This window comes from Paenibacillus sp. FW104-T2 (assembly GCF_058789975.1).
The window spans coordinates 57,672-111,981 of sequence record NZ_JBYTCE010000023.1 but is presented as its reverse complement, the minus strand read 5'-3'; the positions used below and the strand labels follow the sequence as shown (position 1 = coordinate 111,981).

Here is a 54,310-nt window from a genome sequence, read left to right as displayed (position 1 = left end):
TTCGAAGCTTTTCAGTTTGCTTACCGCACCGTGTTTCTCGTGTTTTCTTGGCCGGAATTAGAATATACCATGTACAGTTTTTTTATGCAAGTACTTTTTTCAATAAGAAATTAAGAAAGAGTATACAGACTTCTATTCAAATAGTTTCTTCTATATAAAGATACGAAGTTTACAACAAGAGAAGCTATATGATCTCAACCATCAAAAGATCAAACCGAATAAGGTCCTGACCATAAACGCTGCAGCTTGTCCAAGAACTCTTTAACATCACATAAACATAAAGTTCTACAAGAATCCTTTTATTGATCAAACTGTGTATCTTTATTGACGTACCTTTCCAAGCTATAAATCACCTCACCATATCTCTCACCAACTTTCCCTCTATATATAGAACGTAACTTACCCACTATATAATGAAAGGAACTGTATTATATTTCTCAAGCGAGATTAAATTCTGATTCTATTTAATAAAAAAAGACGAAAGCCCTGATCAAGCCCAGGAGCTTTCGTCCTTCTATATAGTAGAAATGAATTATTCTCCGCCCATAAAGATATAGCGAGCAAGAACAATGATTGCGAGAATCCACATCAACCAGTGAATCTTCACTTTGCGATCCGTAACCAGGTTACTGAATACGGCCAGAATAACATAAGACAGAATACCTGCTGAGATCCCGTTTGCAATTCCGCCTGTGAAAGGCATCAATACAATTGTTAGGAATGCAGGGAACGCTTGAAGGAAATCATCCCACTCAATGCTGCGCACCTGGCTCATCATCAATACACCTACGATAATCAGGGCCGGAGCTGTGGCAGCAGACGGAACAACCAGCGCAAGCGGAGCAATGAACAGCGCCAGAATGAACAAGATCCCAGTCGTTACCGAAGTCAGACCCGTACGTCCACCCGCTTCAACGCCAGAAGCACTCTCAACGAATGCCGTAATAGTACTTGTACCCAATGCCGCACCCGCACTTACACCTACTGCATCGACGAGCATTGCTTTACCAATTGTTTTCTCGCCTTTTTGCTTGTCTTTCATAATGCCCATCCGGGTCGCAGTTCCAACCATTGTACCGAACGTGTCAAACAATTCAACGAAGGTAAAGATGAAGATAATCTCAAACAATCCAAGGCTAATCGCGCCCTTCAGGTCCAACTGTCCCACAGCCAGATCACTGAAATTAGGCAGCCAACTTGCACCGGATAGTCCGCTAAGATTCGTAACACCCATCGGAATACCAATTAGAGTTGTAGCAACGATACCAATGAGCAGTGCACCTTTTACACGCATAACCATCAGTACAGCAATAAGGATCAATCCAATCAGTGCCAATAGCGCATCATGATGCGTCACAAAATTACCGAGCGACAAATTGAAACTGCTGCCAGGAATCGGCTGTCTAAGGTCTGCATCTGGCGCAACATTAACCGTAACAGCAACGAGGTTGGCCAATTTGAAACCTACAATAGTAATAAAGAGACCGATACCGACCGTAATGGCCATTTTCAATGTTTGAGGTACAGCCACAAGCAGCATCTGACGAATTCTCGTCACGGTCAAGATAATAAATACGATACCCGAGAGGAATACCGCTCCGAGAGCAGCTTGCCAGGTAATTGCCCCATTAGAACTCAGTACCACCGTCATGAAGTATGCGTTCAATCCCATACCCGGCGCGAGAGCGATCGGGATGTTAACGAACAATCCCATAATGATGGTCATAAGCCCAGCACCTACGGCTGTTGCAAAAAACACTGCGTTATCCGACATCCCCGCCCCGGCTGATCCGAGGAACAATGTGTTAACAAAAAGGATGTACGCCATGGTCATAAAGGTAGTAAGACCCGCAACAATCTCCGTTCTAACATTCGTTCCGTTTTCTTTTAGTTTAAAGAAACGATCCATAATCCACTAACTCCCCCTTAGAGATGCTGAAGCCATTTTGAAAAACGACAAAGACCCTGGACGGACTTACTTCACCCAGGGTTAGCTATAAGGAGAGGTGTAGCCTATTGCCAAGAACAAAAAAAATTCTAATGTGCGTCCATTATAGTTAACCACGCAGTCATATAGAACTTTTGCTGTGCTTAGCCTCTCCTGCTCGTAGCCAGATCATTAGGGTGATCTTGTAGAAACTCCCGGGCCATATCCCCAGGATTATACGAAGTAGTATGCGCTATTTGTTTGTTTTCCCATCCCTATTTTAGAAGCGCCGACCTTTTCTGTCAATGATAAAAACGAATGTTAATTATATGTTTCTACGGAAACGTTCGTGTTCTGAAAGCGCTATACATTTTATCGCAAAAAAAGCCACCGTATATACAGCAGCTCATAATCCAACCTATACATTGTTTCTACTGTAAAACAACAGATTAACAAACAATGCAGCAACTCAACATTATCCTTTAATTCCCGAATTCAGGTTAATCGATTGCAGGAAATACTTTTGTGCAAAAATAAACAGCACGAGTGTTGGAATAATGGCCAGAATCGCCGAACCCATCAGTTGTCCAATCATGCGATAATTGCCGTAAATATCCTGCAACAACAATAGTCCCGCGGTAATCGGCATTTTCTCGACATCTGTGTATACGATAACCGGCCATAGGAAGTCATTCCAGGACCCAATGAACGAGAATAGACCGCACACAATCAATACCGGTTTCACCAGGGGTAAAATAATGGAGTAATAAATCCGGAAATCACTTGCACCATCTACCTTAGCAGACTCGTCGAGTTCGCCAGGTATTCCTTTCATGAACTGACGAACGAGGAAGATATTCCCCATACCAGCCAGCCCCGGAATAATCATGGCCCAAGCTGTATTGACCCATCCAAGCGCCTCAATGATTTTGTAGGAAGGGATCAGGTTAACGACACCCGGGAAAAATGAAATCCCAAGAAGCGTGAAAAATAAGGCATCTCTCCCTTTGAACTTCAACCTTGTGTATCCATAGCCTGTAAGGGAAATGATAAAAACGACAAGCACCGTGTGAGATACTGCAATGAGCAGCGAGTTGCTCAACCATCTCAGAATCGGAGCGGTTGATGTATTGTCCAGTATGGCAACGTAGTTATTAAAGTCCCACTCTTTGGGAAATAACCGGAACCCGGCCGACACCACTTCTGCCTGTGAGCGAAACGAAGTCGTAATCCCGAAAATAACGGGCACCACCCATATGACACAAATGGTTACCAAAAATAGATAGGATATATATTTAGAGATACTTATTTTTTTGACCATGTTGATATACCTGCTCCTTCCCGATCCACGTTCGATCCTGCTCCTCTAATTGGCGTTCCGGTTCATTACGTAATATTGCAATGCGGAGATGACCAGAATAACCAGTCCTAACAGCACAGCCATGGCGGAAGCCATACCTGCCACTGACTCACCGGAGCCAAACGCAAGCTGGCGAATATACATCATGAGAACATGCGTAGTCTGCTGTGGTCCACCATCGGTCATCATCAGCGGCTGACCAAATACGTTAAATGAACCAGCTGTTGTCATGACAAATGTAAAAATCAACGGGAAACGGATGGAAGGCAGCGTAATGCTGAAGAATCGGCGTACCGGACCCGCACCATCCATCTCGGCTGCTTCATACAGATCGCTAGGTACACCATTAATGGAAGCGCGATAGATAATCATGTTACCTCCGACCGCTCCCCACACAGATATCACAATAATAATGATCCAAGCATACGGTTGATTGGCTGCCCAGGATATCTCTGATCCAAATACGTTACCAGTGATGCCGAGCTGTTTATTGAAAATAAGTGACCAGATGAGCGCTGCGGCAGATATGGAGATCATACCTGGAATGTAGATAATTGCCTGCATGAAGCCTTTGAATTTCACCTTTTTATGTTCAAGGGCTACCGCAACAAGCAGCGGAATAATGATTAAAGGCGGAACGCTCAGTGCCACGAAAATCAACGTATTCTTCAAACCATTAAAGAATTGAAAATGAAATGAGGAATCCTGGTCGAACAGGATCGTCCTATAATTTTCAAAACCGACCCAAACCGGATCGTTAATTAGGTTCCATCTGGTGAAAGAGGCATAAATCCCGTAGATCGTTGGCAGCAGTATAAACACCAAAAACAGGATTAGATGAGGACCAACAAATAAGAACGGTGCAAATGATCGTTTATTCATATCCTTTCATTTCTCCTTTGGGAAAAGCAATGTGCCACCCTCGCGACACATTGCTTCTATTACAGTAGACTGGCAAGATGTACAATACATCCGAAATGCAATTCAAGTTTTACTGGGCCCCACTGCTTCCTTGAGCAATTTTGTCCTCAACCTCTTTTTGCATCGTTTGCAGTGTCGCATCCAGCTCCACATTGCCACGAACGATATCAGCCGCGTATTTGTCAACTGCTTCAGCTACATACGGGTAATACTCGTAAGTGTAGATGTATAGCGATTCAATCTCCTTCTCGTTTGAAGTAAAGAAAGACTGCATGTAGTCTTTGTACTCCGGACTCTCAATAACCTGTTTACTCGCAACGGTTTGTCCTGCTTTAGCCCATTCCATTGAATTCTGACGGATAAACTCCAGGAATTTACCGATCCCTTGTTCCTTCTCGTCCGTTCTCGCTTCATTGTTCAGCATGGCAAACAAGTGAGATGAAGAACGGTTTGTAAACTTATCAGCCGTAGGTGAATATACATTGGTTACACCAAAATTCAGACCTTCAACAGTGGCGTGAGCAGTCGAGCTCCATGTACCATCTGTGGAAAACAAAACATTGCCGGATTGGAACATCAGGTAACCATCTTCACCGAACGGAGTCATAAGACCAGCATCGGAGATCTTTTTGACATTTTCAAAAGCAGCCTTCATCTCAGGGGTATTGAGCGCTGGTTTTCCATCCTTCTGTACATCCCCGCCTACATTTTGCAGTTGTCCGAGAATGACCCAGCCAAGCAAAGCATCATTGACGACGAAGTCTCCTTCGTCCAGTTTGCCTTGCAAGGAAAGCATCTCATCAATCGTGACAATATCATCATCCAGGAAGGATTCCACGTTATACTTTTTCAGCAAATCCTTGTTGTAGTACATGGCATTACTGTGAATATCGAGAGGAACAGTGTACTGTGTCCCATCAATTGTTCCTGTTGACCACGCTTGCGGTAAATAGTTCTCTTCCTTAATTTCCGGCTGCGCAGCCAGCATTGAAGTCATTGGCTCAAGCACATTTTGTTTCACAAAGCCCGGAACTCGGTCAGCATGGATAATAGCCAGATCCGGTATACCTTTACCGGAGTTAATTACCGTAGACAGCTTGGTATACATATCAGACGTAATCACATGTTTTACTTTGATTTCTGGTTCGGTGGCGTTGTATTCTTTAACTAACTGGTCCATGTAGGCCCCATCCTCTCCAGTCAGAGGCGTCCAGAACGTAATCGTATTTTTGTCGTCTGCACTGCATCCCGACAACACAATCACCAGCAGAAACAGCGTCGATACCATGAGAATAAAACCTTTTTTTGTACGTTTCACACAAGAACCCCCCTAGAATGATCAATCCTAAGCACATTTGTAAACGCATTCATATTATCAAGAAAATCACAGGGATCTGCAGTTTTTCTTTGGAAACTGTCCCTGTATACCGTGTATACTTGCTGAAGGAAGCTTGCCTAGGAGCACTCCCTTCGCTCCATCACACAAACGTTAATAAATGAATTAATCATTAACGTTTGTGTGAATTTATCGTAATTCATAGCGCTTACATTTGTCAACCACTTTGTTCCATTTTTATTTTTTATTTATGCTATAGCTCTATACGTTCACCGGACGACCATCTGGAACGGGTTTGCCAAAGTACGGGAATCCAAACTCATCCCAACCAAAGACCTGTGCCCGCATGTGGCGATTCGGATCATAGAGTGGGTCTCCCTCAATTTCTTTATAATTGCGAGCATGATAGACCAAAATATCCTGGCTTCCGTCCTCCGACACGGTGAAACTGTTATGCCCAGGGCCGTATTGTCCCGCCTCTACATCGGTTTGGAATACAGGGGCCGGAAGCTTTGTCCAACTCTTCGGTGACAACAGGTCGCTCCCTTCCTCTGCATACAGCAATCCCATGCAATAATTATGATCAGTTGCACTCGCGGAAAAGGATATAAATATTTTGCCATTTCTATTCAACACCGCTGCGCCTTCGTTGACCAAAAAACCGATTTTTTCCCAATCATGTGTCGGCTCAGCGATCATCACCTGTTCGGAAGCGAGTGTCCACGGATTTTCCATGGATGCAATATACAAGTTGGAATTACCTACGATGTCGGGATCTTTCTGTGCCCAAACCAGATATTGAACGTCATTATGTAAGAATGAGGTCGCATCGAGTGCGAAGCTCTCCCATTTTGTCTTGATTTGCCCCTTTTCTTCCCACACTCCTTCAAGTGGGTTCTCCGAGGCATTTTCCAGCACGAACATGCGATGGTCAAAAAGCCCTTCCACCGTAGCCGTTGTTCGTGCTGCAGCAAAATAGATATACCATTTACCGTGGACAAAATGGATTTCCGGTGCCCAAATGTTGGCACTCATCGGTCCTTCATCATATTTGCGCCATACAACGATGGGCTCAGCGCTATCCAGCTCTTGAACAGTGCGAGCTCTTCTAACCTCTATTCGATCATACTCAGGCACGGAACCTGTAAAATAATAATAGCCGTCGGTATGTTTGTATACCCATGGATCGGCTCGTTGCGGTATAATCGGATTAACAAATGATTCCTTCTTCGAAACTGTACTCACGCTGTCATCTCCTGTTCTGCACGATAGGTTAATGTTTTTGTTTATATATTCGTAAATTTGTTATTAATTCACCTAAATATTAAGTTATTAAGCTACACGTGTCAATGAGTTGGCAGGGTTTTTTTGGTTATTTCATGGTTCGTTTTTACATTTTTCCGAATTTTTTCTGTTTTTATGTTGTATATCTGGTATTATTTATATAAAAACGTTGTGATTATTTTCGAATTCCGATATTATAATATTCTACGTTTACTATTCACATAAATGTTAATATTTCATTTCTTCGGAGGAATTACATTGAAAATCGACCTGAACGAAAAAAACCTGCATATCTTCGAAGCCCTTTCTAGCAGTGTGCGCATTCAGATCGTTCATCTGCTATCCAAGAACTCTATGAATATAAAAGAACTGGCCGAAGCGCTTGGACTCAGCAGTGCCATTATGACCATGCATGTCAAAAAACTTGAAAAAGCCGGTGTTATCGAATCCAACATGGCCCCAGGCAAAGGTGGAGCGGCCCAAAAGGTCTGCTCTCTTCGCATGGACACTCTTGAAATCGCATTCCCGACCAAGGATGTCATCCAACGTGAGATTCACAAAACTGAAATCTCGGTAGGACATTTCACTGATCTGCAGATCAAACCGACTTGTGGCATTTGTACAAGGGATTCCATCATTGGTATTTTTGATGATCCCCGGTATTTTCTTGACCCTGATCGATTAAAGGCCAAAATTTTGTGGTTTGGACAAGGGTTTATTGAATACAAGGTACCGAACTATCTCATGGGGGATGAGAATCCGGAGGAATTGGAGATTTCAATGGAAATCTCCTCGGAGGCACCACTGACCAACAATAACTGGCCTTCAGATATTTCGTTTATCGTTAATGGCGTTGAGGTAGGGATGTGGACGAGCCCAGGTGACTTTGGAGGAAAAGGCAAACTGAATCCACCCTGGTGGTTTGAGAGTGTAAATCAGTACGGCCTCCTGAAACATCTCATTATCAAAAAGGAAGGCACATTTATGGATGGCGTGAAATTGTCTGACGTTACCATCGATGATATTGGTATCCGTAACAGCTACTGGTCGCTTCGCATTGCCGTCAAGGAGGATGCAGAGCACATCGGTGGCGTTACGTTATTCGGAGAAGGATTCGGTAACCACAATCAAGACATTATTTTCCGTCTGTATTACACCGACAAAACTGAAAAGCCTGAGTAAAATAAGCGTTTGTGAGCTTAGCAATTCTGAGTTAATCATCACTGGCACAACAAAAAAAACTCCCTTTGACATGTGTAATACATGCTCAAAGGGAGTTTCTTTTCGTTCAATACCGTTTATTTGTAACCTATTCCCACTCAATCGTTGCTGGTGGTTTGGAAGTTACGTCATAGACGATCCGGTTAACGTTATCGACTTCATTTACGATACGCACGGAGATTTTCTCCAGTACATCCCAAGGGATACGTGCCCAGTCGGCAGTCATACCGTCGATGGATGTTACGGCACGAATACCTACAGTGTAGGAATACGTACGAGCATCACCCATAACGCCTACGCTCTTCATGTTCGGCAGAGCCGTGAAGTATTGCCAAATTTCGCGGTCCAGACCCGCTTTGCCAATCTCCTCGCGCAGGATGTAATCCGAATCACGAACGATTTTAAGCTTCTCTTCCGTCACTTCTCCAAGAACACGGATCGCAAGACCCGGACCCGGGAATGGCTGACGGTGTACAATTTCATCCGGCAGGCCGCACTCTGTACCCACTTTGCGCACTTCATCCTTAAACAGGGTGCTCAGTGGTTCAATCAGCTTAAAGTTCATATCTTCAGGCAATCCACCCACGTTGTGGTGAGATTTGATCGTTTGTGCTGTCGCTGTTCCACTTTCCACGATGTCCGTGTACAGTGTACCTTGCGCCAGGAATTCGAAATCATCAAACTGCTTGGACTCTTCATCAAATACGTAAATAAACTCGTTACCGATAATTTTACGTTTTTGTTCCGGATCATCCACGCCAGCCAGCTTGGACATGAAGCGCTCCTGTGCATCGATTTTGACAACTTTCATGTCAAATTTGCCAACAAACGTCTCCATTACGCTTTCGGCTTCGCCTTTGCGCAGCAGACCGTGGTCGATAAACATACAAGTCAGTTGGTCACCGATCGCTTTGTGAAGCAATGCAGCCACAACGGAAGAATCCACGCCACCGCTGAGTGCACACAGTACTTTACCGTCGCCCACTTTTTCACGAATATCTTTGATTGTGTCGTCAATAAATGTTTCCATCGTCCAGTTGCCTTCGCAACCACAGATGTTAAACAGGAAGTTGCTAATCATATCGTTACCACGAACAGAGTGACGTACTTCCGGGTGGAACTGAACAGCATACAATTTGCGCTCATCATTACTCATCGCAGCGATCGGCGCACTTTCCGTGCCTGCATCCAGTTTGAAGCCCGGAGGCAATGTAACTACATGGTCACCATGACTCATCCATACTGTATGTTCGCCTTCAATGCCCTGTGCCAGTGCAGCACCTGCGGCAAACTCAAGGTCTGCTTTTCCGTACTCACGTTTCTCGGAACGCTCTACCTTACCTTCAAGCTGCTGTGCCATAAGCTGCATACCGTAGCAAATCCCGAAGATTGGCAGTCCCAGATCATACACACCCGGATCTACATGCGGAGCGTTCTCAGCGTACACGCTGGAAGGACCTCCGGAGAAAACAATACCTTTTGGTGCCAATTCTGCGATCTTCTCTGCCGGTGTGTTATACGGCAAAAGCTCGCTGTATACGCCAAGATCCCGGATTCTTCTGGCGATTAACTGGTTGTATTGGCCCCCAAAGTCAAGGACAACCACAATTTCATTTTGCTTATTCATTACCGTGCCTCCCTCAATTAATGAAACTAATTATACGCAACGACAAAACATACCGTCAAGGAAAGACGAAACTCCTTTTTGTGGGCAGTTTACAACATTTGATATGAAGACACCTTCATTGTGAGTTTTCTACAAATTCCCCACTTCCATTCGCTTCATGTTCAAATGAGTGTTTCATGGCAAGCTGTATGTAATACAGACACTACTATGACAAGCCAAAACAGAAAGAAAGAAATCGCCCAAAGACACCTTGTCCGCACTTCGGCGAGCAAAACGTCCCTGGGCGATGTTATGGTAATGGCAGGCGCCGGGCAAGGCGAAGTGCCCGGCGCAGGAATGCAAGACTGTCCGCGCGCAGCGGACGGTCCGGCCCGTACAGCAGCCGTTCCCAGTCGGCTGCAAACCGCGCGATGTCCGCGGCGTCCGTGCCGGCGGCCAAGGCGGGTGACGCTGCATACTCCCGCAGCGTCATCCCCGGCGGCCGCGGGCCGTACCGCCGCGCGAGCGCGGCCCAGACCGGAGCTGCGGCGCTGAGCAGCCGCTCACGGTCTGGGAAGCTGCTGCGCGGCCATGCCAGCAGCAGCCTAAGCCGCAGCGCGGGGCGAAGCCGCCGCATGCGCAAGGCCCCGGCAGCGGCCAGCAGCACCGCTGCCGCAAGGGCTGCCGCGAGCCATGGCTCCGCGGCAAGAGCACGTGCGCGCGCCAGCAGCCAGGCGCCCGCACCGTCTATCCCGCCGCCAGATTGTGGCGGGATCTCCTCGCCGGGCTGTGCCCCGGCGACTGCTGCGGCGTCCGTGCCATCGCCTTGCGGCAATGCGAAGCCCGGCGTAGCCTCAAACGGCATCCAGCCTGCGCCGGGGAAATACACCTCCACCCAGGAATGTGCATCCCCCTGGGTAACGACATACTGGCCCGGTACCTCAGGATCCGGTGAACCTGCACTGAACCCCTTTACCCAACGAGCGGGAATTCCCTCTGCGCGAAGCAATACAACCATCGCCGTGGAGAAGTGATTGCAATAGCCTTCCCCTGTGACAAACAGAAAGTCATCAACGAAATCCATTCCGCGAGGCGGCATGCGAGTGTCCAGTGTATATTCGGCATGCTCTGCCAGGTAGGTTCGCACTGCCTGGACTGCATCATAACGCGTTTCGCTCTTCTGGATAATGTCACTTGCAAGTGATCGTACCCGCTCAGGGAGAGATTCGGGCAGCTGCAGGTAGGTTCTGCGGATGGCTGCCGGATCCTGACTTGAACTACGCGCCTCGCCCAATAGACGAAGCTGTTCTGGCGACGCGGTCGGAATCATGACGTCGGTTGTATACGTTTTGATCGGTTCACGATTGCTGGATCCGGCAAGCCAGAGCGTAGCCGAGTCTGCATTGGAGAGCAGGGCCATTCTATTTTCTTCGTTCTGTTCATTCTTGTCCTGAAAGGACAGGTTCAAAGGTACTCCTCCCGTAAAGAGCGGATTAGGTCCCCTCCACGGACGCTCCATCGTGACGGTTTGGCGAATGCGTGTCCAGTAGGCTTGGTTCTCCCAGCCATCGGCACGAAACAGACCTGCCGGGCTTGCCTTTTGAAAGTTTTGTGCAGGATCACTCCATGTACTGCCGTTATAATAGGAACGAGTCTCCCCGCGCCAATACGTGACTTGAGGACTCTTCGCTGTAAAAAAGACGGCATTCCCTTGTACCAATGGAGATCCCATCGGCGCATCAGATGTGCTGTATCCCGTGACAGATGCCGAAGCAGGGATGCTGCCGCGTGGTGTATAGCCTGCCCAGCGGGCAAGGCGTTCTCCAATCTGATCAAGCGATATCCGTTCCGGTTCAGGCACTGGGACAACACGACCAGGCAGAGCAGCAAGCAATACCATCCCCGCTGCTGCAGCAGCAGCCACCGTACACCAACGAACATAGGGATATCGGTGAAAGGTCGGTGTTGTGCCCCCTTCCAACAGACGGAGCAGTTGGAGAATGGTCTGGATCAGCAGTATCCATAGAACGGATCGCACTACGGAGGCGTAGACATCCAGCCCGGCCAATGTTTCCAGGAGCAGCAAATAAAGCAGGGTAGCACTGCCGAACAGCATCACACTCCGACGCATCAACACAAGGGACTGCACGGAAGCCATGAGCATGCTCCAACCACACATCATCAATAAACCTCTTGTCTCCGTACTGATGGAATAAAAGCGTCCACTTTCCATGAATGAGCGTATATCCTCCATCCATGTTCCCGGGTAACCGAGAGCCCAACCCGCAGGGTCACTGCCTCCATACATCAGACATAGAGTAGTAAGAGCGATAAGTAGTCGAAGCAATATCCCCAACATCCAGCCTACACGTAGTAATCCTGCCATCAGGAGAGCACCCGTAAGTCCGGCCATCACCACCAGAAAACGCCCACTTCCCTGCTGTCCCGAGGAAGTAATCGGGTAGATCCATTCCAGGGAGAGAAGCAGCAGCAGAACAGAAATGCTTATCTTATACACGACGGGCTCTCTCTTAGAACGCTGGGATTTGGAGCCTTGACCAAGTACCGAAACTTCTTCCGTAGATTGGACACCCGTTATATCTCCTTGATTACGCTCCCACATCCGAGACACCCGCCTTTCCAACGAAAGGCATGGATTGGTCTGCGACCGAGCTGACTCTTACCCCGCTAAGCCGAAGCTGTTCCGTCCACTGATCAGCCGGGTTCCCAAGCCCTCCCTGAACTGTATTCCCTTTGGCTTGTTTCTCACCCATCTGTGTTTCGGTTAACTGCACTTCTATTTCATGTCCCAACTCAGCCGCACCCAGCACCCATCCCGTCAGTACGGCATCCAATCTGCCAGTGAGGACAACAAAGCGTGTCCCCGCGGGCCACTGATTCAGCATGGTTGTATCCGCCAAGGATGAATTGGATAAGTCAGCACTTGATATGCTTGCCTGGGCCAGGCTGTCCAGTGACAGATTTACATGCTCGGCATGGATCAGATCACTTAACCACGCGGATTGCTTATCCGGACCAGGCTCTATCCCTGTCCTCCAGAGTTGATAGGGAACATCATCGCGAACAGCTGTAAACACCCAGCGGGCAGCCATGTTAATGGCACGTTCAAACCCCGGATGCTCCTTCGCCCCCTGAATTCGTCGTTCGTAGCCAGTCTTACCTTCATAGAGCAGAATACCTAAAGACGTTGATTCCGATAATTCAGGCAAAAAGGTTTGAAGCTTGCCCGTCTTGGCCGTACTTTTCCAATGTATGCGTCCCAATGGATCTCCTGGTTGATACTCGCGGTACTCGGGACTTCGGTTACCTTGACTGGTTTTTGAATTTGCCGAATTCCCCTCATCTATAGCCGCAAATGCTGCAGACTCACGATCACCGAATGTTGATCCAGACGGAACGACAGCAAGAGATGTCCAACCCACCGTTTCCACAGAGACGGTGTTCCATCCGAATACATCTCCCCAGTACAGTTGGCCTGAACCCCATTGATACAACCCTCTTCGCAAGCCGGACATTTGATATTGGTAAGCAAACTTGCGTCTCATTCCCGGAAAAAGTAATTTTCGATGCACTCCAGCGGGCGTATCCTCACAGAGCATGATCCAAAGCAGTGGAATTCGGCATTCGAATTCCACTTCCACCTGAACTCGCACCATTTCCCCAACCATAATTCGTTCCGAATTCACTTTCCGGCGAATGCAAATTCGGCGTGGCCCCAATAGTTGAATGACCAGACCGCTAATCAGGATGAGAGAGGCCGTAATGGACAAAAACAGTGCCGCCTTGCCTCCATGCCATAGGTAAAGACAAGCAAAAGCTGCTGCCAAGACCGCATGGAACAGCCATTGAACAGGCGCGGTCATGATCGCCGGCCCCTTCCCTGACCTGTCATTTGCACAGGCACGGGAACCGATGCTAGTGCATCCTGAATGACTTGTTCCTGACCCCGGAATGCCTCCGTCCTGTTCTGGCCTTTCAACCCGATTCGGTGGGCAAGCACAGGCTGAGCCACCTCTTTGACATCATCCGGAATGACATAGCTTCGCCCCTGCAGGTAGGCATATGCTTGTGTTGCAACCATCCAGGCAAGCGTTCCTCGTGGACTGATGCCGAGTCTCACTGCCGGATGATTACGAGTAGCTACAGCCACTGCAACCAGGTACTGCTTGACTACGGAATCAACGTGCACATGTCTAACTTCACGCTGCATCGCATTCACTTCTTCAGCGAGCACCACTGGACGAAGTTCATCCAGTAACTCTCTGCTCTGCCCTCTGGTTAGCAGCTCGACTTCCTGTTCCGGCTCCGGGTAACCGAGCCCTATTCGCATTAGAAAACGATCCAGCTGCGCTTCGGGTAACCGATACGTGCCCTCGAACTGCAGCGGATTCTGCGTTGCCAGCAAAAAGAACGGCCTTGGCAAGGCATGTGTCGTACCATCCACTGTAATACGTCGTTCTTCCATTGCTTCCAGCAGGGCTGACTGGGTCCGGGGCGATGCCCGATTAATCTCGTCAGCCAGTACAATGTTGGACATCACAGGACCAGGCCGGAATGTGAATTCACTCGTGTGGGGGTGATACATGGATGTCCCAGTAACATCTGCAGGCATGACATCGGAGGTGAATTGAATCCGGCCCATGGAACAGCTCAAAGATGAGGCGACAGCCCGAACCAGCATTGTTTTTCCTGTACCCGGTACATCTTCCAGAAGCACGTGCCCCCCACTTAGCATTGCAGTAAGGACATATTGAATCTCTTGTTTTTTGCCTATAATTACACTCTCGACCCGCTTGATCACCCTGTTCAGCAGCTCGACCGCATGTTCATGTTCCATTCGAATATACGACATCCCTCATTCTCCTTCCATTCTGGGCATACAGAGCCATAGTAATCTATGATTCATTGTTGCCCGGAAGTAGAGAGATTAGTCCTGTCTGGATGCGTTAATTCATATCGTTCTGTACAGGTAGAAGTTTAACGCTGCCGCAAGAGGCATATTGGCCTTCACAATCCACTCGGATTCATTGGACTGAAGCGAAGATACATCCAGCCCCATTAATTCCAGCAATTCTCGCAGTGGAACCCATATCGTCCCCCCTTGACTCTGCACTGCTCCCTGTATCGTTCTATCATTCGATCGATTCGCTGATGTGGATTTCAGTTCACCACTGACGCTGTTCGCCTGGAGCACTCTATCCTTCCATAGCGCTGTCGCCGTTCTGGATTCCACGTCCCAGCGAATGCTTCCGCCAAACTTCTTCATAAACGGTCTTAATGGCACCATGATTCGCTGATCTTCCACGCGAAATTCCCCTGGCTTCAGTGTCCCCGCAGTTAGACCAATCTCTACCTTGAGTTCCTTGCCGGATAACCACAGGTTACGATTGAATTTCACATGCTCCGCAACCCACTCGGCGCCAGGTGCTTTGCGAGATTTATACTTTCCTTCAGGATGAACACGAAATTGCACCGGTTGATCCTCCGCTTTCATGGTATCAAAACGATATCCGTGATCACGATAGTATTTGATTATTCCGGGTAGTGCCTTAACCGTCTCAGCATGAGCTCCGCCATCGTGCATTAACAAGATTACTGAACCGGTACCGGCCGGCACCTTGGTGGCATTGCGCAAAATCTCTTTGGCTGGCACACCCTTGCGCTTCGAATCACCGCTATCGACGTTCCAGTCCATGACGGCATACCCGCCCAATTCGAGTAGATCGAAATAGTTTTGATCAAAATGTCCATATGTCCCGCCAGGTGCACGTACCAGGTTGGGGCGGAAGCCGGTGATCCGGTTCACGATGTCTTCCGTCTGCTTCACCTGTTTCCAGAACGATTTAAAATCACTATACAGTTCATCATAATGATGGTTATAGGTATGATTGCCAAGCGCATGTCCCTCTTCCACAGCAGCCTGAATCAACTCGGGATAACGTTCTGCCTGCTCTCCAAGGACAAAAAATGTAGCCTTTACCTGTTCCTCGCGCAAAATATCCAATACTTCACGGGTATGCTTGCCTGGTCCGTCGTCAAAACTCAGATAGACTACCTTATCCTTACTGCTCTCTTTGTTAGGTGCAGCTGCTTCAGCGCCAGCAGCGTAAGAAGGAAATGCTGTCCAGGTATAAGAAGCAAATACGCATATTATTACCGCAAGACGAAGCAGACACGATGGCCATGCGGGAAAACCATGCTTATGTATGGATTTGGCTTTTACGAATTGCTCTGCTTTTTCCACCATTGTGAAATCCGGTCTCTGCATCATTAACGAATCATCCTCCAACGTCTCTAGTGATTCTGCTGATAGACTTTAGCAGATTTGTTAGAATTATATGGAGGCTTTATCAAAAAAAGACGCGTTTCTGTTTTATATTTTTCACAATTTGGGTTAGCTCATGATTGATTCTTGGCTTCGGATTGGGTAGCATAATGAACAGGCACTTATTACCGAAATCACTGCTAGTACGGGGATAAGAAATGCAAACGTTTCACATGACGGCGGACTGCAATGATCGTATACAGGACAGCATGGAGAGTCATCCGATTCCCCTGTCTTCAGGAGAGTGAATCTATTGGAATTGCTTGAAAAGATCCAACATCTGTTCGGATCCTACGGATACAGCGTTTTGTTTTTTGGCTTGTTGCTGGAATTTATCGCTCTTCCCTTCCCGGGAGAAACAACCATGGCTTACGCAGGATACCTATCATACAAGGGTCAACTGGACTTCGGGATTCTTGCCATCCTTGCCTTTCTCGGAACGACCATCGGCATGACGATTACTTACTTCATTGGTGCCAAAGCCGGTCTGCCCTTCATTGTCCGTTACGGAAAATGGTTTCTTTTTAAACAGGACAAGCTGGATAAAACGCAGAAGTGGTTCGCTAAATACGGTAATGCTTTGATTTTCATCGGATACTTCATACCGGGAGTTAGGCATTTTACTGGATACTTTGCAGGTATAGCGGCTGTTCCTTTCCGTAAATTCGCTCTATATGCATACTCGGGTGCACTGTTCTGGGTCGTGTTATTTCTGGGCATTGGAAAAGTATTCGGTCCACAGTGGAACGCGGTGTTCCATCTTGCACATCAATATGCAGCTTATATCGTTGCAGGCATTGGATTGTTACTGATCGCTGCCGTGCTGTACCGTTATCGGAAAGCTTGGGGGCGTCGCTCAATCCGCAAGTCTTCTCCAATCAGGCAGAAACAAAATGCAGAATGAAGCATATCCCCGGAGTCGCCACCAGTGCGACTCTTTTTTAATTAACTCCTTTTAAAAGCATCCCTTCGAATCCATGCATAAGCCGCGAGCAAGAACGCAATACATGCGAACCCCATTCCCCCTGCAAAACCAAGTCTGCGCGGTTCTATCACCTCCAGCAGTATGCCTCCGCCAAACATAGATAGCCCAAGCATCGTACTGCTGCATGCCGTCACTAAACCATAGATAATTCCGCGGTATTTCTCTGGTGTTTCCCGCATAAGCAGCGTATCGAGACACGTGTTCCCCATACCTGACGTAAAGGCCAGCAAAATATACATCAGTACAGCAATCGATGCGAACCTGGTCTCACTTAACAGCATTAATAAGCATCCTTCGATCAACAGACATGCTATAACGCCAGGGAGCAGCCACTGCTGCAAATAACGTGAAGCCCAGCTGCTGAGCACAAGTCCAATCCCCAGTGCTGCGTAAAATAGACCCACACCCCAATCTCCGAGTTTGAATACGTCAATCGCATATACACTGATCAGTACATTATCAATCCCATTAATAACGGGAACCCACAACTCAAATGCAATAAGAATCTGCAAAGGGACCGATGAGCAGATGAACTGCCACAGCAGACGGGCACCTCCTTTGCTTTTACGCTTTGGAGCATGTGCAGGTTGTTTCCCCACCGTTTCATCTACTTGTTCGGTTCCAAGTGGTGGGAACGAAATCTTGCGGATCAGAGCAGCAGCAATCAGGAAAGCAAGTGCATTGGTTACAAAAGCAGCCTGAGGGCCCAATGTAGCCGAGACGATCCCCCCTACAAAAGCGCCCACAATGAGAACCGATCCGTTCATGACTTGTTCGAGCCCATTAATCTGGTGCAAGTTTTCCGAACGTACCAGCAAGGGGATTCCCGATTTGCGGACAGGCGCATATAGCGCTTCTGCGCATGCAAGCAGCGTACTTGCTGTATAGAGAATCCATAGATCATCTGCTCGGTGTACGAACAGATAGCTTAAAGCCACGGGTACCCTTAGAAGATTGGTCACAATCATAATCGTTCGCCGGCTAAAATGCAGCGTCAATACACCACCTAGCGGTGCCAGAAGAAGAAAAGGAAACACCCTCAACCCGAGCGCCAAACCTACGGCAAGACCTGAACCGGTTGTACTAAGAATCAAGGCCAGCATGGCAACCTGACTGAATCGATCACCAATTCCGTTTACCAATCCTGCCATAAAAAGCTTCCTGTAATCGGGTTCTGCGTGCAGCAAGCGTTTAAAACCAAAACTGAATGTCATTACGATACCTCACTTATTAGTTAGATAATAATCTAATTAGATAATATTCTAATAACTTGAAGTTGGCAATCTACTTATGTATGTGCACCGTTCTGATGTCACTTCTTTTTTGTCATAAGTTGATTTCATCCAGGTCATACTAACTTGCAAATATAGGGAGGTATGGGGGTGAAAGTATGAGTTCTGCAGCGCAGAGCGACCATGAACAGAAACTGATCTCTCCGAATCTGATTGACAATACGGAATATTGCAAACAAGTGATGGGCCAGAGCAACGACCTGATGATCCGCCCGCTCCAGTGTTTACATAAGTGGCCATCAATTCTGCTGTACATTGATGGGTTAGTCGATGTTCAGATACTGAATCAGGCCATTCTGGTATCCCTGCTTCAGACACATGATCTTCCAGAGTTCTCGGCTGAAGACGAACGCCTAAGCTATCTTCAAAATGACATTCTTGCTGCCAGTGATGTGCTGCTGGTAGACAATATGCAGGATGTACTTAATGCCTTATTGTCTGGTTCTGCAGTACTGCTAATCGAAGGCTCAACCAAAGGCCTGAAGATCGGAGCAGCCGGCTGGGAAGATCGCGCTGTTACTGAGCCCGTATCCCAAACCGTCGTACGCGGACCCATGGAAGGCTTTAATGAAAATTTGCGTACCAATACCTCCTTGATCCGCAAACGGATTCGTGACCCTCATCTGTGGATCGAAGAGAGAGAGATCGGACAAGTGACCAAGACCAAGGTAGCCGTATTATATCTGGAGCATATTGTGGATACCGAAGTGGTAGAGGAGCTCCGGCGCAGACTCGATGAGATTGACATCGACAGTGTACTGGAAAGCGGATATATCGAGGAATTGGTTCAGGATAAGACCGGGACCATCTTTCCGACGGTATATAACACGGAGCGGCCCGACACGGTATCTGCTGCACTTCTGGAAGGCCGTGTTGCCATTATTGTGGATGGTACTCCATTCGCCTTATTGGTACCAGCCCTGTTTGTACATTTTTTTCAATCTGCTGAAGACTATTATCAGCGTGCTGATATCAGTACATTAATTCGGATGATTCGTTACCTGGCCTTTTTCATCGCTTTGCTTGCTCCGTCCTTCTACATCGCCATCTCGACCTTCCACCAGGAAATGCTGCCGACAAACCTGCTGATTAGTCTGGCAGCTCAGCGTGAAGGTGTTCCCTTTCCTGCCTTTATCGAAGCCATTTTGATGGAGCTTACCTATGAGATCTTGCGGGAGGCCGGCATTCGGATTCCGAAAACGGTCGGTCAGGCTGTATCCATCGTGGGAACACTTGTCATTGGTCAAGCTGCGGTTGATGCGGGGGTTGTGTCTGCAGCAATGGTTATCATCGTGTCGATTACCGCGATATCCAGTTACGTCATTCCGGAGAACGGATTATCCATCTCGGTTCGGATCTTGCGTTTCGTATTGATGATTCTGGCGGCTGCCTTTGGTTTCTATGGCATTCTGGTCGTTCTGCTCATTACAGTGACTCACTTGTGCAGCCTTCGCTCGTTCGGAGTACCTTACATGTCGCCATTTGCTCCGCTGGTTCAGAAGGATCTTAAGGATACAATCTTCCGCGTACCCTGGTCTCATATGAAAACTCGTCCTCTGAGTACGGGTACACCGAACAAAACAAGGCAGTCCAACAAAAAAATGAAACGCTGATCGCGGCAAGGAGAACACCGTATGAACAAATACATCCGGCTCGTTTTATCCCTTGTGGTTCTGCTTCCTCTCCTTACCGGATGCTGGGATCGCAAGGAACTCAATGACCTTGGAATTATGCTGGGCCTCGGGGTAGATAAGGATGGAGATAAAATTAAAGTTAGTGCCCAGGTGGTCGTTCCCAATGAGGTATCCTCCAAATCTGGAGGCGGGAAAGGCACTCCTGTAACCCAATATCAGGCTACTGCAGACACACTATTTGAAGCCATTCAGAAGCTGACTGAGACCAGCCCACGTCGCATATTCATGGCTCATGTGCGAATTCTTGTCTTTGGTGAAGAATACGCACGTAAAGATGGGATATATGATGTCATGGAAGCCATGACGCGGGAACCTTCTGTACGGCCGGATTATTACGTCATGGTTGCCCGCAAGACAACCGCCTCCAAAGTGCTGGATCTGCTTACACCACTGGAGAACATTCCTGCTGAGAAGCTATTTACTTCCCTGGACGTGTCCGCCAAGACTTGGTCCCCTACAACAACCGTGACTGGAGATCAACTGCTTGATTATATGCTGACTCCTGGTATACAGCCTGTAATTACCGGTGTAGAGATCATTGGGAATCAGGATGTAAGTGGGAGCAAGGACAATATCTCTTCCATTAGAACCCCAGCCAGCCTTCACACGACCGGACTAAGTGTCTTTAAAAAGGACAAGCTGATTGGCTGGTTAACCGAGGAGGAGTCCAAGGGATATAACTACATTCGGGATAATGTGGTATCCACAGTTAGTGACCTTCCCTGCGGCAGTGGAGGAACAGTTACCTTCAAAGCTCTTCGGACCTCAACGAAACGCAAAGCGAAAATCGTTGATGGTCAGCCTGTGATTCATATCAAACTTGAAAATGTTTCTTCCATTGCTTCCGTTGAATGTGGCATCAAAATCGGTTCGATGGAAACGCTCAGAAAACTGGAAGAGGAGAGCGAGGAGCGATTAATCGAGCTCATGCAGACTTCGGTGAACTCCGTGAGGCGAGAATATCATGCAGATATTTTTGGATTCGGGCAGGAAGTTTACCATGCGGATCCCAAGCTTTTTAAAAAGATGGAGGATGACTGGAACAAGCACTTCGACAATCTGGACATAAAGTACGAAGCCAACGTACAGATAAAACGTACGGGAACACTGGACAATTCATTCAAAGATGAACTGAAGGAGTGAGATCTGAATGATTACGATCACGGTCATTGTTGTGGGGGTTATCGTAGGATTGATCGATCTTCCTGGTCTAATCCGTCGCAAGGAGTGGAAAGAGACTGCAGTATACAGCAGCATGCTGCTTGTTGCCACCTTCTTTAGCGTGATCGCAGCGAATTTATGGGAATTCCCAAGTCCACTCTATATCATTATGTGGATTTACGAACCGGTGAATCAATTTTTGGCTACTATCACCGGAACTTAGGCAAGGGGGTAAAACGGATGTTGGAGCAAGGACGGCTTGGAACAAGGCAGTTGGCAACCCTGACTTTCTTGATGGTTATTGGAGATATGATGCTTATCTATCCCTCCGTCATCACGTCCTACGCCAAGCAAAACGCATGGATCTGTGCCCTCATCGGAATTCCGCTAGGTATGGGGCTCATGGCCATGTTCCTTAAACTTGGCAATATGCACCCTGGCAAGAACCTGGTTCAGATTGCCCGTAAGTATTTGGGATTTTGGCCAGGAACCGTTTTTTCTATCGTATACTTATTTTATTTTCTCGTGGGTACATCCACGCATTCCCGAGAAATAGGTGATTTTATGACCAGCCAGATTTTTCAATTCACACCTATTCGAATCATTATCCTGATGTTTGTCATTACCCTTGGCTGGGGGATATACAACGGCTTGGAAGCCATCGGGCGGACAAGTGAACTGCTGCTGCCAATTGTAATCATCTTCATCCTCGTGCTTTCTTTTTGCCTTCTGCCCAAGGTAGAAATCAGTCATCTGAAGCCCTTCACAGATACCGATGTGGTCTCTCTGGCACAAGGAATACTCGTAAGTGTTACCTACCCAGTGGGCGAGGCCATCCCGATCCTCATGATCTTACCCTATACCGCGAGACAAGCTCACCGAACCCGGGACGTGGTCGCTGCCGCTGGTCTGGGAAACTTGATGTTGGCGATGCTGGTCACGATCTCCCTCCTAGTGCTCGGTGCATTTCTGACTCAGCATAGTATCTATGCATCGTTTATTTTATCTCAGAAAATTAGTATCGGAGGGTTTTTTGAACGTATCGAGGCCATTATGGCTACCTCCTGGCTGATCTCAACCTATTTCAAAGCAATGATTTATTTTTATGCGTTTATCGTTGGAATTGCAGAGCTCTTCAATCTTAAACAGTATCGGATTCTCCTTCTGCCAGCATGCATGCTGGTATTTGGAATGGCCAATGTAGTAGCTCCTAACCTGACCTTTATTGTCATTACCATCGTTCCATACTGGGTGGATTGGGATACAACTCTAGGGATTTTGCTGCCGGGGATGCTGCTGCTTATCATGATATTTAAAAAAAGGAAAAAATCGATATCCAACTGATCAATGTTGAAGGAGCAGAAGTACATGCTGATTAAAGATCGCCTGACGGTACGGCAATTTACCCTGCTGACCTTCCTAACGATGGTCGGGGACATGATTCTCATCTATCCATCACTCGTAACTGCATATGGCCGACAAGATGCATGGATATGCTCCTTGCTAAGCCAACCGATCGGTTTATTGATGATTTGGATTCTGTTCAAACTCCATCGTACCCATCCCGATTTGTCCCTGATCGAAATCTGCAAAAAATTGCTTGGTTCATGGATGGGTTCCGTCCTGGCTGCCGGATACCTGTTCTATTTCAGCATGGGTGCTGCCATATGTCTGCGCGAAGTGGGGGACTTTATGACCACACAGATCTATCTTCAAACCCCCATCCGTGTCATTCTGACGCTGTTCCTTGCCCCCATGGTATGGGGGATTATACATGGTCTAAAGACCATGGGCTTGAGCAGTGAACTTCTCGCTCCCATTGTCGTTGTCTTCATGATTCTTCTGCTACTGGGGCTGCTGCCACAAGTAGAGCCTGCCAAACTCCAGCCCTTTCTTGAAACGCCATGGATCAAATTAATGCACAGCACGATTAGAGGTGCTTTCTCCTCATTTGGTGAGTTGATCATATTGTCCATGTTCCTTCCTTATGTGACAAGGGCATCTCATCTTAAACGGGATATATTGCTTGCTGCGCTTGGAGGGGGAATTCTGCTTAGTATGCTTGAACTCTTTTCTCTCATGGTATTCGGTCCAATCCTTACGCAGCATGGTTTCTATATCTCCTATTCACTGGCACAGAAAATCAATATCGGTAACTTTTTTGAACGAATCGAAGCATTAATGGCCATCTCCTGGCTGATCTCGACCTATTTTAAGGGCATGCTGTATATGTTCGGTTTTGTTCTGGGAATAGCCCAGTTATTCAAGTTAAAAGCGTATAAGCCCCTGATCCTGCCCTCGGCCTTGCTGATATTTGCTGCAGCCGTTCTGATCGGTCCCAATATCATCTTCTATACCAACACCGTCATGCCCGCATGGCTCGACTGGAATGTGACGGTCAGCCTGATCATCCCGCTCTTTCTGCTCCTCGTTCATCGGCTTCGCTTCCAGAGAAAGAACCGGCCCACCAAACGTGTAACCCCATAAAAAAGGCAGTGGCCACGGTGATACCCGAGAACACTGCCTTCGTTGAATTTCCGCTTTTTACAGGGACTTCACAGCCTCCAAAGCTGCTTCAATATGCCCTTTCACTCTGACTTTCGACCATTCCTTGATTAGCTTTCCCTCTTCATCGATGAGGAATGTGGAACGGACAATGCCCATGTATTCCTTGCCGTACAATTTCTTAAGCTGCCACACCCCATATTGCTCGGCAACCTGATGTTCTTCATCCGATAAAAGGGTAAACGGCAATCCGTATTTCGCAATAAACTTATCATGCCTGCTCATCGGATCTGTGCTTATACCCAATATAACCGTATTTAACCCCACAAACTCCTCATGGCGATCCCGAAAATCGCATGCCTGCTGTGTACAGGACGAAGTCATATCCTTGGGATAAAAGTAGATCAATACCCGCTGTCCACGGTAATCGGAGAGCTTCACCGTCTCACCAGTGCTGGACGGAAGCTCAAAATCCGGAGCGAGCTTACCTTCAGTTAACGTCATCTCTATTCCTCCTTCTCGTCTTACCCTCTATTATCGGGCTTCTCTCTACGAGCCTGCACCACGGTAGCGTTTCACGCCGTAGTTCCAGAGCGTAAGTCCAATCGCTGCGAAAACAAGTCCCATTACCGGGGTCAGCAATGCCATGCGATGCATCTCGGATCGATCCAGGAACAATGCTGCCGGATAGATCCCGACAAAGGCAAACGGAATGACCCAGGTTAACAATACCTGAATGGCTCGATTGTAGATCGTTACCGGATAACGTCCATAACCCTGAATGTTGTACATCAATGGAAGAATACCTGTCGGTGCATCCGAATAAAAAGACAGCGACGTCAGTGTGGTATAGATTCCCGCGTAGATTAACACAGAGCTTAGCGCCAGAATGATTAGCGCCGGAATATGCCACCATTCCAGGACAAGTCCCATTTCCGCCCCGCTGAAGATCATGATAATCAATCCGATAAACGAACCCACAAGTGCAGGCGGGTCCACATTTTCGAGCAATATCTGAAACAGATTATGTGCCGGACGCGTCAGAATGCGATCCATCTCACCCTTAACGATATACCGCTCACTGAATCCCCAGAGATTGATAAAACAGCTGAAGATGCCATACGGCACCATGAAATAACCATATACAAACAGGACTTCACTTTCACTCCAGCCCCCAAGGTTATCCGTGTGGCGGAAAACAACAAAGATAAAGATCAGATTCGTTGCCTGGAACAGCAGATCGGAAATGATCTCGACCCAGAAATCGGCACGATATGTCAGTCGTGTTTTCATGTAGTTTTTTAAATATTCCCCAATTAGACCTAAGTAGTACATGCTGTTAACCCCCTTGCACGAACAGACGCTTGCGCGCCTGACGCCAGATCAGCATCATTGGGACGAGCAGGATGATAAACCAGAGCACCTGAATGCCGAGTACACTCCAAATGCCGGTGCCTTCCACTCTTCCCGTGAATACGGAACCTGGCAGATACGTGATGGCCTGAAAAGGCAATACCTTCATGATCGCGGACATCCAGCCCGGATAGAGGCTGATCGGGATGATCAGTCCGGAGAACAAGTCGACCACGACCCGTTTCATGCGCATCATGCCTTCATTGTTCTCTACAAAAAACGCAGCCAGTCCCGTAATGACATTAATCTGGGAGTTAATGAGGAAACTGAAGAACAGCATGACCAGAAATCCGATCCACGCTGAAGGCGCAGTAGGCAGTTCAACCGGGAACAGCAGGATCGCGATGAGCATGCCTGGGATCATCAGCAGCAGGAAACGGAAAACGCCCTCACCGAGACCCTGCATCATTTTCACCATAACGTAATTGATCGGCCTTATAAATTGAATCGCAATGGATCCATCACGGATATCTGCGGCAATTTCACGGTCCAGGTTGTTAAAATAAAACGCACGCGCCATCCAGGATACTGCCACATACGTGGTCATCTGGGCTGCCGTAAATCCACCCAGTTCTCCACTTCCGCCATAAATGGCTTGCCATGTAAAGTAATACACGCCAATATTCAGCGTATATATCAAAATGCCGGAATAATAATTCACCCGGTAAGCAAGCATCGTTAGAAACCGGATTCGCATAAAATCAAAAAATGCACTATTCATCTAGGATACACCCGCCGCTTCTTTCCCTGCTCCCACAATCTCGGGACGCTCGGCAGAACCGGATTGGTAGATACTCCGTACAATCTCATCGGTATTAATCTCAATAATCTGAATATCCGTAATATCAGCCTGTCCCACCACTCGGCCAAGGACATCGGACACATTGAGTTCCAGCGGAATCCAGACTGATGCGGACAACTCGTTCTCTACCGTCCAGCGTACGGGCATGGCGGTAGTCCATTCCTGCATATGGGCTATTGTGTGACCCGTGCCGAACTTGAAGCGAATTTCCCGTTCCTTGCCCCATTGGGATTTCAAGTGATCCAGACCGCCATCATAGATGATATTCCCGGCATCAAGCATGATCACTCTTGAACACAGTGCTTCGATATCCTGCAGATCGTGTGTCGTCAGCAAAATGGTTGTTCCATGTTCCTTATTCATGTCTTTCAGGAATTCACGGATCTCCGACTTGACGACAATGTCCAGACCAATGGTTGGCTCATCCAGAAAAACAATATCGGGATTGTGAAGCAATGCGGCCACCAGTTCGCAGCGCATCCGCTGCCCGAGACTGAGCTTGCGCACCGGACGATTCAGCAGATCCTGCAGCTGCAGCCGCTCAACCAGTTCATCCAGCCGTTTGCGGAAATCGGATTCGTCCACACGGTATACCTTGCGCAGCAGATGGAAGGATTCAATGACACCAATGTCCCACCATAGCTGGCTCCGCTGACCAAATACGACACCAATATTCTGTACAAATTTCTCCCGTTCCTGATACGGAACATATCCACCAACCGATATCTGCCCTGAAGTAGGCACCAAAATGCCGGTCAACATCTTGATCGTTGTTGATTTACCGGCACCGTTCTCTCCAATATATCCGCAGATTTCACCCTGTGGAATCTGAAACGAAATATCGTTCACCGCCAATACTTCCTGGTATTCGCGTTTAAACAGATCTTGAAATGCGCCCTTCAGTCCACCCCGACTTTTCTGGACGCTAAACGACTTGCGCAAATCTTTGACATCAATCGCCAGCATGATTATACCTCACTTGGATTTTGTTGAAATTGCTTGTAGCCCAAAAAGAAATTATAATGGTATCAGTCAAAATTCAGCAAGCTTTTAAAATAGCTGAAGCTGCGTCCTCTGACTGCTGTTTGGGAAGAGACGTGCACGGAAGGCTTCAGGCTATGTTACTACGGAAACTGAACTCGTTTTTTTATTTCATCTCAAATACAAAGGAGAGCTAGCATGACCAGAAAGACGAAGAGAACCATATGGATTTCTCTTGCCGCCTTTGTTCTGATCGTTGGAGGCGCAGCGGCATTTTATTTCGGTTCTATTCTCAATCAGTTGAATGGCTTGCAGAAGGAAGGCGACGAATCTCCGTTCGCCAGTATTGAAAATGTCGAAAAAGTGAATACACCGGACCCTCCAAAATGGGAAGGCACTGAAACAGTAAATATATTGGTTATGGGTGTTGATGCCCGTGGCCTCAAAGAAGGGGAAATTCCCCGTTCGGACAGCATGATGGTTGTATCGCTCGATCCACTCACCAAAAAAATCAACTTGTTCTCCATTCTACGAGACACTTACGTCGATATAGACGGATTTGGCAAGGAGCGGATTAACACCGCTATCACCCACGGACCAAATGCAGCAATGCAAGCGGCTGGCGACCTGCTGGGGATCCCTGTCCAATATTATGTGTATACCGATTTCCAAGGATTCATCAAATTGGTGGATGCCGTGGGCGGTGTGGACTTTGACGTAGAGAAGGACATGCATTATACAAGCAAAGCAGACAATAACGAGTACGACATTGATCTCAAGAAAGGCTATCAGCATCTCGATGGTGAAACAGCGCTTATGTACGTTCGTTTCCGTCATGATGCGATGTCCGACTTCGCTCGTTCCGAGCGTCAACGTGAATTCCTGAAAGCCGTAGCGGCGAAAATGCAATCCACGACAACCATTGCCAAGCTTCCTACCATTCTGGAACAGGTGAGCCCTTATGTGGATACAAACCTGACACTCTCGGATATGTGGAAGCTCGGGGGTCTTGGATATCAGAGCAGCATGAACGGCAGCGAACAAATTCCACCGATGAACATGCTGAAGGAAGAGCGGACCGCAGGTGGAGCACAAGTCCTGACGGTAACCAATGAAGAGAAATTGAAGCAGCATATTCAGGATATTATTCATCCGCCCGCTGAACCGGAAGACAGTACGACTGGAACCGAAGATAAAACAGCAAGCGGTGAAGACCAACAGTCGGAGCAACCGGCTCAGTAATGTAAACACGCAGAGGGCAGCCATTATGCTGCCCTCTCGCTGTGTTGTGTTAAAAAAAATTTGCAACAAAATTCATAGCCGAAAGGAAATAAACCCATGAACTCATCTCGTCCCCAATCCGAAATCTTATATAAAGAGGCACTTGAACATATTGTAGGCGGCGTAAACAGTCCTTCCCGCTCATTCAAAGCCGTTGGCGGAGGCGCACCCGTTTTTATGAAAAAGGCGCAAGGCGCACACTTCTGGGATGTTGACGACAACCGCTACATCGATTATCTGGCAGCGTATGGCCCCATTGTAACCGGACACGCTCATCCTCATATTACCCAAGCCATTAGTGAAGCAGCAGCAAATGGTGTGTTGTACGGTACACCAACCGAGCTTGAAATCAAGCTTGCCAAAATGCTGAAGGAAGCCATTCCCTCCATGGATAAGGTACGTTTTGTCAACTCCGGTACCGAGGCAGTGATGACTACCATCCGCGTTGCCCGCGCCTACACCAAACGAAATAAAATCGTAAAATTTGCCGGATGTTACCATGGTCACTCCGACCTGGTGCTGGTTGCTGCAGGCTCCGGCCCTTCCACCCTCGGGATTCCGGATAGTGCAGGAATTCCAACCAGCATCGCACATGAAGTGATCACGGTTCCTTATAATGATCTGGATGGCCTGAAAGATGCCCTGGAGCGCTGGGGGGATGATGTTGCAGCAGTAATGGTGGAGCCCATTGTCGGCAACTTCGGCATGGTTATGCCAGAGCCAGGCTTCCTGGAAGGTCTGTGTGCCATGACACGTGCCAACGGATCGCTTGTGATTTATGACGAAGTCATTACGGCTTTCCGTTTTCACTACGGTTCTACGCAAACGTATGCCGGGCTTGCCAATCATGCCGAGATTGAACCCGATCTGACTGCACTCGGCAAAATTATCGGTGGTGGATTGCCAATCGGAGCTTATGGCGGACGCAAGCATGTCATGGAGCAGGTTGCTCCACTCGGACCTGCCTACCAGGCCGGAACAATGGCCGGCAATCCTGCTTCCATCTCTGCGGGTATCGCTTGTCTGGAAGTACTGCAGGGCGAAGGCGTATATGAAGAAATGGAACGACTGGCCATTGATCTGACATCGGGTCTGCAGGCGTCTGCCGATCGTCATGGCATCGCACTGACGATCAACCGGATTCGTGGCGCTTTCTCCACACACTTCTGTGATCACCCGGTAACAAATTATGATCAAGCTCAAGATACAGACGGTGAACGGTTCGCCTCCTTCTTCCGGCATATGCTGAACCGCGGTATCAACCTGGCTCCATCGAAGTATGAAGCCTGGTTCCTGACTACAGCTCATACAGATGAGGACGTGCAGGCAACACTGGAAGCAGCTGAAGCCTCCTTCAAGGCGATGGCTCTGGAGTAGTCCTAAGATTTCAGTGAACCAGATAAAGGCGTGCAATCAGGCTGAATATTCAGCTTGGCTGCACGCCTTTTGTATTTTCGGGTCGCTTAAAAGTCATTTCACGTTTCCGCTTTGCAGCTTCACGATCTCTTCACGAATGATCCGCATGCCTTCCTCAATCCGCTGCTTCGGCACATTGGATATATTCAGCCTCAGCATTTTATCCTGCTGCGTTCCCTCAAGGTAGTAACGCTCGGTTGTACCTGCTATTACTCCCCGTTCTTCCAGCCTTGATAACAACACGCCAAGCGGCATATTGCTGGCCAATGGCAGCACGGTATGCTCCCCACCTGTTCGCGGAGCATTGGCAAAGGGACTAAACTCCGGATCGGCAGCAAGCTGCTCATGAACCTTCTGCATCCGGGCTGCATAACGACTGCGAATGACTTTCCCGTGATGTGCAAACATGCCATTGCGAATATAGACCTCCAGCGCAGCCTGAGACAGCACCGAGGTGTCGATATCCAGCATTTTTTTGTGTCCCCCAAACGAAGGAGCAAGAGCTGCGGGAAGGACCGCTACACCAATGCGCAGGCCGGGAAACAGAATTTTGGAGTAGCTTTTCAAATAGATGACCCTGCCTACCGTATCATAAGAAAATAGCGGGTCCTGTTTTGTATTTTCCTCCAGATCGGCTAAATAATCGTCCTCCACCAAGTACACGTCATATCGTTCTGCCAGCTTGATTAATCTCTTCTTCTCGGCTAAGGTCATGGATGTCCCCAGCGGATTGTGAAAGCGTGGCATGACGTAAAAGAATTTAATATCGCCTTCACCAAATTGCCGTTCCAGCGACTCCCAATCAAGACCTTCCAGCGTACGTCTTACTCCGGTAACAGGTACATTCAGGCCTTCCAGCAGGGATGGCATAAGATGATAGCTTGGTAGCTCAACCAGAACCCGTCTCTTGCCATTCGGAAAAGCCATCAGGGCCAGCACAGCGAGCGCCTGCTGCACGCCGGATGTAATAAAGAACTGTTCCGGAGGGGCAAACACCTGATAGTCGGCAAATTGCTTTTGCAGCAGGTTGATCAATGAAGGCAGCCCCCGCTCCGTACCGTACAGAAATAGCTCCGCCTGGTTGTTCTCCATGGCCTGATCTACACAATGACGAAAATCGGAATACGGAAATACCCGGGGGTCCGGAGCAGCAGAGGCAAAATCCAGTGGCCCTTTCCAATCGACATCTTCTACTCCTACTCCATTCTGTACAGCGTAATAACCCGATTGAGGAACTGCATATACCAGATGTCGCTGCTCAAGCCACTGATAGGCACGAATAGCCGTGCTTACACTGCATTGATATTGTTCAGCCAGCACACGCACTGCGGGAAGTTTAATTCCCTTGTCAATCGATTGCTGACGCCCCCGCTGCTTCTGTATCCAACGCTGCAGCGACTCCGCAATTATTTCATATTTTTTCATATAGATGATTTTCCTTTCCACATAGCTGTACCGGTACAATCTATTCTTTTCATCATTGTACCACGACTGAACTGACAGTATATTGAATGAAGCAAAGACCTTACAGCACGTGATAACAAGGGGGTTGCCTAGTCCAACCGAGATAATCAAGCTATATGGAGGAACAATATGAATACGACGCGTACCCGGGCTTATGCCTATACCGCAGCCGTAATGTATGCGGCTATCATTGGTTTATCTTTTCTATTTGTCAAAATGACCGTCAATGTGGCACACCCGATCGATGTGCTTGCACATCGATTCGCCATATCTCTTCTCGTAGTCAGCATCCCGGTCGTCCTGGGATGGATTAAAATTCGGCTCACCCTGGAGGATCTGTGGCGGATCATACCGCTAGGCCTGCTTTCTCCGGTTTTATTTTTTGCCTTTCAGGCATTTGGGCTGGTATCCTCCAATTCATCGGAGGCCGGAATCATTCAGGCCATGGCCCCTGTCTTTACCCTTATTCTGGCTTCAGTATTCTTGAAAGAACGGACATCTGTGCTGCAAAAGCTATTCCTGCTTCTTTCTGTTGCCGGAGTGGTCTTCATCTTCCTGATGAAAGGCAGCGGAATGACTTCAGGTAATTTCAAGGGAATTGCCCTGCTGCTGCTCTCTACAATTTGTTTTGCAGGGTATGGCGTGCTTGCCAGACCGCTCACCCAGAAGTATAAGCCGATGGAATTAACATGGGTTACCCTGCTCGTCGGTTGTCTTGTTTTTAACGTCTCCGCCGTCATCCGTCATTTATCCAGCGGTACGATAAGCGATTATGTAAAACCTCTCGGGGATGCATCTTATCTAGGGGCGCTGGCCTACCTGGCCATCCTCTCCACCATGATTTCGACGCTGCTGTCCAGCTATGCGTTAACCCATCTGGAAGCTTCGAAGATGAGTGTATTCAGCAACTTCTCTACCTTGATTTCCATCGCGGGTGGAGCCTGGATCTTGCATGAACCCGTCAGTGGATACCATTTTGTCGGAGCCATCCTGATTATCGCAGGTGTGCTCGGAACCAATATGAGTGGCAGAAAAAACAGGCTGGTCCGTGAAGTCAAAGCATGATACAATGTGAAAAATTGTAAACGGACGTTATCAACGATGATGAAGAGAAGTACATACGGCAGCGTGCTCCAGAGAGCCGGCGGATGGTGGAAGCCGGTGCACGGGTCGTATGGAAATGGGCTTCGGAGTTCCGAGCTGAACACGGCCTGTATCCTGTAATCGGGGTGCAGGACGGTAAGTAGGTAAGGCGGCATGTTCAGCCGTTATCCAAGGACAGGATATCGATCAATAGATATGCTGGTTCAGGTCTGGTTTTTCAATCAGCCTGACCATAAATCTTGATCCGTATCTCTAAGCGGGCCGCAACCAGCGGCCAATTAAGGTGGCACCGCGAAGCATAAGCTTCGTCCTTCTGTTCTGTTCCCTCACGGGAATCAGGATGAAGGACGAGGCTTTTTTTTGATATCTGCATACTGTAACAGGCTGAAAGGGGGTGATGGTCGTGGAAGACGGCTGGTGGCGTCAGCAGATTAGGATGCTCGAACAATTACAAAATCAAAGGAGAATGAACTATGAATATGTACAAGGATGTTATTTTAACTGGAGACCGGACCACAGGGCAGCTTCATCTCGGCCATTACGTGGGCAGCCTGCGCAGCCGGGTGCAATTGCAAAATGAGTACAAAACCTATATTTTGCTGGCAGATGTGCAGGCCTTAACCACCCACTATGATCAGCCAGGATTGATTGCAGACAGTGTTTATCAAGTGACTCTCGATTATCTCGCTGTAGGTATTGATCCTAACCAAGCCACGCTGTTCATCCAATCCATGATTCCGGAAATTGCAGAATTAACGGTGATCTTCTCCATGTTTGTCACCGTAAACACGCTTCGGCACAACCCCACCATCAAAACGGAAGCACGTGATCGCGGATATACGGATCTATACTACGGTTTCTTGGGCTATCCGGTCAGTCAGGCCGCTGATATTGCATTCTGTAAAGCGACGCTCGTTCCAGCAGGCGAGGACCAGATTCCACATGTCGAGACTGCACGCAAACTGGTCCGCAGATTTAATGAGCTCTACGCTCCGGTCCTGCCTGAACCACGAATCCTAACCGGGGAGCGGCTCGGCGGGCTCGATGGGATCGGCAAAATGAGCAAGAGTATGGGCAACGCTATCTCCTTAAATGCGAGTCCGGAAGACGTACATGCCAAACTAACCAAGGCCAAGACTGATCCTGCGCGCATCCATCGTACCGACCCAGGCCATCCCGATATCTGCCCGGTATTTGCATACCATCAGTTATTCCTGAAAGAGCACGCTGAAGAGATTCATGCCAACTGCAGCCAGGGTTCCATTGGATGCAGAGATTGCAAGCAGTTTGCAGGTGCTGCGATTAATGAACTGCTTGCCCCTTTTCGAGAACGGCGGAACCATTATGAGCAACGAGGGGACGAGGTCAAAGAAATTCTGGTTGAGGGCACCCGCCAAGCCCGCAAAGTCGCACGGGAAACGATGCTCGAAATACGGGAGGCCATGGGTATCCGTTACTTTGATTTGTAAGCATAACGATGAAGTTAGATATCAGGATGAGATAAAACATCATGAACTACAGGCCCGCCTGTATGAAGAGAACCAATCACGTTAACACTGCTGAGGACAGTCTATCGCGAAAAGGGGACCCCTCAGCATGAAACCTAGACAGCCTTCTTTTTTGCAAGCCATGATGTTAATTATGTTATCTGTCGGCCTAATCAGCCACGTCCTGATCATTCCAGCCTTATTGAGCGCAGCTAAAAGGGATTCCTGGATTTCGGTCCTGTTATCCGCAGGACCCTATCTTGTATTTGCGCTCATGCTTGCCTACGTTTCTCGTTTTCTTCAGCATCAAACGCTGCATGATTGGCTGACTTCCCATCTGGGCAAGCCCCTCGGCTTGTTATTTCGGGTGGGAAATAGCCTCTTTTTCCTGTCTGTTATTTACTTTACCCTGCATGATACCACCACGTGGGCCAAAACCAATTACCTGACAGAGACACCGATACTAGTTACTAGCATTGCCCTGATGTCCCTAAGTGCTTATGCAGCCTATAAAGGGATGCGATCTCTGGCGTTTACAGCTGGATTAATTCTGCCACTTGTTGTGATACTTGGATTCTATGTCGCCATCGTAAATACCCAATACAAGGATTACAGCCGTCTGCTTCCCGTACTCGAACAGGGCTGGCAGCCCGTTTTCCATGGCATGATGTACAGTCTTTCAGGCATGTTTGAGCTGCTCTTTATCTGGTACATCCAGCCCCATTTGGCTAAACGAATCCGTATATGGCAGTATCTTATGCTCGCATTTATCATTCTTGGGCTGACACTTGGCCCGCTCATTGGGGCTATTGTGGAATTCAATCCTTTTGAAGCTGCCAAAATGCGTTATCCCGCTTTTGAGGAATGGCGAATTGCCTCCTTGGGCAAATACATTGCACAGACGGATTTCTTTTCCATCTATCAGTGGCTTGCCGGTTCATTCACCCGAATCAGTCTCGCCATGTATATTGTGGTAGAAATTTGGAATATTAAAAGCGCCTCCAGAAGGTTAATCAGCATGGTTACAATCGCTGTTTTGTTTATTCTTTCCATGCTGTACCGTCTGGATGATATGACATTCGAGAAAATGCTTGTTGACTATGTATTTCCATTCAATCTCATCTATCTAAGCGGATTAGCCATTATTGCCACCACCGTTGGATTCGTCAGTTCACGCCATCAGAGGAGGAAACATCATGGAGCACCCAGCGATTGACATCACGTCCCATGAAACACTGCTTGCCTCTTTGAAAAAACAATTCGATCCCTGTGCGGATGTCGTTATTCAGACTTTTCCTGCCAAAAATGAAACCGATAAGTCGGTCATTATGCTATATTGTGACGGCTTGACCGATGGCAAACAAATTAACCAGTTCATTATTCCCCGGCTGGAACAGCATTCTCTGATTATTGAAGAAGCACATCCCAAAGAATTGGGATTAACACTGAATCCGATCGAAGATCTTACTGATGCAGAGAATATAAACCTTCTGGTTTTCAGTGGACAATTACTACTTATTTTCGGAGACGGTGAACAATCCTGCAGTCTGGATATTGCGAGTATACCTGGGAGAAACCCTGAGGAATCCGCTATTGAGTCATCGGTCAAAGGGCCTCGTGATGGATTCACCGAAGAATTAAGCGTAAATATTGCACTCATTCGCAAACGAATGAAAACCTCTTCCATGTGTTACGAAAAATATGTAAAGGGCGGCCGAACCCAGACCTCTATTGGCCTCTTGTATGTGAGAGACATTATTAATCCCGAAATTCTGAAGGAAGCTCGCAAAAACCTGGACGAGATTGAAATCGATGGCCTTCTTGGTACTTCCGTTATGGAACGGTCCATCATGGGAGGCATCCGCAGCATTTTCCCTCTCACTGATAACACAGAGCGACCCGATTATGTCGTAGACTCACTCTTAAATGGTCGTTTTGCTGTTCTGATTGAGGGTTCACCAGTGGCCATCATTGCCCCAACAACCCTGTTTAATCAGTTGAAATCACCGGAAGACGAAAGTACGCCATTTTTTATTGTGACTTTTGAACGGATTTTGAGGATCTCGGGACTGCTAATCGCCTGCTTTTTTCCAGCCTTCTATATCGGTTTAACCAGCTTTAATGTGGAGCAGATCCCTTTACCGCTTCTGGCAACCATTGCTGGAACACGAATGGGCTTGCCCTTGCCAGTGACACTGGAGGCATTTCTGATGATCTTTATGTTCGAGCTATTCAACGAAGCAGGCCGTAGACTGCCGCGAGCACTGGGCCAGACTGTCAGCGTGGTAGGTGGACTCATCATTGGTGATGCAGCTATTCGTGCCGGAATTACTTCCCCGACCATCATTGTATCCGTGGCTATCTCGGTCATTTCCAGCTACATTTTGGTGAATACGGTACTCAGTGGAGCTACAGCCCAGGTTCGTATCGGAATGCTGGTCATGTCGTCCCTCCTTGGATTGTTCGGTTTCATGATTGGACTATTTGCTCTACTGGTACATCTCGTTTCCTTGGAATGTTATGGCGTATCCTATCTGTCCCCCGTATCTCCCTATATTCCCGGTGACTTCACCCAATCCGTATCCATGCGTCCTTCCTTGAAAAGGACCAAACGCCCGGCAGCACTCCATACTCAGGACTCTACCCGGCGGAGGAAAGGTTCGTGAACAGATGGATCTCCCTGGGGGGCTTGCTTATAAGCTGCATGGTCCTGCTGACGGGTTGCTGGGATTCCAAAGAGGTCCAGAGCATCAACTTTATCACGGGAATCGGGATAGATTACGAGGATAATAAATATATCGCTTATGCCCAACTGATCGATTTCTCAGGTATTGCCAAGCAAGAGGGCCCAACTTCACGGCAAGAAAGCGATATCTGGATTGGGCGAGGCGAAGGCACAACGTTAAATATGGCTATTAATGACCTCTACCAAACTTCACAGCAACAAACCTTATGGACCCATGTAAAAGCAATCGTTTTATCCAAAAACGCCCTGAACGGAAGGCTGGAAGATATTTTTAATACACTGCTGCATTCCGGTGAGCTAAGATATACACCTTGGATTTACGGTACAGAACAGAGCATATCCGATGTTCTTGCTCCCGCTGCCCTGCTAAACCAATCGACCCAGACCATTGAGCTATTTGAACCGATTAAGCTGTATAAGCAGTACTCTTCCTTCGAACCGATCCGTCTTCATCAGCTTCTTGATGGGTTTCGTGAGCCCGCTTCGGTCATCCTGTTACCATCAATAACGAACAGGAACCAAACCTGGTTTAATGGAGATGATAATCCTCCTCTAATTAAAACGGATGGATTTTTTGTCATTTCAAACGGCGTCAATCAAGGTAAAGTGGCCGGTGAGGAAGCCAATGGTACCCGATTCGTTAATTATGATCACGTCCACCAGTATCCATTGTACGTTTACAAGAATGGAGGTAAGACTCCTGCTCTCTCTCTTAGGCTCCATGACCCGCATACCAAAATTTCAGCAAGAAAGGAAGGAAGCGGGATCACCTTCGACCTCGTTACTTCGGCAAAAGCCATCATCGTTGAAGAACATGATCCTCACCAGTCTCCCCAAGCGATGGAGGAAGCAGCCGGGAAACAGATTGAGTCCGAAATTCGTGATACGTTCGAAAAAACCAAATCACGCCAGATCGATTCCTACGGTCTAGTGGAACATCTGTATCGTCATGATCTCGCTCTATGGAAAGAGCAGGTTCAAAACCGGGCAGATCCGATCAAACGATTCAAACTTGGAAAAGTGAAAGTCCATGTGAAAATCATCAATGCCAGCACATACAAATACACGGAGTAATATGTACAAAAACGACCAGCCACCTGCAGCAGTTGCAAGGTGGCTGGTCGTCTTGGCATGAAAATTTAAGTCAGTGGAAATGCCATGACACTCATCAATGCCAGTTCGGGCTGTGTGGTATCCAAACGACTGTATTGAATGATAACAGGTACATTACTGGAAACGGTGATGGCATACGGAACACCTGAAGGAATAGACTGCTCTCCGGCATGAAGTGATGCCGTACGGATATGACTGGTTCTTCTTCCCGGCACGCTCGCTTCAATATTCTCGAGCGGCTCTCTGTCTTCGAAGAAGATCGTTATATCGAGTTTCGCTTCCTCCAGACCGGTATTCAGAACACAAATGCTCTCATGACTCTCCAGCGAGCCCCGACTATCTGGCGGTATGTATCCGTCTGGAATAACCCAATAGGTGTGGCCTGTCGGCACTGCTGCCTCACGCTTTGCCAAACGGGCTGCTTCAGTATGCTCTCTTGTCATACGTGATCCTCCTCTATGAATTATGATGTTTAACTGCCTAGAGCTGCGCAGCTGACACTTAACAGATATATCGTCGCTCAAACGCTGAATGCTCCGGCATCCTTCCCATCTTCTCTTTCAGGCAGAGATAACTGTTCGGACGCAGACGCTTCGGTGCAGAGTCTCTTACTCTCAAGCTACCTCAAATACATTTGCAGCGGCTGCAGCCTTAGCTCACGGATAGCTTCCCCTACCTGTGCGGCAAGGCGCCGTCCGCCGCGTTCCTGAAAGTGCGTGTTATCCTCCACGCCTGCCGGGAAGTTCAAATACTCACCCGGAAGCACCCACATGAAATCTTCCTTGGTGCCTTCGATCCCCGCCCGCTCAAACAGAATACGGCTGCGCTCAGCGAGGTCAATCACCGGAACATCTTCCTCTTGCGCCAGCTCTCTTACGGCGACAATGTAATCACCGTGTGTATCGGTCAGCGTGCCATCGTCCGTGAAATAACGCCGGTGAACGGGCGTCACTAGTACCGGTCGAGCACCGGCCCCGCGGGCTGCATCGATATACTTTTTCAAATATTCCTTATAGGTTGTGAATGGATCCGTCCCCCGCTCCGGGTCCGGCTTCTCATCATTATGTCCGAATTGGATAAACAAGAAGTCCTCCGGCTTGATATGCTTCATTATCGCATCCAATCGGCCTTCATCGATGAAGCTGCGCGAGCTTCGTCCCGACTGTGCGTGATTATCAACGGCAACATCGTGCTTGAATTGGGCTGGCAGCAGCTGTCCCCAGCCACAGTATGGGTACCCGCTCTCCGGCTGATCCGTCACCGTGGAATCTCCCGCCAAGAATACGGTCATCGTCTGATTGGCAAGCGTAATCTCCAAAGCGTTGATCCGCGGGGCCGGACCGGAGAAGGAAAGACGAAGCCTTCCGCCTCTGACCACAACCGAAAATCTGACCTCGGCACATTGTCCCGGCAGAGTACGAATTGTTGGCACCATCAATCTGCCTTCACCAGCCTTGACTCTGGTGACCGTTTCAGCCAGTTCATCTCCGGCAATGAGCAGTACCTGATAAGTGCCGTCCGGGACATCAACGATAAACGATGCCTTGAGTGGAATACAGAAGCTTGAACGCAATCGGGCAGACACATTGGCCTGCCCCAAGTACTCCTGATTTTGCTGTACACTATCCCGATCTTCTGTCTCACCATAGCGCTGTTTCTCATAAACAAGGGAATCCGGCTCAAAACCGTAACCGATCATATTCCCGTAGATGCTGCCGGCTGACACTTTCTGGTACCCTTCAACCCCCTCACCCGGGCCGAAGTCGAATTTCCAATGCGTAATAATCTCTTCCTTGTGGGCCGCTGCCTCCGTGGCAACGGCTTGATTACCCAGAGCCTTATCCAATAGGAACAACCTCCCTGTTCAGCATTTTGGATGAAGTGTTAATCCAGTGAAAGAAGTTATCATCCTTTCAGTCCGCTCGTGCTCATGCCCTGTACAATTTGTTTCTGGAAAATGAAGAATACGGCTACAACCGGAATCAGACTGACGATGGACATGGCGAACATCGCTCCCCAGTTGGAGGCAGATTCGCTATCCAGGAACATTTTGAGCGCCATGGATACCGTATATTTATCCGGTGAGTTCAGATATAGTACCGGCCCCAGAAGATCCTCCCATCTCCAGTAGAAGGAGAAGATTGCGGCAGTCGCGAGCGAGGACTTAATCAGCGGCATGATAATCTGAATGTACAATCTGAACTTGTTACATCCATCAATGGTTGCCGCTTCATCCAGCTCTTTCGGAATCGTACGAATGAACTGTACCATCAGGAAAATGAAGAACGGCATTCCGAAGAATGTAGGTACAACAATGGGGAGAATCGTATTCAACCAGCCCAGCTTCGTAAAGATAATGTATTGCGGAACCAACACCACGTCATGTGGCAGCATCAGAGTCAACATCATCAGGGAGAACCAGAAGCTGCGGCCCCTGAAGTTCAGTCTGGCAAAACCGAAGGCGATAAGCGACGAGGATAATACCGCACCGATGGTAGAAATGACTACGATAACGAGTGAATTGGTGATGTAGTCCATAAACGGTCTTCCGCCCGCGCCTTTCCAGCCATCGACATAGTTGCTCCAGATCCATTCGGTAGGGAAAAGGGACTCCGCAGTAACGAAGATGGTGCGGCTCTCCTTGAATGAACTGAACAACATCCAAAGCACCGGATAAAGCATCAGGAGGGCTAACGCTGCAACGAACAGGTGATAAATCGGCCACTTTACATTTTTCCAAACCATCGTTACTTCCCTCCTTCAGATTCATAGAACACCCAGAACTTGGATGTCAGGAACACGGCTACAGTGAGGATACCGATCATGATAAGCATAATCCAGGCCATTGCTGAAGCATAACCCATATTGTTAAACATAAAGGCCTGACGGAACAGATACAGCGAGTAGAGCATTGTACCGTCCATTGGACCACCCTCTCCTTTGGAGATGATGTATGCAGGCACAAAGGTCATGAAGGCACCGATGGTTTGCATGATCAGGTTGAACAGGATGATTGGACTAAGCAGCGGCAAGGTGATGCTAAAGAACTTGCGTATCGGATTAGCGCCATCCACCCCTGCTGCCTCATACATCTCAGGAGAGATATTTTTAAGGCCTGCCAGAAAGATCAACATGGAGGAACCGAACTGCCAGACGGACAGCGAGATCAACATGACCAGGGACGCATCGGGATCACCGAACCAGCTGATTGGCCCGATTCCGATAGCGGTTAGTGCACTGTTGATAACCCCTTCATTACTAAAAAGGTTACGCCACATGATCGACACCGCCACACTACCACCAATAATGGATGGGAGATAATACAACGTACGGTACGTTCCGACCATACGGGAACCGGTATTCAGGATCATGGCAACGAAGAGTGCGAAGACCAGTCTCAGAGGAACACCAATGAATACATACAGGAATGTTACCTTAACCGAGTTCCAATACTTCGGGTCTTCAAAAAACATTTTGGTGTAGTTGTCCATCCCAATCCACCGGGGAGAAGTGAACAGGTTATAACTTGTGAACGACATATATAAGGACACAAACATCGGGATCAGCGTAAAGCCCAGAAATCCGATAATAAACGGACTAATAAATGCGTACCCGGTCAGGTTTCTGCGCAACGACGAATACTGCCTCAACGGAATGAACCTCCTTTATTGATCTGCCTGCTTCCGACAAACAGGGATGCACAATTGGACGGGGAAAGGCCCCCGCGGTTAGCGAGCAGCCCCAGTCCCGTCATCCCGGGTGGGATGAGCAAGCAATCATTCAACTGTTATTTATTGTTGGCCAGAACCGCTTCGGCGTTTTTACGGAATGTCTCCGCAGCCTGTTCCGGTGTAATTCTGCCAAAATTCAATTCCTCAACAGCATCTGCCAGAGACGCAATGACTTCAGGTGAACCCACTGGTGGTGGCGGGCTCATTGGTGATGCTTTTGGCTCCATGGCTGCTACAAAGTCAAATACCTGCTTCGTTGGCTCACTCAGTTCAGGTGCAATGGCATCCTTGATTGCGCCGGAGATCGGCACACCGCGCTCACCCTTGATCAGCTTGTTGGCTTCCACGTCGTTCACCCAGAAATCAATGAATTTCGCGGCTTCTTCCTTCACTTTCGAGTTCGAAGTGACTGCCCAGTACATACTTGGCTGCATGTAGAGACCCTTCTCCATGTCCGGTCCAGGCATTGGAGCAAACTCCAGTGGACGGTTAGCAACTTGCTGTACGGCTACGAACTGGTTGGACCATTGCCAGATTCCGATCCCTTTGCCTTTGACCAGATCGGATTCCTCAATAATCCCCTTCGTCTGGTTAGCGATATCCGGTGAAGGTGCCGCTCCTTGTTCGATCATGCGACGCATCAATCCGAAAAACGCGACAAACAGTTTATCATCGTCATATCCAAGTCCTGTACCTTCAGCATTGTAAAGTGACAAGCCTTTGGTCCGCAGGAAATAGTGGAAGAAAATATCCGGAGCTACCCCGCCATCCAAGTACAGTCCTTTTTCTGCGGTTTGTTTACCCAGTGCTTCGTATGACTCCCAAGTTAGATTTTCCGGGAATGTATCTACTCCTGCCTTTTTGAGCAGTTCCGGGTCATAATGGAAACCGAGTACGTTAACCCCGGCAGGTACACCATACTGCTTGCCGTTGATTACGCCAGTACTGATGACGTTTTCGGAAACATCATCCACCTTGATCTGATTACCGAGGTAAGGAGCCAGATCTTCCAGCTGACCATTTTGTGCATATTGGCTGATGTAGGAAATATCCATCTGTACAATGTCTGGCAGCTGATTCGCTGCTGCTTGTGGAGCGAGCTTCTTCCAGTAGTCATCAAAGGAGGCGTACTCGACGTCAATCTTGACGTTCGGATTTTTCTCTTTGTACAAGTCAATGACCTTCTGCGTGTATTCATGACGTGTATCCGAGCCCCACCACGCGATACGCAGCGTCACCGAGCCATCCGCGGATGTTCCTCCCGAATCTCCATCTGAGCTGCACGCCGCCGTAAATACCAGCAGCATTGCCATCATCAGGAATATTGCCTTTTTCACCATGCCAATCTCCCCTTTTTGTGTGGATATGGTTTTGTGAACGGGTTATCCTTACCTTTCTGATAACGCTTTCACAAACTTGATATTGTCATTTTCGCAAATGTACGACCAGAGTTGAATACACAAATCCGTCTTGTTGGTTCAAAAAACAGAGGAGGACAACATTCACCCTTCACGGTGTTGTTTGTCCCCCTCATACAACGTCCAAGGAGCTGCAATTCATTGTTATATGCCGGATCTTCTGTATTCGGTTGGTGTCATGCCGGTCCACTTTTTGAACACCTGACTGAAATATTGCGAATTACCTCCGAAGCCGAACAGTTCCGCAAGCTCGAATACCTTTACATCCCCGCCTCGGCGAATGTGCTCACATGCACGCTCAATACGCAGACGATTCACATAGTTGGAGAAGTTTTCTCCTGTTACTTTTTTGAAAATTTTCCCCAGGTAATCCGGATTCATATACAGCATTTGATGGGCAACACCATTCAGTGAAAGATCAGCCTCACCGTAGTGTTTATCTACAATATCCATCATCTTCTCCACGGCGGAAGACTGACGGCTTATATGATTTTTATAGTAGCCTGATGTCAGATTGGCTGTGCTGTTGGCGATAAAAGACTTCAGTCCGGACAAAGTATCCATGTGAGGAAGCTCTGCCATCCGCTGCGTAAACTCCGTGGCCTCTTCAGGCGGACAGACATGAATCATGGCCGAATAGAGCTGAACAACATAAGATCGGGTGACCTCAATATCAAGCTGCTGTCCGGCTAAGCGCTCAAACAGGCGATCAACTTCGGCACTGGCTTCCTCGCTATTACCCGACTTAATCAGTTGGCACAATTGTTCGGCATCCTGCTCGGCATGAACGCCTTCACATTCCCCGGCAATAGCTACATCATTCTTCGTGATCAACTTACCTTCTCCGATGAAAAAGCGATGGTTCAGACATTGCAGCGCCTCACGATACAGACGCCGTGACTGGACCATGTGGTCCGCTTCGCTAAGTGCAGCCGTCACTTGTAACTTATAGAGCCTGGTAAAAGCCGATCTCACTTCCTCAATTCTCTCCCTTAAGTCAGCGTAATCAGCCGAATCTTCAAGCAGAATCAGCAGCTTGCCTTCAATGGTTGTGCTTAATAAGACATACGGCAGCAGATCGCTGGCAATGTTCTTGATGGCAAACAAATGACTGTAGTCATGTTCGTCCGAGATATGGAACAATAACAAGCGAACTTGACTTGCTTCAAGTTTCAGATTGAACAGCTCCTGATAATACTCCAGATCGACCGGACCATATGTCCGATTGGTCATGAATTCGAGCAAAAATTGTTCTTTTACATGGGGAAGCACCCTCTGCAGCCGCTGCTTCATCTCCCCAGCCACATGCTCTTTTACCTGTGCATCCTGATGCTCTTGAAGCAGTTCCGACAGGGCATCATGAATCTGATTTTCATTGCAGGGCTTCAGCAAGTAATGCTTCACGCCATATTGCATGGCCCGTCGGGCATATTCAAACTCTTTGTACCCGGACAGCATGATAAACCGAAGCCCAGGGTAGGCTTCAGAAGCCTTTTCTATAAGTCCCAGTCCATCCAAACCCGGCATGGATATATCGGTAATAATAATATCAGGTCTGGAATGCCCGATTTTGTCCAATGCCTCAATCCCATTCCTGGCGGTGTCCACCAATTCAGTACCGGCTGCCGCCCAATCCACCACTTGGGAGATCCCCTCCAAAATCACACGTTCGTCATCTACGAGCATCACTTTGTACATCGTCATCGTCCTCTCTGATCCAAGGTATTCTGATCGATACTACGGTCCCGGCACCGGGATTGCTGCTCATGACCATACTGCCCTCCTCACCGAAGGTCAGTCTGATCCGTTCCTGGATGTTGGATAAACCTATGCCTTGCCCTCTTGTCTGAATGCGCCCTTCCTGCAATTGCTCCAAAAACTCCGGGGTCATGCCCGGTCCGTCATCCTCTACTTCAATGATAATCTTGTCATCTTCCGCTCTGGCTCGAATCCGAATTTTACACGGATGTATACTTGGTTCAAGCGCATAGTGAATGGCATTCTCCACCAAAGGCTGTAACGTTAGCTTCGGAAGACGTGCACTCCCCACCTCAGGAGCGATATCCATATCAAAATCAAGCCTTTCCTCAAATCGCGTGCGCTGAATGGTCACATAACTGCGGACGATATCCAGCTCCCTTTCCAGCGTGATCCACTTCTCGGACATATTCACTGAACTGCGCAGCAGGAAGCCGAGTGCTTCGACCATTTCGGAAATTTGCCGCTGCTTCTGCACTTTGGCCAGCCAGTTAATGGACTCCAGCGTGTTATAGAGAAAATGCGGATTGATCTGTGCTTGAAGCGCTTTCAACTCTGTCTCCCGAATGACCAGCTGCTTCGCATAATTCTCGTCAATCAGTTCCCGGATGCGCTGCAGCATCATTTTGAACGTACGATGAAGCAGCCCAACTTCATTTTGGGAAGATACCGGAACATTGCCCAGGGCAGCCTCCTCCAGCTTATCCAGATCACCCTTTTCAATGTTGCGCATCTTCTTGATCAACTGGGCAATCGGCTGTGTAATGCTGCGGGATAGCTTGGCTCCAAATACAAGTGCCACCAGCAAAATCATAAAGAAAATGACAGTAACCAACTGTTTGACAAACTGTATCTGCTTAAACATCTGGTCAAACGGTGTCATATAAAGGTACACCCAATCCGTATAGGATGAATGCGCACGGGCGACGAAGTTCCTTCCCTGTTCAAACATCGCAATCCCGTAAGGCTGGGTACGCTTCAATTCCGATTCCAACTCGGAATCGGTCACTGACGATTGGGTGGGATAGATGACTTCACGCCCATCGGTAATCAGCAGCTGTGAGTCCTCTGCGGGATGCTGCATCTGGTCCTGAACAATACGATCCAGCCGTACACGGATAATCAGTGTTCCCAGCTTCTCCAATGTGAAGGCTCCACCAGTGAAGGACTTGACCTGCCGCACGGATATGAGCCTCGCTTGCTGGTCTCCGCTTGTATACCATGCATTGGATCCTGAATATTGCTGTCCGAGTGCAATCAGTTCCGTCTGCATGGACTCCGATATTCCCTCACGGTTTCCCGCAGCCATAACGTTATGATCATTATCGATAAATATCATGGAATAGATGTACTTCTCTGATCCTGCATATGCGACAAGTCGGTTGGTTATCTTTTTGAGCAGCCCATTTTTCTCGTATCCGGATTCTGCCTTATCCAACTGCAGAAGATACTGCTGGAGCGCCTCGTCCGACATGACCTTGAAGGAAAGATTGGCGATTTCGCGCAGCTGATTCTCGATGCCCACGGAAGACATATTCAGTACCTGGGACGACTTCTCATAGATTTGGCGATCATAGATTCTGAATACGTATCCTAGGACAGAAACATAAAACGTGAAGCTGATCAGCATCAAAAATCCGATGAGAAGAATGGTTTTGTGATGGATCGGCAGCGATGTGAAAGCGTTTTTAATTTTTCTCATCCAAAGCGCTCCTTTGGCCCCGCGAAGGGTGCAGGCAGGTGTGAGAGTCTCGTTCTACTGTAAGTTATTTTCATATTTACACATCCATGGGCAGATGACAAGTCATATTTATGCAACATATAGCGTCCTATTCAAAGGCACTGAGAAAAGAAGCCGGATTGATCATCAGATCAACCCGGCTTCTCGAATAGAATAACTTCACATTGGTTTACGGATTAACGAATACCGTCTTCAACTTGGCAACATATTGCACATCAAAGCCAAGACCTTCGGCTACCATGGCCAGTGGCACATACGTTTTGGACTCCTTGCCCACCTTGTTCAGGAACGCAGGTGTATCTACGGCAACAGATGCACCATTCACCTGAACCGCACTTGCACCAATCTTCACAGCTACCTTACGGTCTCCGTATGTAATGGTTGCTGTGGAGGTTTTATTGTCCCAAACCGTGGTAGCCCCTACAGCGTTTACGATATCCTGAATCGCAACAAAATTTTTCCCATTGCGAATGATGGGTTTATAGGGCGTATTCAACGTTTTGCCGCTAACGATGATGTTCATCGGTTCACCAGCTGCAGGCGCGGTCAGTTTCGTATATTCGCCCCAGATCGTTTCTGCAAAGACCTTGGCGATCGCTTCGTATCCAAACTGATTCGGGTGAAAATCACGATCCTTGATCATATGTGTCATGGTTCCCTCACCGCCAACAAACTCCTTGGCTACATGTGCCACTTTTACATCCATCCCCTGTGCGGTGACTTGGGATGCAATGCCGTCAATGGTTGCCGTAAAACCTTTGGATGCTTCCATGAGCTTGGCATACAATGCTTTACCCGCTACTTCAGGCATAGGCTGGTACTGGTCGGCAATGACAATTTTAGCGTCGGGATTAATGACATGAATTGTATTGATTACCTCGCTAACATTCGCGGTATACGCTGCCAGCAGCGCCTTCACCTTAGCTTCCAATTCCGAGTCACTAAGGGTATTGGCTGTACCCAGCAGTTCGGATACATCATTGCCTCCAATGGTAATCGCGATGAGATTGGCTCCTGCTACGCTTTCGCGGATTGCAGCTATGTTGGCTCCCATCTGCCCCGCTCTTGGATCTGGCAAACTCGGCTGAATGGCTTCAGAGGTCAATGTTTTGCCTTCATTTATTGCAGACATAAAGTTCTTCAATCCAATACTCTTCAAGCCGGCTATACCATAGTTATCCACCTGAATACGACCATGGAGCAGCCCTTGCTCCTGCAAGCGCTCTACATAACCATAAGGCAGGCCCTTAGCATTCGGCTCATACCCTACCGTAATAGAATCTCCCAAAGTAACGATTCTGAACTCCTTCGTTACAGCTGCAGCATCCTTCTTCACATTGGCGGCTGCGGTTGTTGTGCCGGCAGGTAATGTGCTGGTGCTTGTATCCGCTGCATGTGCCGGTAATGCCGTTGATGCAAGCAGCATCATTCCAGCCAGCATGCATGCTGTCAATGCAGCCGACGTGTTATTCCATGTACGTGTACGCTTCATTCGTGGGAACACTCCTTTTTCTCACATCTATAAGATAATAACTTGAACTTTATAACACAGATTCTTCTCCGGTGGGAGAAGTTCACCCTATTTCTATTCTAGCATTAAAAAGTATAGATGTCGTATGAACATCAGCCTGCTCACAAAACAACAGACTCCCCTCTGCGGGAAGTCTGTTAACCTATGATCCTAGCTTTGTGATCGCTCGTTACAACGGTGGTTTAGTGGTCTTTCTTTTCCGTATCTGAGGAGTTATTTTTCTCGGCAGAACGTTCCAGATAGCGATCATAGCGATCGTCCACTTCACGAGCCATATTCCGGTACATCAACGTTTCCTGTACAATCGGGTCCGTTTCTGTCTGTATGCGCACCTCATATTTGGGAGGAATCAGCTGGCGTTCACGCTTGTCCGCTTCGCCGGACTCTTCCATCTCCCCTTCAGTCAGCATTTCACTCAAACGTCGTTCCAGTTCCTTGGATTCATCCATCGTTCATCGCTCCTTCAATTAAGTTCATAAATGCACCATCAAATATACTATTGCACCTATACTTCGATGGACAGAACAATCTTCCGATCGCTGTTATCCCCGAATTTTAGTGTTTTCTTTTCAAAGGAAAAAATTCAGGGATAAAGGCGAACGCTTCGCTTCTCCAGATTTTTTCTGACCCTCGTTTATGTGCAATATACGTTTGTTGAATCATTTAAGAAATTAATAAACTCACTCCAAGCCGGTTGCTTTGGCTTCCTTGAGTACATCTGTCAGTGCATCATGAATCTTGCCGTTCGTGGCAACCACATGACTGACAGACAGCTTATAAGGTGTACCCATTGTATCGGTGACCTTGCCGCCGGATTCTTCAACGAGCAGGGCACCTGCTGCGATATCCCACGGTTTCAGTCCGACTTCGGTGTATGCACTGAGGCGACCTGCAGCAACGTATGCCAAGTGCAGCGCTGCTGATCCACCTGCACGCAGGCTTCGTACTTGCGGTGCAAGAGCCTGTACAGCCGCCATATTGACTGGCAGGGCATAGGTAGTATCTGCCGGGAAGCCCACTGCGACCAGGCTCTGGCCCAAGCCCTGTTCATTGGATACAGCCATTCGGTTGCCGTGGACGTATGCACCTTTTCCTTTTTCAGCTACAAACAGTTCATCTCTGGAAGGATCGTAAATGACCCCTACAATGACCTCACCATGATGAGCCAAGGCGATGGACACTGAATAAAACGGAAATCCATGGACAAAATTCGTTGTTCCGTCCACTGGATCCACGATCCACAGGAATTCTTCTTCCTGAGCCTCTTTCAGTGCTTTGGCCGAAGCTTCCGGTCCCGGTTCAACACCCTCTTCACCGAGAATGGCATGGCCCGGAAAGTGGGTTAGAATCAGGCGGCGGATCATCTGCTCCGCTCCTTTGTCCACTTCGGTCACAAGATCCTGCGGCGAATATTTGGTTCCAGGCTCGCCTATGGTTCCGAGACGGCTCTTGATCCATTCACCCGCTTTGGAAGCTGCATTAATGGCAACAGCAGTATAGCTTTTGCTCGTCACGACATAAGGTGTTTTTTCCTTCTCATTCAAAGCGTTCACTCTACTTTCTATATCAATCTACGAAAAGTTAAAATACTTGTTAAAAGTATACGCCTCACTGGTTATAAAGTTTCTTGCTGCCCAGGCCCCTTTTGGCTCTAGGGATGGATAATGACTGTAGATTCGTCCACCCATTCCACGCCTTCTTCGTGGTAGAAGGCCAGCTTCTGCATGAGCTGCACCAGGGCTTCATCCTTGCGCTTCGCCTCGATCATGACATCAAGTTCCGGCGTATCTGCAGCTATATGACGCAAAAAGGATAACAGAGGCTCTACTTCAACGCCATCGGCATGCCCACGGATATCCTTCTCGCTCTTCGGACTGGATACGTGAATTTTCGGCGGTAATGGCCGGTCTGCAGGGGAATCCGCCTGTGCCAGCGGCGACTGCCACGTCTTCCATATATCAGGCCACAAATCCCATGGCTGTTCGCCTTCATTATTGACCCACTGATGATGAATATCCAGCACCATCGGCAGTCCCAGATGCTGACATACGGCCAGCGTTTCGGGAACGTTGAATGTTTTATCATCATTCTCGAGGGTCAACCGTTCCTGGATATCCCGATCAAGCTTCAGAAAATTTTCTTCAAAGCGCAGCGCTGCACTAGGCTTGTCCCCGTATGCACCACCAATATGTATATTATTCTTGGCAGTGGCGTTCAATCCCATGGCACCCAGCATCCGCACATGATGACGAAGGTCACGCATAGAGTTCCGGAGCACTTCCTCCCGCGGCGTACTTAGAACGGTAAAATGGTCCGGATGGAAGGATACGCGCATTCCGTTCTCCTTCACAAAATCACCAATGGCAGCAAAATCGGACTGGAGGGCCGGGAAGGGATCCCAATCCATCAGATCCTCATGTGTCGCCAGTGGAATTAATTTGGAAGAGAAACGATATACATGAATATGGCTGCCCTTGTTATGTCTAAGCAACCGTAACGTATTATGCAAATTCTCAGCCGCAATCCGTTCCAGCTTGCGAATGGCTGCCTCCCTGTCATCAATTTTCTTGAAGCTGGCCATGGTCATCGTGCGGGAAGGAGATGCATTCTCGACCAGCACAGACATCGCCACATAACCAAAACGTACAAGCATGGTGTTCTTCCTCTCTATTAGGGCGGAATTCCTGCCTGGCATCTGCTGCCGTCAGGTTTTCCGGTCACTGTATATAACCAAGTTTTACCCTAAAAGAAAGTCCGTAATCGCTCGCCTTACAATTCCGTTCATTGGTCCCATATGATGAAGTAAGGTTTATCCCTGTGCCTGCTCACCAAAGAACATTTCGTCCGCAAGTGCAGTCTGAACACGGGATTCTTCCTCGTTCAGCTTGCGAATGAGCTGCATCTCCACTTCCGTTACTTCCTGTCCTTGGAAGTTGATCTCTGCAATCGAAGCAACGATCTTGACGATGGCTACAGCCACGTTATCAGGCGTATAGGCAATAACCTTCTGTCCGGTCGGAAAGACCCGGAAGCCCTGTTTCACCATTTTGCCGCGGCCGTATTCCAGCAGTTCAAACAGCTCTTGCTCGCTCTTGAATTTGCATACGGAATTGAATTCAGTCTGAAATCCCATCCATACCCCTCCTTGAATAGTCTCCTACGTTAAAGTGTGACTAGAATTTCAACTTTCGAAATTTAAGCCTGCACGCCGTTCTCATAGTTCAGCGCTTGCTTGCGGTTGTAACGCTCCAATGCTAGCTCAATCATGCGATCCAGCAGTTCCGCATACGATACGCCCGTCTCACGCCACAGCAACGGATACATGCTGTACGGAGTAAAGCCAGGCATTGTGTTTACTTCATTAATAAGCAATGCACCATCGGATTTACGAATAAAGAAATCTGCCCGGGAAATCCCATTACCTTCAATCGCACGGAATGCCTGCAGGGCTGCCTCACGGATACGATCAGCGGCTTCAGAATCCAGCGGAGCGGGAATCAGCATCTGTGATTGGCCATCAATATACTTGGCTGCATAGTCATAATATTCACCAGAGGATACGATTTCTCCTGGCACCGAGGCCATCGGCTCATCATTGCCAAGTACACTTACTTCCACTTCGCGTGCCTCAACAAACTCCTCAATAACAACCTTCGTATCGTATCGCAGCGCAAATTCGACGGCCGTCTTCAGTTCATCCCGGTTGCGTGCTTTGGAGATTCCTACGCTGGAGCCAAGGTTCGCCGGTTTAATGAAGCATGGGTAGCCCAGCTGTTCCTCCACTTGCAGAATCATGTCGTGCTCGGTCTGCTTCCACTGGGTCGCATTAAAATAAGTAAAGGCACATTGGTCAATTCCAGCCTGCGCAAACAGCTTTTTCATGACCACTTTGTCCATGCCGCCTGCCGAAGCCAGTACACCTGCACCCACATAAGGCATATCCGCCATCTCAAACATCCCCTGAATCGTACCATCCTCACCAAACGTACCGTGCAGCAGCGGGAACATAACGTCCAGTGCATCTTCTCCGCCATACAGACGTGCAAACAATGCGTTCAGCGCTTCCTGGGTTCCACCTGCTGCCTGCTCCAGCTTCAGATCCTCAATCTGCGCGAATGGCGCGTGCATCACAGATCCCTTTTTCCATGCTCCCTGCTTGGAGATATAGAAAGGAACCAGTTCATATTTTTCATAATCAAAAGCGTTCGTTACAGCAAACGCCGTTTGCAGCGATACTTCGTGTTCCCCTGATTTCCCGCCGTAAACGACGCCAACTGTTAATTTATCCATGCTCATGCGTAACCTCCGATTATCTGTGCATGATGCCGTCATACCTGTATAATCAGCATCAATTTTATTCTTGTCTTAGGGCTTATTTTACACGGAACTGAATGTCCACGTCACCAAATCCCTGTATATCTTTCCTCATTAGAACTCATCTGCAATATGAAAAAGCCGGTACACCGTCCGCTCTGTCCAAGCGTAAGAATCCCGGTAATCCCAATAGCGGTGGCGACTGCTGACCGTATGTGCATTGACAAGCGGCATGCCTCCCGCATCAAAGGCTGTCACAACAGTACTATGCTGAAACCTGCCGTCTCCGTCCCAATCGTAGAGAATGACATCGCCAAGCATCAGCTGTTCCGGACGATCCACTTCGGTTGCTGTCAGCCCCCAGCTGCTGCTTCCCAGATAACGCTCCAGACTGTTGGATACGGCCCAGCTGTAGCTCCACATTTCAGTGCCGTTCACATAGCCTTTGTACCACCAGCCCGCTTCTCTTCTACCAGTATAGTGGATGGGTGCTCCCCCTGCAAAGAGACATTGGGAGACGTAATTGGTGCAGTCTACCTCGAATTCCTCAAATGCGGGGTTTCCCGCATTCCACCACCGATCTGCATAAGCAACTGCCAGGTCCCGCCGGTATAATTGCTGCCTTGAACTTCTACCCTGGCCAAGCACTTCCCTGTTCAGCAGTGGCCGATTAATCGCCTGTACAAAATTCGCTTGCTGAAAGGGTCTCCCCTCCCCTGCCGGACGCCGCTCCGGAACTTCTCTTTCGACCCGTCCAATCATCCAGGTTCCACCCTGCCTAATAAAGGTCAACCGTTCCCTCTCAATCCGATCCTCCCGGTGGGTAATTCCGCTTTTCTCATAGAAAAGCCTGCTGTAAAGTTGAATATCTACCACCGATTCTTCCGGACCTTCCGTAACCGTTCGCACAAGCTTGGCACTGGTCTCGCTGCGAAGAGGCACTGCACGCCGTTTACGATACCAATCGTCCAGTCTGGCCATACGCTCTCCCCGCTCCAGCACAAATGCCGGATCCGTGACAATCCGCTCGCTCGTCTGTGGACGATAGTCGATTTCGCATCGGTTGTACTGGTTCACATAGGTGTATAAGGCACTCTTCCATTCCCTTTCCAAGCCTGTGTCCCCCTTTGGCAGTTGAGTTCTCTCTGGAAAATTCAGCTGTGCATACTACTTCTATTCATATGAGGCGTATAACGGTTGTATGTGTTCCGCTCAGGGATCGAGTGCCGAAAATTGGAGGCTTGGACAGCAGGAAGTATCGTAACAAGGCAATATTCACGAAAACGCCTTCATTGTTCGCAAAGCTTGTTTGGACAGGCAAAAAGCCCTTTACGTACGGAGGTGAAAACGGTATACTTAATACTAAAGTTGCAATTATGAAATTACGTTTCATCTGATGAAACTAGCGAACAAGGACACGGAACGATGAAGGCCTGTTCTTCCACTTAAATGAACTTTATCTTCATCTCACCGACACATTTTAAGGAGGTACATGTATGTCAGCCAAGAACCATTTCTCCGCAGCCCGCAGTCTTGAGGTCGGAGGCAAGTCTTACCGCTACTACAGTCTCGATGCTCTTCAGGAAGGCGGCTACGGCGACCTTTCCAAGCTTCCCTTCTCCATTAAAGTGCTGCTCGAAGCAGCAGTTCGTCAATTCGACGGACGCGCAATTACCGAAGAACATGTGAAACAACTTACCGGCTGGGCAGAAGGCCGTGACAATAACAAGGAAATTCCGTTTATCCCTGCACGTATCGTCCTGCAGGACTTCACTGGCGTACCGGTTGTCGTGGATCTTGCTGCGATGCGCGATACAGTGAAAAAGGCAGGCGGCGATCCAAAACAGATCAACCCGCTCGTGCCGGTTGACCTCGTTATCGACCACTCCGTTATGGTTGACGCATTCGGAACCAACGACGCTCTCGACTACAACATCAAGGTTGAGTTCGAGCGTAACGAAGAGCGTTACCGCTTCCTGCGCTGGGCACAAACGGCATTCAACAACTTCCGTGCTGTACCACCATCCACAGGGATCGTTCACCAAGTTAACCTGGAGTACCTGGCTTCCGTCGCTGCAACCAAAACGGTTGACGGCGAAACCGTCGTGTTCCCGGATTCCCTCGTAGGTACGGACTCCCACACCACCATGATCAACGGACTCGGCGTTGTTGGTTGGGGTGTTGGTGGAATTGAGGCCGAAGCAGGAATGCTTGGTCAACCACTGTACTTTGTAACCCCTGACGTTATCGGTTTCAAATTGACAGGCAGCCTGAGCGAAGGCGCAACAGCTACGGATCTGGCACTCACTGTCACTCAAATGCTTCGTAAAAAAGGCGTAGTCGGCAAATTCGTCGAGTTCTACGGTCCAGGC

The 54,310-nt window shown here is 48.3% G+C and carries 45 protein-coding genes, 1 riboswitch and 1 other annotated feature (1 of these 47 running past the window's edge); of the genes, 15 read left to right on the top strand and 30 right to left on the bottom strand.

Annotated features, from left to right (window positions below):
* Window positions 1–532: 532 nt before the first annotated feature.
* From AC3WQ3_RS24175 to AC3WQ3_RS24155, 5 genes are all read right to left on the bottom strand, one after another.
* Entirely contained in the window at window positions 533–1,909 is a 1,377-nt protein-coding gene (locus tag AC3WQ3_RS24175) for an NCS2 family permease (RefSeq protein ID WP_492473871.1), read from the bottom strand.
* Between the two features lie 179 nt (window positions 1,910–2,088).
* Window positions 2,089–2,189, bottom strand: a riboswitch (purine riboswitch).
* Between the two features lie 213 nt (window positions 2,190–2,402).
* Window positions 2,403–3,248, bottom strand: coding sequence for a carbohydrate ABC transporter permease (locus AC3WQ3_RS24170; RefSeq protein WP_095293153.1), 846 nt, complete (start codon window positions 3,246–3,248; stop codon window positions 2,403–2,405).
* Window positions 3,249–3,293: 45 nt separating this feature from the next.
* The gene (locus AC3WQ3_RS24165; RefSeq protein ID WP_095293154.1) at window positions 3,294–4,169 is read right to left on the bottom strand and encodes a carbohydrate ABC transporter permease; all 876 of its coding nucleotides are present in this window, start codon (window positions 4,167–4,169) and stop codon (window positions 3,294–3,296) included.
* Window positions 4,170–4,278: 109 nt separating this feature from the next.
* Window positions 4,279–5,496: an extracellular solute-binding protein gene (locus AC3WQ3_RS24160; RefSeq protein WP_492473873.1), complete on the bottom strand. Its 1,218-nt coding sequence runs from the start codon at window positions 5,494–5,496 to the stop codon at window positions 4,279–4,281.
* 309 nt (window positions 5,497–5,805) lie between these two features.
* Window positions 5,806–6,789 (bottom strand): glycoside hydrolase family 43 protein, encoded by a 984-nt coding sequence (locus tag AC3WQ3_RS24155; RefSeq protein ID WP_492473870.1) that lies wholly within the window; start codon window positions 6,787–6,789, stop codon window positions 5,806–5,808.
* 297 nt (window positions 6,790–7,086) lie between these two features.
* On the opposite strand from AC3WQ3_RS24155, the gene AC3WQ3_RS24150 reads away from it, so the two are divergent.
* Window positions 7,087–8,010, top strand: a complete 924-nt coding sequence (locus AC3WQ3_RS24150; RefSeq protein WP_127540658.1) for an ArsR/SmtB family transcription factor — start codon at window positions 7,087–7,089, stop codon at window positions 8,008–8,010.
* Between the two features lie 127 nt (window positions 8,011–8,137).
* On the opposite strand, the gene guaA is transcribed toward AC3WQ3_RS24150, so the two are convergent.
* The 5 genes from guaA to AC3WQ3_RS24125 form a co-directional block, all read right to left on the bottom strand.
* Window positions 8,138–9,676: a glutamine-hydrolyzing GMP synthase gene (gene guaA, locus AC3WQ3_RS24145; RefSeq protein ID WP_153976867.1), complete on the bottom strand. Its 1,539-nt coding sequence runs from the start codon at window positions 9,674–9,676 to the stop codon at window positions 8,138–8,140.
* 289 nt (window positions 9,677–9,965) lie between these two features.
* Window positions 9,966–12,278: a DUF4129 domain-containing transglutaminase family protein gene (locus AC3WQ3_RS24140; protein ID WP_492473869.1), complete on the bottom strand. Its 2,313-nt coding sequence runs from the start codon at window positions 12,276–12,278 to the stop codon at window positions 9,966–9,968.
* On the bottom strand, window positions 12,265–13,539 hold the full coding sequence (locus tag AC3WQ3_RS24135; RefSeq protein ID WP_492473868.1) for a DUF58 domain-containing protein: 1,275 nt from the start codon (window positions 13,537–13,539) through the stop codon (window positions 12,265–12,267). Before AC3WQ3_RS24135 ends, AC3WQ3_RS24140 begins: the two co-directional genes overlap by 14 nt.
* On the bottom strand, window positions 13,536–14,528 hold the full coding sequence (locus AC3WQ3_RS24130; protein WP_336784263.1) for an AAA family ATPase: 993 nt from the start codon (window positions 14,526–14,528) through the stop codon (window positions 13,536–13,538). Before AC3WQ3_RS24130 ends, AC3WQ3_RS24135 begins: the two co-directional genes overlap by 4 nt.
* Window positions 14,529–14,627: 99 nt before the next feature.
* Window positions 14,628–15,947 carry a polysaccharide deacetylase family protein gene (locus tag AC3WQ3_RS24125; protein WP_492473867.1) on the bottom strand — a complete coding sequence of 440 codons (1,320 nt, stop codon included), beginning with the start codon at window positions 15,945–15,947 and terminating at the stop codon, window positions 14,628–14,630.
* Between the two features lie 307 nt (window positions 15,948–16,254).
* On the opposite strand from AC3WQ3_RS24125, the gene AC3WQ3_RS24120 reads away from it, so the two are divergent.
* A complete protein-coding gene (locus AC3WQ3_RS24120) occupies window positions 16,255–16,905 on the top strand; it encodes a DedA family protein (protein ID WP_095362154.1) in 651 nt (216 codons plus the stop codon).
* Window positions 16,906–16,946: 41 nt separating this feature from the next.
* On the opposite strand, the gene AC3WQ3_RS24115 is transcribed toward AC3WQ3_RS24120, so the two are convergent.
* Window positions 16,947–18,200 (bottom strand): MFS transporter, encoded by a 1,254-nt coding sequence (locus AC3WQ3_RS24115; protein WP_492473866.1) that lies wholly within the window; start codon window positions 18,198–18,200, stop codon window positions 16,947–16,949.
* Window positions 18,201–18,376: 176 nt separating this feature from the next.
* On the opposite strand from AC3WQ3_RS24115, the gene AC3WQ3_RS24110 reads away from it, so the two are divergent.
* The 5 genes from AC3WQ3_RS24110 to AC3WQ3_RS24090 are packed head-to-tail and all read left to right on the top strand — an operon-like array spanning window position 18,377 to window position 23,620.
* Window positions 18,377–19,891, top strand: a complete 1,515-nt coding sequence (locus tag AC3WQ3_RS24110; protein WP_492473865.1) for a spore germination protein — start codon at window positions 18,377–18,379, stop codon at window positions 19,889–19,891.
* A 21-nt stretch (window positions 19,892–19,912) separates the two neighbouring features.
* On the top strand, window positions 19,913–21,115 hold the full coding sequence (locus AC3WQ3_RS24105) for a Ger(x)C family spore germination protein (protein ID WP_492473864.1): 1,203 nt from the start codon (window positions 19,913–19,915) through the stop codon (window positions 21,113–21,115).
* A 7-nt stretch (window positions 21,116–21,122) separates the two neighbouring features.
* Window positions 21,123–21,356, top strand: a complete 234-nt coding sequence (locus AC3WQ3_RS24100; protein ID WP_095293165.1) for a hypothetical protein — start codon at window positions 21,123–21,125, stop codon at window positions 21,354–21,356.
* 17 nt (window positions 21,357–21,373) lie between these two features.
* Complete coding sequence (locus AC3WQ3_RS24095; RefSeq protein ID WP_492473863.1) at window positions 21,374–22,477, top strand: GerAB/ArcD/ProY family transporter; 1,104 nt, start codon at window positions 21,374–21,376, stop codon at window positions 22,475–22,477.
* 24 nt (window positions 22,478–22,501) lie between these two features.
* Window positions 22,502–23,620, top strand: a complete 1,119-nt coding sequence (locus tag AC3WQ3_RS24090; RefSeq protein WP_336784270.1) for a GerAB/ArcD/ProY family transporter — start codon at window positions 22,502–22,504, stop codon at window positions 23,618–23,620.
* 57 nt (window positions 23,621–23,677) lie between these two features.
* Here AC3WQ3_RS24090 and bcp read toward each other — a convergent pair whose 3' ends face one another.
* From bcp to AC3WQ3_RS24070, 4 genes are read right to left on the bottom strand one after another with little or no spacing between them, the layout of a single operon-like run.
* The gene (bcp, locus tag AC3WQ3_RS24085; protein ID WP_492473862.1) at window positions 23,678–24,142 is read right to left on the bottom strand and encodes a thioredoxin-dependent thiol peroxidase; all 465 of its coding nucleotides are present in this window, start codon (window positions 24,140–24,142) and stop codon (window positions 23,678–23,680) included.
* 45 nt (window positions 24,143–24,187) lie between these two features.
* Window positions 24,188–24,973: an ABC transporter permease gene (locus AC3WQ3_RS24080; RefSeq protein ID WP_336784272.1), complete on the bottom strand. Its 786-nt coding sequence runs from the start codon at window positions 24,971–24,973 to the stop codon at window positions 24,188–24,190.
* A gap of 4 nt (window positions 24,974–24,977) precedes the next feature.
* Complete coding sequence (locus AC3WQ3_RS24075) at window positions 24,978–25,772, bottom strand: ABC transporter permease (RefSeq protein ID WP_336784273.1); 795 nt, start codon at window positions 25,770–25,772, stop codon at window positions 24,978–24,980.
* The gene (locus AC3WQ3_RS24070) at window positions 25,773–26,819 is read right to left on the bottom strand and encodes an ABC transporter ATP-binding protein (RefSeq protein ID WP_492473861.1); all 1,047 of its coding nucleotides are present in this window, start codon (window positions 26,817–26,819) and stop codon (window positions 25,773–25,775) included.
* A 213-nt stretch (window positions 26,820–27,032) separates the two neighbouring features.
* Here AC3WQ3_RS24070 and AC3WQ3_RS24065 point away from each other — a divergent pair, with 213 nt between their 5' ends.
* Both AC3WQ3_RS24065 and AC3WQ3_RS24060 read left to right on the top strand, forming a co-directional pair.
* The gene (locus tag AC3WQ3_RS24065; RefSeq protein WP_127540692.1) at window positions 27,033–28,076 is read left to right on the top strand and encodes an LCP family protein; all 1,044 of its coding nucleotides are present in this window, start codon (window positions 27,033–27,035) and stop codon (window positions 28,074–28,076) included.
* 96 nt (window positions 28,077–28,172) lie between these two features.
* On the top strand, window positions 28,173–29,492 hold the full coding sequence (locus AC3WQ3_RS24060) for a glutamate-1-semialdehyde 2,1-aminomutase (protein WP_492473860.1): 1,320 nt from the start codon (window positions 28,173–28,175) through the stop codon (window positions 29,490–29,492).
* Between the two features lie 93 nt (window positions 29,493–29,585).
* On the opposite strand, the gene AC3WQ3_RS24055 is transcribed toward AC3WQ3_RS24060, so the two are convergent.
* Window positions 29,586–30,956 carry an aminotransferase-like domain-containing protein gene (locus AC3WQ3_RS24055; protein WP_336784275.1) on the bottom strand — a complete coding sequence of 457 codons (1,371 nt, stop codon included), beginning with the start codon at window positions 30,954–30,956 and terminating at the stop codon, window positions 29,586–29,588.
* A 168-nt stretch (window positions 30,957–31,124) separates the two neighbouring features.
* Between AC3WQ3_RS24055 and AC3WQ3_RS24050 the strand changes: the two genes are divergently transcribed.
* The 5 genes from AC3WQ3_RS24050 to AC3WQ3_RS24030 all read left to right on the top strand — a co-directional run bounded on the left by AC3WQ3_RS24050 (window position 31,125) and on the right by AC3WQ3_RS24030 (window position 37,406).
* A complete protein-coding gene (locus AC3WQ3_RS24050) occupies window positions 31,125–32,060 on the top strand; it encodes a DMT family transporter (RefSeq protein WP_492473859.1) in 936 nt (311 codons plus the stop codon).
* A 27-nt stretch (window positions 32,061–32,087) separates the two neighbouring features.
* Window positions 32,088–32,415, top strand: a binding site (T-box leader).
* A gap of 157 nt (window positions 32,416–32,572) precedes the next feature.
* Window positions 32,573–33,568 (top strand): tryptophan--tRNA ligase, encoded by a 996-nt coding sequence (gene trpS / locus AC3WQ3_RS24045; protein WP_492473858.1) that lies wholly within the window; start codon window positions 32,573–32,575, stop codon window positions 33,566–33,568.
* Window positions 33,569–33,695: 127 nt separating this feature from the next.
* On the top strand, window positions 33,696–34,802 hold the full coding sequence (locus AC3WQ3_RS24040) for a GerAB/ArcD/ProY family transporter (RefSeq protein WP_492473857.1): 1,107 nt from the start codon (window positions 33,696–33,698) through the stop codon (window positions 34,800–34,802).
* Window positions 34,783–36,252 (top strand): spore germination protein, encoded by a 1,470-nt coding sequence (locus AC3WQ3_RS24035; RefSeq protein ID WP_492473856.1) that lies wholly within the window; start codon window positions 34,783–34,785, stop codon window positions 36,250–36,252. The genes AC3WQ3_RS24040 and AC3WQ3_RS24035 overlap by 20 nt, the downstream gene beginning before the upstream one ends.
* Window positions 36,249–37,406 (top strand): Ger(x)C family spore germination protein, encoded by a 1,158-nt coding sequence (locus AC3WQ3_RS24030; RefSeq protein WP_492473855.1) that lies wholly within the window; start codon window positions 36,249–36,251, stop codon window positions 37,404–37,406. The genes AC3WQ3_RS24035 and AC3WQ3_RS24030 overlap by 4 nt, the downstream gene beginning before the upstream one ends.
* 65 nt (window positions 37,407–37,471) lie before the next feature.
* On the opposite strand, the gene AC3WQ3_RS24025 is transcribed toward AC3WQ3_RS24030, so the two are convergent.
* The 14 genes from AC3WQ3_RS24025 to AC3WQ3_RS23960 all read right to left on the bottom strand — a co-directional run bounded on the left by AC3WQ3_RS24025 (window position 37,472) and on the right by AC3WQ3_RS23960 (window position 53,051).
* Window positions 37,472–37,888, bottom strand: a complete 417-nt coding sequence (locus AC3WQ3_RS24025; protein WP_492473854.1) for a sensory rhodopsin transducer — start codon at window positions 37,886–37,888, stop codon at window positions 37,472–37,474.
* A gap of 176 nt (window positions 37,889–38,064) precedes the next feature.
* Window positions 38,065–39,231, bottom strand: coding sequence for a rhamnogalacturonan acetylesterase (locus tag AC3WQ3_RS24020; protein ID WP_492473872.1), 1,167 nt, complete (start codon window positions 39,229–39,231; stop codon window positions 38,065–38,067).
* Window positions 39,232–39,350: 119 nt separating this feature from the next.
* Complete coding sequence (locus AC3WQ3_RS24015; protein WP_127540712.1) at window positions 39,351–40,190, bottom strand: carbohydrate ABC transporter permease; 840 nt, start codon at window positions 40,188–40,190, stop codon at window positions 39,351–39,353.
* A 2-nt stretch (window positions 40,191–40,192) separates the two neighbouring features.
* On the bottom strand, window positions 40,193–41,095 hold the full coding sequence (locus AC3WQ3_RS24010; protein ID WP_260503776.1) for a carbohydrate ABC transporter permease: 903 nt from the start codon (window positions 41,093–41,095) through the stop codon (window positions 40,193–40,195).
* A 137-nt stretch (window positions 41,096–41,232) separates the two neighbouring features.
* Entirely contained in the window at window positions 41,233–42,516 is a 1,284-nt protein-coding gene (locus AC3WQ3_RS24005; RefSeq protein WP_492473853.1) for an ABC transporter substrate-binding protein, read from the bottom strand.
* Between the two features lie 222 nt (window positions 42,517–42,738).
* Window positions 42,739–44,292: a response regulator transcription factor gene (locus tag AC3WQ3_RS24000; protein ID WP_492473852.1), complete on the bottom strand. Its 1,554-nt coding sequence runs from the start codon at window positions 44,290–44,292 to the stop codon at window positions 42,739–42,741.
* Entirely contained in the window at window positions 44,267–46,054 is a 1,788-nt protein-coding gene (locus AC3WQ3_RS23995; protein ID WP_127540716.1) for a sensor histidine kinase, read from the bottom strand. Before AC3WQ3_RS23995 ends, AC3WQ3_RS24000 begins: the two co-directional genes overlap by 26 nt.
* 208 nt (window positions 46,055–46,262) lie before the next feature.
* The gene (locus AC3WQ3_RS23990) at window positions 46,263–47,585 is read right to left on the bottom strand and encodes a stalk domain-containing protein (protein WP_492473851.1); all 1,323 of its coding nucleotides are present in this window, start codon (window positions 47,583–47,585) and stop codon (window positions 46,263–46,265) included.
* Window positions 47,586–47,806: 221 nt separating this feature from the next.
* Window positions 47,807–48,073 carry a hypothetical protein gene (locus AC3WQ3_RS23985; protein WP_336784285.1) on the bottom strand — a complete coding sequence of 89 codons (267 nt, stop codon included), beginning with the start codon at window positions 48,071–48,073 and terminating at the stop codon, window positions 47,807–47,809.
* Window positions 48,074–48,304: 231 nt separating this feature from the next.
* The gene (locus AC3WQ3_RS23980) at window positions 48,305–49,168 is read right to left on the bottom strand and encodes an inositol monophosphatase family protein (RefSeq protein ID WP_419720075.1); all 864 of its coding nucleotides are present in this window, start codon (window positions 49,166–49,168) and stop codon (window positions 48,305–48,307) included.
* A gap of 107 nt (window positions 49,169–49,275) precedes the next feature.
* Window positions 49,276–50,277 carry a UV DNA damage repair endonuclease UvsE gene (gene uvsE / locus AC3WQ3_RS23975; RefSeq protein ID WP_336784287.1) on the bottom strand — a complete coding sequence of 334 codons (1,002 nt, stop codon included), beginning with the start codon at window positions 50,275–50,277 and terminating at the stop codon, window positions 49,276–49,278.
* A 156-nt stretch (window positions 50,278–50,433) separates the two neighbouring features.
* The gene (locus AC3WQ3_RS23970) at window positions 50,434–50,757 is read right to left on the bottom strand and encodes a hypothetical protein (protein ID WP_095362127.1); all 324 of its coding nucleotides are present in this window, start codon (window positions 50,755–50,757) and stop codon (window positions 50,434–50,436) included.
* Window positions 50,758–50,819: 62 nt separating this feature from the next.
* The gene (locus AC3WQ3_RS23965; RefSeq protein ID WP_492473848.1) at window positions 50,820–51,920 is read right to left on the bottom strand and encodes a D-alanine--D-alanine ligase; all 1,101 of its coding nucleotides are present in this window, start codon (window positions 51,918–51,920) and stop codon (window positions 50,820–50,822) included.
* Window positions 51,921–52,052: 132 nt separating this feature from the next.
* A complete protein-coding gene (locus AC3WQ3_RS23960) occupies window positions 52,053–53,051 on the bottom strand; it encodes an amidase domain-containing protein (protein ID WP_336784288.1) in 999 nt (332 codons plus the stop codon).
* Window positions 53,052–53,434: 383 nt separating this feature from the next.
* On the opposite strand from AC3WQ3_RS23960, the gene acnA reads away from it, so the two are divergent.
* Window positions 53,435–54,310, top strand: the 5' portion of a protein-coding gene (gene acnA, locus AC3WQ3_RS23955) for an aconitate hydratase AcnA (protein ID WP_095362124.1). 1,839 nt of this gene lie beyond the right edge of the window; 876 of the gene's 2,715 nt are visible here — the first part of the coding sequence; the start codon lies at window positions 53,435–53,437; the stop codon falls past the right edge of the window.

Bases quoted from the DNA above. Each gene is read 5' to 3' on its own strand.
- AC3WQ3_RS24005 (WP_492473853.1), bottom strand. From the start codon at position 42,516: ATGGTGAAAAAGGCAATATTCCTGATGATGGCAATGCTGCTGGTATTT.
- AC3WQ3_RS24025 (WP_492473854.1), bottom strand. From the start codon at position 37,888: ATGACAAGAGAGCATACTGAAGCAGCCCGTTTGGCAAAGCGTGAGGCA.
- AC3WQ3_RS24165 (WP_095293154.1), bottom strand. From the start codon at position 4,169: ATGAATAAACGATCATTTGCACCGTTCTTATTTGTTGGTCCTCATCTA.
- bcp (WP_492473862.1), bottom strand. From the start codon at position 24,142: ATGACGTTAACTGAAGGTAAGCTCGCTCCGGATTTTGAGCTTCCGTCC.
- AC3WQ3_RS24090 (WP_336784270.1), top strand. From the start codon at position 22,502: ATGCTGATTAAAGATCGCCTGACGGTACGGCAATTTACCCTGCTGACC.
- AC3WQ3_RS23965 (WP_492473848.1), bottom strand. From the start codon at position 51,920: ATGAGCATGGATAAATTAACAGTTGGCGTCGTTTACGGCGGGAAATCA.
- AC3WQ3_RS24115 (WP_492473866.1), bottom strand. From the start codon at position 18,200: ATGACATTCAGTTTTGGTTTTAAACGCTTGCTGCACGCAGAACCCGAT.
- AC3WQ3_RS24075 (WP_336784273.1), bottom strand. From the start codon at position 25,772: ATGAATAGTGCATTTTTTGATTTTATGCGAATCCGGTTTCTAACGATG.
- AC3WQ3_RS24140 (WP_492473869.1), bottom strand. From the start codon at position 12,278: ATGTGGGAGCGTAATCAAGGAGATATAACGGGTGTCCAATCTACGGAA.
- AC3WQ3_RS24110 (WP_492473865.1), top strand. From the start codon at position 18,377: ATGAGTTCTGCAGCGCAGAGCGACCATGAACAGAAACTGATCTCTCCG.
- AC3WQ3_RS24040 (WP_492473857.1), top strand. From the start codon at position 33,696: ATGAAACCTAGACAGCCTTCTTTTTTGCAAGCCATGATGTTAATTATG.
- AC3WQ3_RS24050 (WP_492473859.1), top strand. From the start codon at position 31,125: ATGAATACGACGCGTACCCGGGCTTATGCCTATACCGCAGCCGTAATG.
- AC3WQ3_RS23985 (WP_336784285.1), bottom strand. From the start codon at position 48,073: ATGGATGAATCCAAGGAACTGGAACGACGTTTGAGTGAAATGCTGACT.
- uvsE (WP_336784287.1), bottom strand. From the start codon at position 50,277: ATGCTTGTACGTTTTGGTTATGTGGCGATGTCTGTGCTGGTCGAGAAT.
- AC3WQ3_RS24125 (WP_492473867.1), bottom strand. From the start codon at position 15,947: ATGATGCAGAGACCGGATTTCACAATGGTGGAAAAAGCAGAGCAATTC.
- AC3WQ3_RS24095 (WP_492473863.1), top strand. From the start codon at position 21,374: ATGTTGGAGCAAGGACGGCTTGGAACAAGGCAGTTGGCAACCCTGACT.
- AC3WQ3_RS24130 (WP_336784263.1), bottom strand. From the start codon at position 14,528: ATGTCGTATATTCGAATGGAACATGAACATGCGGTCGAGCTGCTGAAC.
- AC3WQ3_RS24100 (WP_095293165.1), top strand. From the start codon at position 21,123: ATGATTACGATCACGGTCATTGTTGTGGGGGTTATCGTAGGATTGATC.
- AC3WQ3_RS23990 (WP_492473851.1), bottom strand. From the start codon at position 47,585: ATGAAGCGTACACGTACATGGAATAACACGTCGGCTGCATTGACAGCA.
- AC3WQ3_RS23970 (WP_095362127.1), bottom strand. From the start codon at position 50,757: ATGGGATTTCAGACTGAATTCAATTCCGTATGCAAATTCAAGAGCGAG.
- guaA (WP_153976867.1), bottom strand. From the start codon at position 9,676: ATGAATAAGCAAAATGAAATTGTGGTTGTCCTTGACTTTGGGGGCCAA.
- AC3WQ3_RS24060 (WP_492473860.1), top strand. From the start codon at position 28,173: ATGAACTCATCTCGTCCCCAATCCGAAATCTTATATAAAGAGGCACTT.
- trpS (WP_492473858.1), top strand. From the start codon at position 32,573: ATGAATATGTACAAGGATGTTATTTTAACTGGAGACCGGACCACAGGG.
- AC3WQ3_RS24000 (WP_492473852.1), bottom strand. From the start codon at position 44,292: ATGTACAAAGTGATGCTCGTAGATGACGAACGTGTGATTTTGGAGGGG.
- AC3WQ3_RS24135 (WP_492473868.1), bottom strand. From the start codon at position 13,539: ATGACCGCGCCTGTTCAATGGCTGTTCCATGCGGTCTTGGCAGCAGCT.
- AC3WQ3_RS24105 (WP_492473864.1), top strand. From the start codon at position 19,913: ATGAACAAATACATCCGGCTCGTTTTATCCCTTGTGGTTCTGCTTCCT.
- AC3WQ3_RS24160 (WP_492473873.1), bottom strand. From the start codon at position 5,496: ATGGTATCGACGCTGTTTCTGCTGGTGATTGTGTTGTCGGGATGCAGT.
- AC3WQ3_RS24170 (WP_095293153.1), bottom strand. From the start codon at position 3,248: ATGGTCAAAAAAATAAGTATCTCTAAATATATATCCTATCTATTTTTG.
- AC3WQ3_RS24175 (WP_492473871.1), bottom strand. From the start codon at position 1,909: ATGGATCGTTTCTTTAAACTAAAAGAAAACGGAACGAATGTTAGAACG.
- AC3WQ3_RS24055 (WP_336784275.1), bottom strand. From the start codon at position 30,956: ATGAAAAAATATGAAATAATTGCGGAGTCGCTGCAGCGTTGGATACAG.
- AC3WQ3_RS24080 (WP_336784272.1), bottom strand. From the start codon at position 24,973: ATGTACTACTTAGGTCTAATTGGGGAATATTTAAAAAACTACATGAAA.
- AC3WQ3_RS24035 (WP_492473856.1), top strand. From the start codon at position 34,783: ATGGAGCACCCAGCGATTGACATCACGTCCCATGAAACACTGCTTGCC.
- AC3WQ3_RS24070 (WP_492473861.1), bottom strand. From the start codon at position 26,819: ATGCTGGCGATTGATGTCAAAGATTTGCGCAAGTCGTTTAGCGTCCAG.
- AC3WQ3_RS24015 (WP_127540712.1), bottom strand. From the start codon at position 40,190: ATGGTTTGGAAAAATGTAAAGTGGCCGATTTATCACCTGTTCGTTGCA.
- AC3WQ3_RS23995 (WP_127540716.1), bottom strand. From the start codon at position 46,054: ATGAGAAAAATTAAAAACGCTTTCACATCGCTGCCGATCCATCACAAA.
- AC3WQ3_RS24065 (WP_127540692.1), top strand. From the start codon at position 27,033: ATGACCAGAAAGACGAAGAGAACCATATGGATTTCTCTTGCCGCCTTT.